Source organism: uncultured Chryseobacterium sp., assembly GCF_913776365.1.
GTDB lineage: Bacteria > Bacteroidota > Bacteroidia > Flavobacteriales > Weeksellaceae > Chryseobacterium.
This window is the reverse complement of sequence record NZ_CAJYMO010000310.1, coordinates 1-43,275: the sequence shown is the minus strand read 5'-3', so window position 1 is coordinate 43,275 and position 43,275 is coordinate 1. Positions and strand designations below refer to the sequence as shown.

Genomic DNA, 43,275 nt, shown 5'->3' with positions numbered 1-43,275 from the left:
GTCATTCTTTCAGTTGGATGATCCGGTGCTGGAAAACATCCGTGAAGAGCTGACCAGAATAGACATCAATACCCTGACTCCGATCGAGGCGCTGATGAAACTGAATGCCATTAAAAAAATGATCGGCGGGTGATCTTTTGAATCTAAACCTAATTATTTTTCATCAAATTTTATGGTTAGAGGAAGTCTGAACCGATAACGGACCCGTTCTCCGTTCATCTCCGCAGGAATCCACTTTTCATTGATTTTTGTAACAGACTGTATCGCTTCCCGGTTGAAAGATTCATTATTGCCGGCAGCTTTGATATCAACCAGTGAACCGTCTTTCTCAATCACAAAAGTTAGTTCACAGGTTTCCTGTTTTTCAGTACTTTTAATTTTCCGCATCCTGAAATTCTGATAAACCAGTTCCTGAAAAACTTTATTGCCTTTAATAAAACGTGCAGGCTGGTTTGCTTCTACTCTGGCTTTGCCGTTTTTCTCTTTGAGTACAAGTTCGTTAAGTTCTGCAGAGTCGTATACTGCAGAGTCTTGAGCTGATACAAGATAAGTGAACAGAAACGGAAAAGCAAATAATATCTTTTTTATTGTTTTCAAAATAAACTTAGTATTTTTTCAGGGTCAGCGGAAAAGTACACAGGTACCGTACCGGTTCTCCGTTCACCATCCCAGGTTTCCATTTGGTATATAATCTTCTTACGGCTACTTCTGCAGCGTGGCCGTGCTGTTTATTATCGCTGATAGCGGTTACATACCGTACGTAGCCGGTCTTTTCAACGATGAAGTAGACGCGCGTATTGATTTTGTTTGATTTTACATCAATGACATCCATTTTTTCGGCAAACTGTTTTTTGAATGTTTCGGGGCCGCCGGGAAATTCTGCCGGGGTATCGGCTTTGGTGACCGCATCGTCAAGCTTCATTTTGGTTTTCAGGACAGCGTAATCCGGCAACTGGGAAACAGAGCTGAATTCCTGGGCAGTTGCAGAAAGGCTGCAAAACAGGCCGAATAAAAAAATCATTTTTTTCATGTCTGCAAAAATAAAAATGTTTTTCAATAAAGCAAAAAGAGAGCCGGAGCTCTCTGTTTTATAAATGGTTATATTCGTATGTGGTGATCTCGGAAGCTACCGGCAAAATACCGCCCTGATAGACATCCCGGATCTCTTTTTTCGGATAGCTGTTGTCCTGGTATTCGAATGTGTTTTTATAGACATTGTGTTCCTTTCCTGCAGGATAGGTAATGACGTAGTTGTAATCCACCGTATTTCTGGCAGATCCGTTGATGCCTTCGTTTTCAACCATTTTCGTATATCCCGCCACATTCCTGAAAGGGTAATATCCGCCGTCATAAGCAAGGTTCATTGAACCGGTACCGTTAACCGTGCCTCCTGACTGTACATCGCTTACCGTTTCTGTCCAGCTTTTCAGTGATCCGTCAGAATAGGTAACGGCCTCCCGGGTATAGGTTTTTGTGGATGCGGCAGTAATTACGGTCCTGATCATTTTGATCTGGTTGATCCCGGTATAGTAATAATTCATGTTTTCAGAAAAAGAAGCATCGCTGTATACCGTGTTTTTCTTGGTAATCTTCTGGTTGCTGTTGTATTCAATAGAAGTGGTATGGGTTTTACCGTCGGCAAATTTGTCAACATACTGGGTAATCAGGTCTCCTGTATAGGTGTAAGTCCTCTTCCAGTTATCGGTGGTATTGTTCATCTCTGTGATTTTCGCTCCGTTATAACTGAAGGTATACTGCTTTCCGTGCTGTACCATCCGGGTGACGAGGATCGGGTTATCAAATTCGGAAGTATCTTCGTCTGCAGTTGAACAGGAAAAAAAAGCCAGAAACGGCAGCAGCAAATAAATTTTTTTCATAAGCGATGACAGTTATTAATTATGGGCCAAAAATAGAAAAATATTTTGGGGTACGATAAAAATCAATGTTAAAATACTTGATTTCCCGGCCGGAAGCCGGAAGAAGAAGCCGTATTTTCTGATAGGGTAAAATGAGACATATCTGTGTTGACGCTTATGAAATGCCTTTCCGTGGGAATTTTTATCAAAGCCGATTACCTGCCGGAAACTGATGAAGCGGGAATAATCATCCATTTTATTAGCAAAATCAGCAGAGCTAACAGGGAAAAAACGACAAATCCTGAAAAAATCCTGAGAAGATGGACCTTTTTGCTTTGATCGGGTTGGTTTATGTTTAATTTTGCCAGTGTAATAAACCCTGTATAATACATGCATAACAGCACCGGGGGAATAAAAATAAGAAATATAAAATCTGCCACAGTGTAGATGTTTAATATATAAGTTCCGACTAATAGCCTTCAGATCATGAAAATACAATTCAGCAGCACCTACTTTCTGGTTACCGTTATCCTGTTTCTCGGCGAAGTCCTGATCGCCACAAAGATAAAGGATATTTTCTTCGTGAGGGCTTATCTCGGCGATGTAATCGTAGTCATCCTGATCTATACGTTCATTAAAACAGTTCTGGCGGTGCGCCGTAATCAGAGACTTATCCTGGGGATCTTTCTTTTTTCCTGCTTCGTTGAGGTGATGCAGTATTTCCATCTCGCGGAGCATCTGGGCTTTCCTGAGGGAAGCCTGATGTATATTGTGATAGGCAATTCTTTTTCCTGGATCGACATCCTGTGTTATGCGGCAGGCTGCCTGCTGCTGTACGGCTGGGTAATGATCCGTAAATAATTGTATTATCTTCCGAAGCTGTCGTATTTGTCTTCGGCATATTTGATAAATCGGTTCAGCAGGGCAACATTCTCTTTTTCCATGGGAGAGAGGTCCTGGTCTACATTGGCAGAAACGGGAATATACCAGTCGGTCTGCTCAAAGAAATTCCTGTAGGTTGCTTTTTTAAAGGAATAACCATGTCTGGCAAAAACTGAGTTTTTAATGATTTCCAGGTCAAGTTTCCGTAGATTTTTCAGGTCTTTTTCAGAGAGTTTCTGCCGGGAAGCATTGATTCTGAAAACGGCATCGGACGCAATCCTGTTCTTGGAGGCGGTAAAGTTTTCCGTTTTGCCGGTTTCCTCATCGGTATATTTTTCTACAAAATTTCTCGGGTTTTCCCAGTCGATGAGGTCGGAGTTTTCATCCAGCATAAAATTAGGATTATAGACAAATTCCTGTTTTGCTAGTTTTACGTTCTTCAGGGGTGCTTTTACGGCAGTTTTCGTGAAGGCAGTCCATTTTCCGGTCAGGCTGTCTTTGGAAAGCTTTACTTCAAACCTTCCGTCGGTCTTGTCCGTCCCCGGCTCATCCAATACAAAAGATTTCGTGGCATTATTGAAAATGCCCCGGAACGGCCGCTGGTTTCCGTCTAGAATGGTTTGTCCGTATACACTGTCTTTGGTAATCCTGTTGATCTTCAGTGAGAGTTTTTTATAAACGTCTCCTTCATAAGCTTCCCCGATTTCAGGGGTAATCATCTCCGTTCCGGCAAAGTCGCCCATATAGATTCCGTAATATTCCCTGTATATTTCCGGGGCAGCAGCAGTATTTTTCCGGGCGGTATTATTTTGGGCCGGCCGGGTTTCTCCTGATTCTTTTTTACAGCCGAGTAAAGCCAGGGCCAATAGGAAAAGCGATGCTAATGGTAAATTTTTCATGTGTGATCTGATGGGGTTACAGAAATTAAAGATCGTAAAAATAACAGGAATTAATAAGGTCTAAAGGTATTTTTTTGCAATGAGATATTCAACGAGCACAATATTCGGGATCCAGCTTAGCCAGGCAATGATCCTGTACAGGTCCATCGGATCGGGATGCAGCAGGTAAACAAGGGATACTTTCCACATTCTCAGGGTAAGTGCAGAAACCGTGAACGCAAAACTCCGCCACATCCATGCTTTGTGTGCTTCAAATTTTTCCTGCCGGGCCAGCTGGTAGGCCTTATACGTTGAAAACCACCACAGCCCGCCCAGAAGAACAAAGGAAATTTTAGAAAACAATCCGCCATTGGCAAAAATTCCCATGTAGATTCCTGATGGGGCGGCGAGAAAAAGGATTAGAAAGACGTACAGCTTTCCTGTGGTCCGGTGAAAATTTTTTATCCCGAAATCTTTTCTGAGGATGGCTAAAAACCCGCTGAGCAATACCAGAATGCTGGTATAGACATGGGTGTAGAAGAAGCAGAGGTATTCCGGGCGTTGCGTAACTTCCGTCTGTTTGATCATCAGGAAGCCGGCATCCGCTCTCAGCGGAATATATTCCAGCGTAATTTTCAGCATCAGCCAGAAGAAATACCCGAATCCAATAATGAAAAGGATTTTTAAGATATTGGAGGTGTTTCTTCTGGTTAAAAGCATGAAATCCGGGAGTTTTTAAACACAAATGTCGCAAATTTTCTTACAAATGATATGGTGTTATCCGTGAAGATATCCGTGCCATTGGTGTTAAATCATTTCGTATTGAGATCCTGCGCGATCAGCCATGCTTCGCTCCAGCACGCCTGGAAATTAAATCCTCCCGTCACAGCGTCGATGTTCAGCACTTCTCCGGCGATGTAGAAATCGGGTAAAATCTTGGAAGCCATGTTTTTAAAGTTGATTTCCTTTAAATCCACTCCTCCGGCGGTGACGAACTCATCTTTGAATGTCGATTTTCCGGTTACCTGAAACTTCTTTCGGCATAAGTTTTCAATAATGGCCTGCATTTCCTTGCCGGAAAGATTGGCTACCTGCTTGTTAAGATCTACTTTAGAAACTTCCAAAATCCTCTGCCAGAAGCGGTTGGTGATATCAAAAATTTTCGACTGCCCGATCGTTTTTTTCGGATTGGACTGTCTGAACTGCTGAAACAGCGCTTCTGCATCTTCCGTATCTTTGGAAATGAAATTCACTTCAATTTCAAAATTATATTTCACTTTCGCTAAATTGATCGCTTCCCAGGCGGAAATCTTCAGGATCGCCGGTCCCGACAGGCCCCAATGGGTAATCAGCAGCGGCCCGCTTTCTTCAGTTTTAAGTTTAGGAATGGAGGTTTCGGCCATTTCAAAACTGGTCCCGGCCAGGTCTTTCAGCAAATCGTCCTTAATGTTGAAGGTAAAAAGGGAAGGTACCAGATCCACTATCTTATGTCCCAGGTTTTCGATCATTTTAAGGGATTTCGGAGAACTTCCGGTAGTGTAGATCACAACGTCCGCTTCAAAATCCTCCAAGCTTGTTTTTACCAGGTATCCTTCGTCTCTTTTTTGAATTTCTTTTACGGAACACCTGGTTTTTACCTCCGCTTTTTTCTGTTGAGTTTCATTCAGCATGGCATTGATGATGCTCTGGGAAGAATTGCTTTCCGGAAAAACGCGGTTGTCGTTTTCTATTTTTAAGGCAATATTTCTCTGCTCAAACCAATCCATCGTGTCGCCCGGCTGAAATTTGGTAAATACGCTGAGCAGTTCCTTATTTCCCCTGGGATAAAACTGAACCAATTCCCGCGGGTCGAAACAGGCATGGGTAACATTGCAGCGGCCGCCTCCGGAAATCTTTACTTTCTGGAGAACATCCGAATTCTGCTCGAGAATGGTAATCTTATATTGGGTTTCGTCCAGGTTGGCTGCACAGAAAAATCCGGCAGCACCTCCTCCGATAATGATAATTTGCTTCATAGGGTGTAATCTTATGCTCAAGATTATTTTTGCAAAACTACAATTTTTATAAACCATCTTATTTGAGTAATTTTGAAGAATGTAATTTTTCGATTAAACCGGGAAATGATAACCACAAAAGTCACAAAAGCTTTTTAACCCATCAGGCACATAAGATTTTAGTCACTTAAGCTGTGTATAATTCAGATCACAGAAAAGGAAAATCAAAGATTTTCAGAATTATGCTGTTTCTATGAGTTAAAAGAGAAGTGAAAAATTTTGCGGGAAAATTGAAGTTCATCTGTAAAACAAAGTTTAAATGATATTCTACCATACCTTCGAAGTGCGCTGGAGCGATCTTGATGCCAATAAACATCTGGCCAACTCATCTTATGTGCAGTATTGTGCCCAGACGAGAATGGCCTTTATGAAACAGGAAAAAATGGGCGTTACCCAGATGAGCCGCTGGGGCATCGGCCCGGTCATCATGCATGAGCGGTTTTCTTTTTTCAAGGAAATATTTGCCGACCAGACGGTTATCGTAAGCCTGGAAATCGATGCCTGTGCCGACGATTGTTCCATCTACCGTTTTGTCCATAAATTTTATACGCCTAACGGGGAACACTGTGCCACGGCAGAGGCAACAGGCGTATGGATCGATACCATGCTCAGAAAAATGACCACGCCACCGGATGATGTGGTGGAAGCGATCAACAAATACAAATCCCCTGAAACAGCTGTTTTAACCCGGGAAGATTTCAAAAAACTGCCTTTCCGCCCGGAAAATACAGATCCGGCAGCATTTGCTAAATAAATAAATGACGATTGATAAATGATAATTGATGATTGGTGATTAAGCCAGCCACAGGATCACTTATCACCCATTACTCATTACTCATTACTCATTACTCATTACTCATTACTCATAAAAAAAGATATGTTTGAAGATAAAGAACCTGAACTGACGCCGATTTCCAAACTGGGAGAATTCGGGTTGATTAAGCATCTGACGGAACATTTTCCGCTGGCCAACGAAACTTCGGAACTGGGAATAGGGGATGACGCTGCCGTGATTCGCCCTGAAAATAAAAGGGTAGTCCTGACAACCGATATGCTGGCTGAAGGCGTGCACTTTAACCTGGGTTACGTTCCGCTGAAGCATTTAGGCTATAAAGCAGTGGTGGTAAACCTTAGCGATATTGCCGCAATGAATGCCACTCCTGCGCAGATCCTGGTTTCCCTGGCAGTTTCCAACCGTTTTCCGGTAGAAGCCCTGGAAGAAATCTATGCCGGGATACAGGCGGCCTGCCAAAGGTATAAAGTCGACCTGATCGGCGGTGATACAACGAGCTCCAATGCCGGTCTTGTGATGAGCATTACTGCTGTCGGAATTGAAAATGAAGAAAATATCGTCAAAAGGAACGGTGCCCAACCAAACGATCTGCTGGTGGTTACCGGAGATCTGGGCGGTGCCTATATGGGGCTGCAGATCCTGGAGCGGGAACACGCGGTCTTCCTGGCAGATCCGAACATGCAGCCTGAAATGGAAGGCTATGATTATATCCTCGAAAGACAGCTGAAGCCGGAAGCGAGAACCGATATCAAAGGAATTCTGGCAGAACTGGGGATCAGGCCTACTTCCATGATCGACATCTCAGACGGTCTTGCTTCGGAAATCCTTCATCTTTCGGATCAGTCAAAAGTAGGCTTCCGGTTATATGAGGAAAAAATACCGATGGACAGCCTTACCATCTCCACAGCAGATGAAATGAACCTGAACCCGGTAGTGACGGCACTGAGCGGCGGTGAAGATTACGAGCTGCTGTTTACCATTTCACCGAACGATTTCGATAAGATCAAAAACCATCCGGATTTCACCATCATCGGCCATGCCGTTGAGAAAGAAGACGGTAATTTTATGGTGGCCAGAGGCTCGAACCAATTGGTCGCATTGACGGCCCAGGGTTGGGATGCTTTTTTGGGGAATCAGCAGGAATAGGTATTCCTTTCATACTCATACAGAAAAAAACCACTGCAATGGCGGTGGTTTTTTTATCTTATTTTTTTTCGGGATTAATCCTTTTTGATATCAGCTTTTGTATTCTGATACGTTTTATCTACTGCATTTGCTCCCTTCTTGGCTGTTTTCTCAGTCCATTTCGCTGCGTCTTTTACTCCTTTTTTGGTAGCATTATACCCTTTTTCAGCTGTTTTGCCGGTCCATTCTGCGCCATCTTTAGCAGCCTTGCCTACTGATTTAGCATCTTTTTTTATTTCCTGCTTTACTGAATTGGTTTTTTGTGCTGATATGCCGATTCCAAACAAAAGAATCACGGCGACTGAATATAATCTCTTTTTCATTTTAAATTTTTTTATTTTAAATGTTTTCAAAAAACAGACCATTAATTTATAAAAAAATTGGGATATTTTATAATGTTGGATTTATAGGTTGAATCCACCATTTAAAATAATTTAATAATACGTTTTTGAATTTTAAAATTCTGATTTTAAAGCCAATAGCAAAAAGCTAATTGCTATCAGCTACTTAAGTAAATTTAGATATTCAAAAACCAGCTCAATTGAGCTGGTTTTCTACCTGTATGTTAAGGTTTATGTTTTAACAATATTCACAATTACCTCCATGGCTTTCTCCATACTTTCCAGAGTTCAAGACTTTGACAAAGTTTTTTTGGTTTAATAAGGGGCCGGCTGGTCTGTACATCTCGGATCTCCGGACGGACAGTAAGGTCCGCCGCCGCCGGGACCGCCGCCTGCTGCAACACAGGATCCCGGATTGCCGTCGTCATTCAGTTCACAGGCCTTTCCGAAAGCACATTCACAGTCGGTCCAGCAATAAGCGGAATCACCGTTGGTATGGCATCCTGAACCGCCTGCTCCTGACAGGGAAGACAGTTCTTTCCTTGATAATTTTTTCATGCTTTTCATAATAAATAAGTTTTGGATTTATAGGGTGTCCTGCAATATTATGAATAATTTGTAAATCAGCAGGTTTTTTTAAAACTTTGACAAAGTTATATCCTTATTTTTGCTGAAGTTTATGAAAAGGAAAAAGAAAGCCAAAAAACCTAAAATTACGTTGAAAGAGTATCTCCAGTTTGCTTTAGCGATGGGCGTTATACTAGGTTCACTGTTTCTTTTCGTCCGTCACCTGACAGTTAAAAAAATTGAAGAGATAAATGAAATCAACAAAAATCCCGGTTTTACAAAAGGATTCATTACGGAAACAAGACGTAACAACGGACGGTGGATTGAAGTAAGATATTCCGTGAAGGGCGTTGTATTTGAATGCCATGAATCGGTACCGGATGATAGTGACAAACAAGAGGGAGACTCTGTCGGAATCAAATATTCCATCAGGAATCCTCAGTATTCCATAACGGAACTGCACCGGAAATATTGAAAAAAGCCGGCATGAAAGGCCGGCTTTGTCTATAACTTAAAATCAGTTTAGGCTTTCACGATATTGATGATCACTTCCACTGCTTTCTCCATACTCTCCAGGGCTACATATTCGTACGGCCCGTGGAAATTGATCCCGCCGGCGAAAATATTCGGGCAGGGCAGCCCCATATACGATAGCTGGGCACCGTCAGTTCCTCCGCGGATGGCTTTGATTTTCGGTTCAATTCCCGCCTCTTTCATCGCTTGGGCAGCAAGATCTATGATGTGCATCTTGCCTTCAAACTGCTGCTTCATGTTTCTGTACTGCTCTTTAATCTCAATTTCAGCAGTTCCCTCGCCATGTTTCTGATTGAATTCAGCCACTTTTTCCAGCATGAATTTCTTCCGGGCTTCAAACTTTTCCTCATCATGGTCACGGATGATGTACTGCAGCTTAGCTTCGGAAATATCCGCATTCAGATCCATCAAATGATAAAATCCGTCAAAGCCTTTTGTCGTAGCCGGGGTTTCGTTGGCTGGAAGCATCTGGGCAAATTCGGAAGCCAGCAGGGCAGCGTTCACCATTTTTCCGTATGCATAACCCGGGTGAACACTCAGTCCGTGGATTTTCACCACAGCACCTGCAGCGTTGAAGTTTTCATATTCCAGCTCGCCGACTTCCCCGCCGTCCATGGTATAGGCAAAAGCGGCACCGAATTTAGCCACATCGAATTTATGGGCACCTCTCCCGATTTCTTCGTCCGGGGTAAATCCTACAGCAATTCTGGCATGTTTGATTTCGGGATGGGCCATCAGGAATTCTGCCGCCGTTACGATTTCTGCGCAGCCTGCCTTGTCATCGGCGCCCAGGAGAGTGTTTCCGTCGGTGGTAATCAGGGTCTGGCCGGTATATTTTTTCAGGCTCTCGAATTTGGACGGGGAAAGGGTGAAGCCTGTGGTTTGGTTCAGTACCAGGTCGTTTCCGTCATAATTTTCCCAGACCTGCGGTTTTACATTTTCACCGCTGAAATCGGGGGAAGTATCATAATGCGAAATAAACCCGATGGTCGGCTGATCCTGAACCTCCAGATTGGAAGGAATGTAGCCCATGATGTAGCCGTGCTCGTCAATAGACACTTCTTCCAGGCCGATGGTTTTCAGTTCTTCGGTAATGTATTTGGCGATATCCCATTGTCTTTCTGTAGAAGGTGTGGTTTCACTTTCCGCATCACTGGTAGAATAGATCTTTACATACGCAAGAAAACGGTTCAGCAATTTTTCTTTCCACAAAGGGCTGAATTCTGTTGTACTCATTGTTTGTTAAATTTTAGCAAAGTTAGCAAAAATGGGGTTCAGAATCGTTTATCAGACGCCTGAGATCTCTAGGAACAGAATAGGGTCATAAGTAAAATTTTGTAAATCAAACAGATGTGCGGTTTTTGCCGGCCGTCATTGAAGTGGATTAGTTTTATTATATTTGAGAAAATCTAAAAGTAAAACATGTTTCTTACTGAATGTCCGCGTGATGCAATGCAGGGGTGGGGAGAATTTATTCCCACGGATCAAAAAATAGATTACATCAATTCCCTGATGGATGTAGGGTTTGATGTGCTGGACTGCCTGAGCTTCGTTTCGCCCAGAGCAATTCCCCAGATGGCCGATTCTGCCGAAGTGGCTGAAAACATAGACAAGTCGCGTTCCCATACAAAGGTTTCCGCTATTGTGGCCAATTACAGGGGCGCTGAGAAGGCGTTGAAGCACCCGTCGGTAGATATTATCGGGTTCCCGTTTTCCATTTCCGAAACGTTTCAGCACCGGAATACCAATAAAAGCCAGGAAGAGGCTTTCGGTGAGATTATCAGGATGCTGGAACTGGTAGCAAAAGAAAACAGGCAGCTGAATATTTATTTTTCCATGGCCTTCGGAAACCCGTACGGCGAAATGTGGAAATGGGAAGATGTAGATTTCTGGGCCCAGCGGTTTTCCGAAATAGGAGTTGAAAACATTCTGCTCTCTGATACAACGGGGGTGGCCACGCCGGAAACCATCTCGATGCTGTTTGAAAAAATTCCTTCAAAATATGCCGGGATCAATTTCGGCGCCCATTTCCATAATCGGTATGAAGATTCTTATTCAAAACTGAAGGCTGCTTATGATCAGGGCTGTACCCGGTTCGACAGCGCGATCAAAGGCATTGGCGGCTGTCCGATGGCCAAAGACGATCTGGTAGGAAATATGCCGACCGAGCAGGTGATCAATTTCATGAGTGTGGAGAAAGCACCGCATAAACTGAATCTCCTGAATTTCGAAAGCTCTTATAATAAAGCAAAGGATATTTTTCATTTTTAAGCAAAAATTTTCTTAGCTTTAATAAAAATTAAATAAAATGACTTCTAAAATTACCTATATTGGAGATTTACGATGTTCGGCAGAGCACTTGCAGTCCGGAACGCTTATCGAAAGCGATGCCCCTACGGATAATCACGGAAAAGGGGAGAAGTTTTCTCCTACGGATCTCTGTGCCACTTCTTTAGCAGAGTGTGCCCTTACTACCGTTGCGATTTTGGGCAAAGAAAAGAACATCAATATTGACGGCGCTTATTGTAATCTTCAGAAAATTATGAAAGGCGAGCCAAGGAGAATCGGGGAAATTGTATGCAATTTTGTTTTTCCGGGGTCCTATTCTGATGAGGAAAAAGCTTTTATAGAGCGTACCGTCCATAATTGCCCGGTTTCGAAAAGCCTGCATCCGGATCTGGTACAGACCATGATTTTCATTTATCAGTAAAAAATTGTCAGGCCGCAGAAATTTCTGTGGCTTTTACTTTATAAAATAAAGGTTATGCAACCCATTATTTCGCCAACCGGATTGAAACGGCTTCCCACACAAAACCTCATCATTCTTGATGCGAGAGCAGGAAAGGACAATCATCAGAAGTATCTTAATAAACACCTTAAAGGAGCCAGGTTTATAGATCCGGATAAAGACCTTGCAGAAACCGGTAATGATGCTGCTTTCGGAGGAAGGCATCCGCTCCCGGAAATCGGGAAATTTGCGGAGATACTTTCCCGGCTTGGAATTTCGGAACAGAATCATATTGTTGTTTACGATGATAAAAACGGCTCAAATGCGGCAGCAAGAGCCTGGTGGATGCTGAGATCCTTTGGTTTTGAAAAAGTTCAGGTGCTGAATGGCGGAATTCAGAATGCAGAAAAACAGGGCCTGGAGTTTTCTGATGGTGAAGAATCTTTTGAAAAAGCGGAAGTCATTAAGAAAGAAAACTGGCTTTTCCCAATTTCAAATTTGGAAGATGTTGAAAATGAATTGATAAATCATTCTTTAACCGTCATTGATGTTAGAGATGCTTACCGTTATAACGGCAAATCCGAACCTATCGATCTTGTGGCAGGGCATATTCCAGGAGCCATCAATATCCCTTTTTCCGAAAATCTTGATAAAAGCGGAAACTTTCTTTCTCCTGAAAAACTGCGGGAAAAGTATATGGAATTCCTGAAGGAAATGCCCGAACATCTGATTGTTCGCTGTGGTTCCGGCGTTACTGCCTGCCATACTGTTTTAGCTTTGGTGTATGCCGGCTTTCCCGTTCCGGATTTATACATTGGTTCATGGAGCGAATGGAGCAGGAGGCAAGGAAAAGAAATAGCAAAAGAATTATAAACAATAAAGGCTGCCGGTTCTCCGGCAGCCTTTTGTATCTGTAGTACGGATTAAAGCATCCCCAGTTCAAACTTGGCTTCTTCGCTCATCATGTCTTTGTGCCAGCTCGGCTCAAAGGTGAGTTCCAGGTCTACGCTTTTTACGTTTTCCACTTCGGCTACTTTGTCTTTCACTTCCTGCGGCAGTGTTTCCGCTACCGGGCAGTTGGGAGTCGTTAATGTCATTATGATTTTAACATCCGCATCATCGGAAATCTGAACATCGTACACCAACCCGAGTTCGTAGATATCTACGGGAATTTCAGGGTCATATACGGTTTTTAAGACGTTGATGATCTCTTCACCAATGTCAGCAATCTGATCGTCTGTAAATTTCATTTTTTAATCTAAATTGGTATACCTTTTCAACAAATCTTCCTGGCGCATACGCCGGAAAATATTTGCCAAAGTTAACACATCTTTTTCACAATAGTCTACTATCCGCTGCAAGTCTTTCTCTATGTAGTAAATTGATGAAACCATTGATCCGTCAATATCGTCTTTCGGGGTCGGTACCCCGAAGAGATGGGCCAGCAGTTCCAGTGAAACAAAGCTTTTGTAATCCCCGAATTTCCAGAGCTCCATGGTATCGAGATGCGGGATTTCCCAGGGTTTTTTCCCGAAGGTCTGGAAGGGAGTAGGTGGCATCATCCCGTTGATCAAGAATCTTCTGGCGATCCAGGGAAAATCGAATTCTTTTCCGTTATGGGCACAGAGGATCACGTCACGCAATCTCGGGCTGTTGAAAATCTCGCCGAATTCGCGGAGCATTTTCTTTTCATCGTCATCAGCAAAACTCTTGATTTTCAGGGTGTCATTTTTATCAGCCATCCCGATGGTGATGCAGATGATTTTGCCGAATTCCGCCATAATGCCGGCTCTTTCGCCATAAAATTCCGCTGCCGAAATTTCTTCTTTCCGCTGGAACCTTGTCTTCTTGTCCCACAGCATCCGCCCGGTTTCTGAAACCTCTTCCCAGGATCCGAAGCCCGGAACGGTTTCAATATCAAGGAACAAGATCTTTTCTAATGGAATCTTCTGTATCATGTGTTTTTATCTGTTTTGTCTTTATCCTACCTGCAGCCCGTCCTTTACAGGAAGGGAAGCCGTGAGAAGGGTAACGTCTTTTTTATCTTCCCCGTAAATTCCCAGCACCAGGCACTCGCTATAAAAGTTGGCGATCTGTTTTTTAGGGAAATTTACCACCGCAAGGATCTGCTTGCCTATAAGGTCCTCCTTTGCATACAGGGAGGTAATCTGGGCCGATGATTTTCTGATGCCCAATTCACCGAAGTCAATTTCCAATTGATAAGACGGGTTTCTGGCCTTTTCAAAATCCTGTACGGAAATAACGGTTCCGCAACGGATGTCTATCTTTTCAAAATCGGCCCAGGAAATTTCGGGTTTTACAGGAATATTCATAAAGGATGTCATATTTATCAGACAGCGTATGCAGATTTCAGTAAGCTTTACAAAAAGGGACTTACTGTTCCCTGCATACGCTGCCCGGTTTATAATAAACTTAAAAATAAATATAATTTCCCTGAAAACCGTGGTTTTGAAAGGTTTTTTTCAATATTCTTACCTGGGATGCCGAAAAAACGGGATGTACCGGAATGTAGCAAAGCCGGGAAAATCATACCGTAAAAAAGCGGCCCCTGAAAAGGGGCAAGTATATCAATTGTCTGATGGGATTATTTTTTATACCACCACTGGCTGTCTTTCCGGTCAGAATGTTTTACGCCGTTGTCCAGCGTGTAGGCAAATCCTACGCCCAGCGTCTGCTTCAGCTGGGTTTTCTGGATCTGGTTATGGTCGTACAGCACATCCAGGGTAATATTGGAAGAGATAAATTTATTCACTTTCAGGTTCAGGATCATGCCGTAAGCCAGTACCAGCCTTTCCGGATGGTCCAGGTAATTGGAGAAGACGGAAGCCGTATTGGTCATGTTGATGTTCTCCATGATCTTTATTTTATAGAGGGCTGTTCCCAGGAAACCGAACTGCAGAAGGGTAGTGTCTCCGTCAGCCTTGAGACCATAGGTTCCGGCCATCTGAAGATCCGGATCCAGTACGAAGGTAAACCTGGCGTTGGTAGGGCGGAGCGTAACATTGATGTTGTCGTTCGGGCGGTAGGTGATTCCCAGACCGAGATTGACGTAAGCGGGCGCCATAAAGTTGGAGATTTTCTTGGCTTCAGGATTATTCCCGTCCTCATATCCTGCGGTAAACTGCGAAAGAAAGCCTGCACCGGCGGAAAGATACCAGCTCTTGGAGAACTTCCGGCCGTAGTTGGTGGATACATTAATGACATCCTGGGTTTTCCGCACCCCAAGCCCCTGGGTGTCATTCTGTCCGTAATTCAGGAGGATGAGGTTTTCCCAAAGGTCGTTGCCCTTTTCGTACCGGATGTTGTAATCTGCTCCCAGCAGCCAGCCGATGTTATTGGATCCACCGCCGACCCAGTTTGAAAAGGCCGCCTGGTTAACCATTAATGACTGTTTTCCCAGCACCGACCAATGTCTTACCGTATCGGTTACCACAGAGTCTTTTTTAATTTCTTCCTGTGCACTTGCGGCAACTCCCAGGGAGATGCCCAGAAGGGTAAAAAACTTCTTCATTATTCAAGATTCATTTACAAAGTTCTTCACAAAAGTATTAAATATAATCCTGATCCCACAAAATTAAGCTGTTAAAAGATTGCTATCCGGTGGTTTTCCGGTCATATGCCTTACCGTAAACCTGCGCACAATACAGAAACGAAAATCGTTGAAAACCGTACTTTTTGGCTGAAATCTTTTGCTTCCGGTAAAATCCGTCGCCAATTTTTCCGGAATTCCGTATTGGCTTTTCATTTGACATACATTTTACATGCTAAAAAACAAGATTATTTCCCGGAAAGCGGTTCTCTATCCGTTGCTGATGCTGGCAGCGATGTGGATGGGATTTTTTTTACAGAGCCTCGGCTTTTTCCAGAGCTGCTTCGGAGCGATCATTCCGTTGTTGCCGGAAGGCCTGATCGGGATTGTTACTTCTCCGCTTCTCCACGGAAATATGGACCATATCGTAGGGAATTCCATTCCTATCGCCGTCCTGATGTTTCTGCTCTACCAGTTCTATCCTCAGGTGGCCGGAAAAGTTTTTGTCATCGGCTGGCTGGCCACAGGCCTGCTGGTCTGGATGCTTCCGCCGATTGACATCATGACCGGGAATTACCTCTATACCTGCACCATCGGGGCAAGCGGAGTGGTGTATGTGCTGGCCTTTTTCCTGGTTTTCAGCGGGATTTTCAGATGGAATATGACCTTACTCACCATTTCCCTGCTGGTGATCCTGTATTATGGAAGCCTTGTCTGGGGCATGCTGCCGGAGGAGCTGTTCTCCAACCTTCAGGAGCCCAGCAAGATTTCCTGGCAGGCCCACCTTGCCGGTGCCGTAGTGGGCGTCAGCCTCGCTTTCATGTTCCGCAAAGCCGGTGAAAAGAAAAAGCGGTACATCTGGGAATTCCCGAATTATTACAGCGAGAAAGATGACAAACTCTGGCAGCAGTACAAGGAAAACCATCCGGATGATTTCCTTGAGCTTCCCTACAAGAAAAAAGACGACATCTGGGACCACCTGGACAGGCTGAGGGGAAAATAAAATACCTTATTTCCCATCGTCATCCATGGTTTGGCTGAATTCATCAGGCTTTTACTGGCCATTCCGGATCAGCATTACTTCTGTTTCTGCATTTTCCTTTCTGTGATAAGATAGGCGGCGTCCAGCATTTTTATAAGATGAATGTACGGACTGACCCTGCGTTTTTCCCGGTCGTTGCTGATATTGCCCAGCGAGAAATAGACGGTTGAGGCAAGGAACTCATCGAATTCCTCAAAGCTGCAGGTTTTAAAGGCTTTCCGGAATACCCGTAACGGATCCTGATATTCTTCTTCCGAAAGTGAAGACAGCTGCATTGAAGAAACGGCTTCTGCAGAAACCGGTACCGTCCATTTTCCGGCTTTGGCTGCAATGAGGCGGCCGGCGAGGAGCAGTGACCGGAGTGACTGCTGCAGGTGAAAAATTTCAGCAGGATATGTACGGATCCGGGCTTTTCTTCTGGTTGAACAGTGCATCATACTGCCGAGGACTTCTTTCACGATAGCCAGGTCATTGAACTGGAAAAAAGTTTCCAGCAGCCCCGGCACCGAATATTTCTTACTTCCGGACCAGAACCGGGATTCAAAGTTTGTTTTCTTCTTTTTCATGATTGTTGTTTTTAGGTTTATTGATATATAATTTGTTTTTAATTCACAGACTATACAACATATTGTCATTTATGGAACTGAAACTAATTTTATTATTGGCTGTAAAATTCTTTATTTCTTATTGAATTTTAGGATACTTATAGGTTTCTTTTCAGATCTAGATATGATGCATGGTGAGGATACCTTATCCTAAATTAACGTAAATTCGGCTGTATTGAATTTATTTTCAGTTGTTTATTAAATAAGAGATTAAAAAATGCAATTTAATAAATCAGGATTTTAAATAAATTTCTATTGCTAAGCAGTATGGTTTTGAAATAAAAACAAAAGTAATTGATTGAAATTCAAATTGTTGTGTTTGGTCAATCGTGTTAGGCTTCAGACTGATATCAAAATTGTAATTCCAAATTGAATTTTGCTTACGTTTATTGTATGTTTCGGCTAAAGCCGATCATCACACGGCATATGGTAAATGGGCTAAAGCCCATTTCTATTGATATTTGAATAGTCTATTTGCGCCAAACTCAAGTCAAATATAATTGTTCGTTACACATCCTAAATAATATGGATTTAATGGCATTTAATTCACTTTCAATAGTTTAACGTGAATTCGATAGTGTTTAACTTATTTTCAATAATTTAAATCCGAAGCAGAACTCATTCAGCCCTGAAAGGGCGATAACAATAGCCTCGGGCGAGGCCCGGGGTTAAATGATTTACAGGTAGGCTCAAGCCCTGCAAGGGCGTAATCATTAAAGACAGATTCCTGTTCGAATAAGCCTTCAGTACTGCTTTCCCTTCCTTTCTATTAAAAGTTTTCGCCCCTTCAGGGCAAAGCGGTTTGACATTCTTTCCTATATATTTAACCTGAAGTAATTTTCGGCTTATGAGAGCTGTCTTTTCCACGAGTTCATGTTAAATAGTAATATTATAAGTTCAATTGCCAGGCATTCAGCAGTATCTTATGCCCTGCAAATAATTTTCAGCGACCCCATTTACGGAACCGGATAAATTTTTTACATTTGCTGAAAACAACACAAATGTATTCTCAGGAACATCTCTATTCCATCGCGTTACGCGAATGCAGCCTGATCGGCGATATTAATTTCTACAAGCTGGTCCGTATCTTCGGCAGTGCTGAGGAGGCATGGCGGAGGGCAGGAAAGGAATACCGTAAGCTTGACGGTTTCGGCCGTAAGATGATTTCCGATATCGGAAACCCGGAACACCTGAAATTTGCCGAAAAAGAACTGAAATTCTGTGAATCCCAAAACATCCATATCCACCTCAGGCACCTCAATGAACTTCCCCGGATGCTGAATGAATGCGAAGATGCGCCGTCAGTATTGTACCGCAAAGGGTCTTTTGATACAGATGGCCAGAAAGTAAGCATCGTAGGAACCCGCAACATGACGGAATACGGATCCGGTTTTATCCACGACTTTTTTGAAGAAGTACAGTCGTGCCCTTTTACTTCCGTCAGCGGACTGGCGCTGGGCATTGATAAAGAAGTCCACGAACAGTCGCTCAGGTACGGGATTCCCACCATTGCTGTGCTGGCCCACGGATTTCATACCCTCTATCCGTCTAAAAACCGTAAGCTTTCTGAAAAAATACTGGAAGAAGGAGGATGCCTCTTCACGGAATTCAATTCATCCAGAAAACCGGACCGTGAAAATTTCATTCAGAGAAACCGGGTCGTTGCCGGCCTTTCCCCTTCAACCATCGTTGTGGAAACAGCTTTTGGAGGCGGTTCCGTAAGCACCGTAACATTTGCCAACCAGTACAACCGGGAAGTATATGCCTTACCGGGAAAAATTACAGACCGGCAGAGCCAGGGGTGCAACCAGCTGATTTACCAGAACAAGGCAATGGCCATTTCCACAATCAAAGACCTGATCAGCCAGCTGGGTTTTCACAAGCCGGGAGCGGAAACCGGGGAACTGTTTCCTAGAAGCGAAGTAGCTTTGCAACTTACTGAAAACCAACAGCTCATTTGGGATGCCATTTCGCGCCACCCAAAGATTTCACTGGACGATCTGATTGAGAAAACCAACCTCTCTTCCCATAAAATTCTGCCCGTTATCCTGGAACTTGAGCTTTTAGGAAGGGTAAAATCGTTTTCAGGGAGGCAATTCATGGCAATATGAGATTTAATGATTTCTTAATACTGCATTATTTCGAGACTAACTTTTCATTTTTAACAATATTCATATCTAAATTATCAATTTAATAATATTAACATTTTATATTATTAAATTTTCAACAATCATTCATTAGGGTATTGTGAATCTTGAAAAAAAAATTAAATTTGTTGGCAATAATATTCAACCTTACTATATGGAACAATATAATGTTGACCAGAAAATTCAAGAATTTATAGCAAAAATAGAGGCTAAAAACCCTAATGAGCCTGAGTTTTTACAAGCCGTAAAAGAAGTTGCAGTTACTGTGATTCCATTTATCATGACAAAGAAGGAATATACGGGAATGAAGCTTCTTGAAAGAATGGCGGAAGCGGAAAGAATTATCATCTTCAGAGTTCCATGGGTTGATGACAAAGGGGAAATCCAGGTAAACAGAGGGTTCAGAATCCAGATGAACTCTGCCATTGGCCCTTATAAAGGCGGAATCCGTTTCCATCCTACGGTAAACCTTTCCGTACTGAAGTTCCTTGCTTTTGAGCAGGTATTCAAGAATTCCCTCACTACGCTTCCTATGGGTGGCGGTAAAGGAGGCTCGGATTTCGATCCTCAGGGAAAATCTGATATGGAAGTGATGCGTTTCTGCCAGGCTTTCATGACGGAGCTCTGCAAGCATATCGGTCCTGAAACCGATGTACCGGCAGGGGATATCGGGGTAGGTGCCAGAGAAATCGGGTATCTGTTCGGGCAGTATAAAAAAATCAGAAATGAATTTACAGGGGTTCTTACCGGGAAAGGCCTTGCCTACGGAGGCTCACTGATCCGTCCTGAAGCTACAGGATACGGAGTGGTGTATTTTGCCGAGCAGATGCTGAAAACCATCGGCCAGACCTTCAAAGATAAAGTGGTTACCGTTTCCGGTTTCGGGAATGTAGCCTGGGGAGTTATTAAAAAAGCAACCGAACTGGGGGCAAAAGTAGTCACCATCTCCGGTCCGGACGGATATATCTATGATAAAGACGGTATCGACGGTGAGAAAATCGATTACCTGCTGGAACTGAGATCCTCAGGAAACAACAGGGCGGAAGATTACGTTAAACAATATCCTTCTGCAGAATTCCATGCAGGAAAACGTCCTTGGGAAGTAAAATGCGATGTGGCCATCCCTTCGGCTACCCAGAACGAGCTGGATCTGGAAGATGCCAGAATCCTGGTTGGAAACGGATGCGTATGTGTAACCGAAGCTGCCAATATGCCATCTACCTTAGATGCCATCAACTATTTCCTTGATAATAAAGTGCTGTTCTCGCCGGGGAAAGCTTCCAACGCAGGAGGAGTTGCCACTTCAGGGCTTGAAATGACGCAGAACTCCATCCGTCTGAACTGGACTTCCGAAGAAGTGGATGCCAGACTGAAAGAGATCATGATCGGGATCCACAAGGCATGCCGGGACTATGGAAAAGAAGAAGATGGCTATGTGAACTACGTAAAAGGCGCCAACATCGCCGGATTCGTGAAAGTTGCAGAAGCAATGCTGGCTCAGGGAGTCGTATAAATAAAAAATCAGAAAGGTTGGGACGTGCTCCCGGCCTTTTTTCGTATACCCTGTCCCGGGATTACAAATGGGAAAAAAGTAAAAAGTGAAAGAGAAAAGCGCCGGAACATTTGATCCGGCGCTTTTTATAGGGCATAAAAAATCCTGAGACGGTGCTCAGGATCAGGAATCATTTATATTCTATCTGTTTTTCTTCTTCATTTTCCGGTCGGTCTTCATTCCGTCTTTGTTTTTCCAGCTGGAAGTGTCGCTTTTCGCACGGTCCCAGTCTTTTGTTCCGCTGGGGGAATTCATTCCGTCATTATTTCTTGTCCCGTTGGTGCCGGTATTCAGGGTTCCGTTGGTCCCATTGTTTAGAGTCCCGTTGGTTCCGTTAGTGTTGAGGGTTCCGTTTGTTCCGTTATTCAATGTACCGTTGGTTCCGTTATTCAGCGTTCCGTTCGTTCCGTTATTCATGGTTCCTGAAGTGGAAGTATCGGTTCTTGTCGTTTGTGCATTTGCAGTCATCATACCTCCTGAGATAAAAAATGCCGCTACAATTAAGTTTTTCATAATACTAATATTTGGTTTGGTATTATGTTAAATGCAACTATCATACAAAGTGTTGACAATCAAAATCTTTTAACTTGATTTGTGATTATTTAAGATATTTTGTATTATAGGCCAGGGGTCATAAAAATGGTTGGTTTATAAAGGTTTACCTGAATTACCTTTTATTGATGGGGATTTGACGTGCTGCCGGCATGATCTTAAGGAGACTGTTATGAAATCCGGAAAGCCTTTTTTCACGGCATTACTATTTGGTGATGTTCTTCATCATCCGTTCCACGAATTCGTAAGCTGCAGGACAGATCACCGTATTTTTGATCATCAGGTTGTTGATCTGGAAAATTTTCTTACGGTCGGTGTGAGGATACTCCCGGCAGGCTTTAGGGCGTACCTCATAAATGGAGCAGGTATTGTCTTCATTCAGGAAGAAGCACGGAAGGTGCTGGAGGACTTTATCATGATCTTCGTCCACCCTCAGGAATTTAGCCTCAAAATCTGCCGGTTTCATCCGGAGATGCTTGGCAATTCTTTCAATATCTTTCTCGGTATAAAGCGGGCCTGTGGTTTTACAGCAGTTGGCACACTGCAGGCAATCGATGGTTTCGAAAACTTCATCATGGGTTTCCTGAACAGTGTAGTCCAGGTTTTTAGGTGGTTTCTTTTTCAGGGTATCCAGGAATTTTTTGTGCTCTTTCTGCTTCTGTAAAGCCTGTTTCCTGTAAAATTCTGTATTCATAATGGGATTGCTCCCGCTTTTGGAAGCTCTGCTTGTTGGTAATGACTGATTCTGCTGAGGTCCAGCACTGTGGAAAGCCGGCTTTCATCCGGAAAATACATCGGGACAAATTTTGCCCCGTACACGATTTCGCCGGAGACATATGATGTCCGCTGGACCACCGTATTGGAAAATACTTCGTCAAAGGCACGTACATGGGCAATGATTTCAATATCCGTATTGCGGAAATCTTCAGCGGTAAATCCGTAAAAAGGGGATTCTTCGTCGATGGCGTGTACAACAGTCCAGTTCAGTGCCAGGGTGTTAATTTTATTCAGCTGCGTTTTCAGGGTGTAAAACCGGGTCTTCGGAATTCCGCTTTCCATGGTTTCTATAGCTGCCGATACAATAACCTCGGCATCTGATAAAGCATTGTTTTTATAGGGCGCCAGCCGGAACATCAGTGCTGCCTGATTCCTGAAAGGGGCAATTACCACAATATCCGAAAACTTCAGGAATGCCCTTGGTCTTGAAAACCTTCCGTAGAAGAGCCCTGTTGCAATGGCAAAGGTAAGCAATCCCAGGAAAGCTTCAAAGGTGGCTACCAGGCTGGCCATAAAGCCTACCGGTGCAATCCGGCCGTATCCTACCGTGGTAAACGTCTGGGAGCTGAAGAAAAAGACATCGATAAACTCATTCCCCGGCGTACTTTTATCGATCCCGGTGAGATGCTCTACGCCGATCAGGTAATAGATCAGCGCAAAAAAAAGGTTTACCGCAATATAGGCAATAACGAGATAGGAGAGGAAAATAAAAGTAGGCAGCTCCAGCATCGTATGGTACCAGCTGAAACGGTTCAGGGCCGTTACCCCTTTCCTGTTTACATTCGGAAGACCGTCCTTATTAATGAAACGTCCCGAAGCATTGTCTCCGAAGCCGCTGTTTTCCGTATTTTTCTGGCGGATATCCTGCCTGAATCCTGTTGCCATAATTCTTTTCTGATGAAGTACCTTTCTTTCGGGATAAAAGTCACGTTCCGGTTTTACAGGATGACGTTATCCGGATACAAAGATAAAATATTGTTTTCATGAAATTTATCAATCTTCCGATTGAATTTCTCAATTGGTTTTGTATTACCTTTGAAGTATGAAAAAGCTTGAAACCCGGGAAGATATAGAAAATCTGGTCAATTCTTTTTACAATAGAGTGATAAAAGATGAGAAGATTGGCTTCTTCTTTACCGAAGTTGCCAGGATAGAACTGGAAAAGCACCTTCCTAAAATGTATGCTTTCTGGGAATCCATTCTCTTCGGGCAGATGACCTACAAAGGCAACCCGATGGGCGCCCATTTTCCTGTCAATGAAGTCCATGCCATGGAGCAGCCGCACTTTGACCGCTGGCTGGAGCTGTGGAAAGCCACTGTTGAAGAGAGCTTTACCGGTTATACTGCAAACATGGCCATTAACAAATCGGAAAATATTGCTAAACTGATGGCTTTCAAGATGGAACTGGCACGTAGGCTGTAATGCTGTTTGTAAATCAGGAACATCTTTCAGTTACCGGGGTGGGTAACGTAAATTCCTGTAAAATAACATAAACCCGAAATAGTGACTTGATGACAAGACTGGAATAGGAAACCGGATCCCGGAAAGTTTCTTTTATCAAAGTAGGATCACAATCAACTGTGATCAAACAAAATCGTTTGTCATTCCGTTTAAATCGTGCTTGAATAGTATTAATTTTATTTTTAAATTAAATAATAATGTGAATAGAAGTTAAAATACATTCGGGTTCACATTAAGTTATTGTATTGCAACTGAACCACATGATTGTTGCGATTTTTCTTCTTCTGAGTGAGATCATCTTATTTTTTTAAGGCACAATTACCGTAAAAATATAAGCCGCCAGGTTCACCAGCAATACAGTTCCGTAAAGGATGTTTGTTTTGCCCCGGCTCAGGGAAAGCATGACAATAAAGACTGACAGCGACAGAAGGATCACATCTTTTTTGTCCAGCCCGAGTACCAGCGGAATGTCATACATGATACAGACCAGCGATACTGCCGGAATGGTAAGGCCGATACTGGCCAGAGCGGAACCCAGTGCCAGATTGAGGCTCGACTGGATCTGGTTGCTCTTTGCAGCACGGATGGCAGCCAGCCCTTCAGGAAGCAGAACCACCGCTGCAATGATAACGCCTACCAGCGATTTAGGGGCACCCAGGCTCTGTACCATCCCTTCAATGGTTGAAGACAGGCCTTTTGCCATTACTACTACAACAGCCAGACAGATCACCAGGAAGATAAAACTTATGGTGGTCTTCCTGACGGAAGGGATATACATTTCTTCGGAATGTTCCTCCGGAACGATAAAGTAATTCCTGTGCCGGATGGTCTGGACCATCAGGAAGATCCCGTAAATGACCAGGCAGGCAATTGAGACGAAGATCAGTTGAGCCTGATTGTAGAAAGGTCCGTTAACGCTGGATGTAAAATTCGGAAGGACGAGGGTTAGAATGAGGATGGAAACAATGCTTACCAGGTAGGTCGTGGCAGAAGTCCTTGCGAAAAACTGTTCATAATACTTTACGCCGCCTACAAGGATGCAGATGCCCAGGATACCATTGAGAATCAGCATGACGGCAGCAAAAACGGTATCTCTTGCCAGGGTAATGGCCTGTTCTCCGCCGGCCACCATCAGGGAAATAATCAATGCTACTTCCAGAATCGTGATGCAGAGGGCCAGAATGATAGTGCCGAAGGGTTCCCCCACTTTATGGGCTACCACTTCCGCATGGTGAACCGCAGAGATCACACTTCCGGTGAGAAGGATGCCCGCCAGGATATCAAAAAACACTCCGGTACCCATCAGCCCCGAGAAGTAATAGCCGACTGCCAGGATAGGGAAAACATAGGTGTAATGTAAAAGTTCTTTCAAATTCATAAGTGTCTGTAAAATACAAAAAATCTGTGATGCCTGAAATAATCAAGGCCATATTCATGATGATTCAGCAGATTCCAGAGATGGAAATCCTGAAAATCCGTCAGCATATGGAGTAACAGTCCGGTACCGATGATCCGGATATTTCCTTTAAAAAAAAGCATCAAAAAATACACCGCAATGGCGTAATAGGAATGAAGAAAGTGAAACCCGACACTGCCCCGGTCAGGATCGAAGATAGGATCGGCAAAAAGATGGTCCAGGTCCACCAGCATGGTCGCCAGCATAATGAAGTAGGCTTTTTTCCACTGATTGCGGTAAAAAATCCATGCAATAAAAACCGGAAAGATAAAATGCAGGAAATAGTGGATAAATGTTTTTAAGAAAATGGAGTCCATCAGATTCTGTTTTTCAGATAATCCTGCCGCAACGGTTCATCCAGTTTTTCAATGGCATACCGCAGGCAGGTCCTGGGTATCTCCTTATAATGACGGTCGAGATACAGGATCAATTCTTCTTTGTTCTTTTGTCCCATTTCCCGCAGCATCCAGCCGTTTGCCTTTTGTATCAGGTCATGCGGGTGGCTGAGGTTCTGGGTCACCAGTTCCCGGGTAAGCCCGAAAGAGTTCTTTCGGATATGGTACAAAGTCCCGACGACGGCTATCCTCCTGTGCCACATGGTCTCCGAACCGGAGAGGTTCCTTAATACATCATCTCTCCGGTTTTCAAAAGCATACCGGCCCAGGATCTTATAGCAGCTGGTATCCGCAAGGTCCCAGTTGTTGATGGCGGAAAGATGACTGAGGTAAAAGTCTATGATATCAGCCTGCAGCTGCTGATCCTTTGTTTTTTCAAACTTCAGTACCAGGATCAGGAGGGCGGTCAGCCGGTGTTCATGGTAAGGTGAAGCAAGAAGGCTGCCCAATTCCGCAAGGGAGATCTTTTGATAATATTCTTTTGCCACCAGCCGCTGATCGGGCACGCTTACGCCCAGAAAGAGATCGCCTTCGCCATATTCCCCTTTTCCGGTTTTGAAAAATTTCCGGAAAGAAACTGCTTTTTCAGGCAGTGCCAACAGGGCCAGCGCTTCCCGGATTTCCTTTTCCGGATCAGTGCTTTTCATCAGAAACGGTTTCCAGGGCTTCCTCTTCCCTGGCTATCTTATTGGGATTGGCAACCTTGGCAATGGTAAGCCCCTGAACAATAATAGAGAATACCACTACACAATAGGTAATGCTTAATACAGCAGTACTGTGATCGTTCTTAGGTATGGAGAGTGCAAGCGCAATGGAAACCCCGCCACGGATTCCGCCCCAAACGAGTACTTTGACGGTCTGGGGACTGAATGTGGTCCTCATGAATTTGGTAGGTCCCCAGATGGAAATAAACCGGGCAAATAAAACCACGGCAATGGCAATAATCCCGGGAATCATAAAGTGCTCAAGGTCCCGGATCATCAGAAGCTCAAATCCGATGAAAAGGAAAAGGACGGCATTCAGGATCTCATCAATCAGTTCCCAGAATTTGATCAGGTAATCCTGCGTAATGGATTTCATTTTAAATTTCACATTGAAATTCCCCATAAAGAGGCCGGCTGCCACCATGGTCAGCGGTCCGGAAATATGCATCTGCCGAGCAACTAGATAACCTCCCATTACCACAGAGAGGGTAACCAGTACAGAAATAATATAATCATCCACTTCGCGCATCAGCCTGGAAGTAACCCAACCCAGGATCACACCCAGCAATAAGCCTCCGCCGGCTTCCTTCAGCAGCAGAAGTCCGATGCTTTCTACACCCAGATCCACTTCATTACCGATAGCCAGCTGAAGCACAACGGTAAAAACCACAACGGCCATACCGTCATTGAATAAGGATTCCCCGGCAACTTTCGTCTCCAGCGATTTGGAGACATTGGCCTGTTTCAGGATACTGAGAACCGCTACCGGATCGGTAGGCGAGATCAGGGCTCCGAAAAGCAGGCAGTAAATAAACGGCAGCTGTATCCCGAGGAACGGCAGCAGATAGAACATACCGAACCCTACCAGAAAGGTGGAAATAACCACTCCTATCGTAGAGAATATAATGACCGGCCTGAGCTGTTCTTTAAGATCATCGATGTTGACGTGGATTCCTCCTGCAAAAAGCAGGAAATTAAGCATGGCACCCATCAGCACTTCCGTGAAATCGATGCTGCTCATCAGGTTATGAAGATGCCCGAAGGTTCTCGGCAGAACGGTTTCCCCGAAAAGGACAAGGAAAATGGAAACCACAATGGCGATTACCATAATCCCGATCGTGCTGGGCAGTTTCAGGAATCTGTAGTTAAGGTATGAAAAAATAGAGGCTAATACGATTAAAGCTGAAAATGAATAATATAACTCCACTAAGCTGTTTTTTTAATTAAATTTTGTTTTATTCGATATAAAGTACCTTGATATAAACTTTGTTGTTTTCTTTTTGCCACAGATCCAGCATGCCGTCTTTGGAAGCGGCTGAAGTCCTGTTGTATTCCTGTCCCAGATTCATGATATTCAGCAGGATGTATTCGTCTCCCACCGTGTTCACCATTAACGGGGTTTCTTCCGACTTTCCGTCGCCGGAACCTCTTATGGCATCGGTAAGCGCCCTGAACTGGCTGAGGTGGTGCATGAAATTGTTGCCATCCTTTTTGGAATCATAAGCTTTCAGCAGAATGAGGAGAATATCCAGATTTGTGGGATCCTTATCATACAGGATCTTTCCGAGTCTTATGCATTCGTCAAAATTTCCGTTTTTAAAATCGGCTGCCAGCATTTTGAAATCATCATCTGTGGTAGAGATGATGTCTTTCCTGAAATTCCGTCCGTAGTACAGGTATTGCGACTCCATACTGTCCAGTGATTTCGGATAGGCTTTGTATTTGAAAATCAGCTTGTCATAGTGATAAGGCGATTTTTCACTGGTAAGACTTTTTTCAACGGCTTTAAAATCAATTTTGGGTTTCTGGGCAAAAACGGAAACCGGAAACAGCACAATGAGCAGGAACAGGAAGTATTTCATCATTCGTTTTTGTGGTGTTCTTCATGCTCTTCATCCCGTTCGTCATTATCAAAATACTCGAAAAGGAAATCATTGTACGGAAATCTTGAGATATGGATTTTCATGACTTCTTCATAGATCATTTTCTTCATCTCCGGGAAGTTTTCTTTGGTTAATGCTGAAATGAAAACCGTAGGATATTTGGATTTAGCCATCCAGGTATTCTTCCATTCTTCCAGTGAAATATTTTTACGGGTGGCCGGGGTAAGGTCGTCCTCGTCTTTTTTATCATAGCTGAAGTCGTCGATCTTGTTGAATACCATAATCATCGGCTTCTGGTGGGCATTGATTTCCATAAGGATCTGGTTTACGGAATCAATATGGTCCTCAAAGCTTTCGTGGGAGATATCCACTACGTGAATCAGCAGGTCAGCTTCCCTTACCTCGTCCAGGGTGGATTTAAAAGATTCTACCAGCTGGGTCGGCAGCTTACGGATGAATCCAACCGTATCCGTGAGCAGGAAAGGCAGGTTTCCGATCACTACTTTGCGTACTGTGGTATCGAGGGTGGCAAAAAGCTTGTTTTCGGCAAATACTTCAGATTTGGACAGGGAATTCATCAGGGTTGATTTCCCGACATTGGTATACCCTACCAAAGCGGCGCGCACCACTTTTCCCCTGTTGTTCCGCTGGGTAGCCATTTGCTTATCAATGGTTTTCAGTTTTTCTTTCAGGAGGGAAATCCTGTCGCGGATGATCCTTCTGTCGGTTTCAATTTCCGTTTCACCGGGACCTCTCATCCCGATTCCCCCTTTCTGGCGCTCAAGGTGGGTCCACATCCGGGTCAGCCTTGGTAATAAGTATTGGTATTGGGCAAGTTCCACCTGGGTTCTGGCATACGAGGTCTGGGCCCTTTGGGCAAAGATATCCAGGATCAGGTTGGTACGGTCCAGTATTTTTGCTTCTATTTCGCGCTCCAGATTTTTCAGCTGGGAAGGCGACAGCTCGTCATCGAAAATCACCGTTCCTATTTCGTTTTCCTTTACGTATTCTTTTATTTCCTGGGCTTTTCCGCTTCCTATGAATGTTTTGGAATCCGGCTGGGTAAGTTTCTGGGTAAATCTTCTGTCTACGGTAGCTCCTGCGGTAAAAGCAAGAAACTCCAGTTCATCCATATATTCGATCAGTTTTTCCTCATCCTGATGTTGGGTAATAACACCTACCAAAACAGCTTTCTCGTATTGATGTTCTTTCTTTTCTAACATTGGGTTCTGTCTAAATTGTGAGATTTACAAGATAGCATTTTTCATGAAGAAAACCAAACTGAATTTTGCAGGATCAGGCCAGGCCATACCACGCAGAATCACAACACATACCTGTAAAGTTTCAGGATATGCTATGTAAAGCCTCAGGACTTTGCATTTTCTGTACCATAATCTTATATATTCAGCAAATTTAGCCGTAAATTTAGTTTACGTAAAAACTGTAGTAATCATGATTAACTCTATACGATGTATGATTATCGAGGCAGAAGAACTGGACCGGCTGGTTCTGCATCAGCACCTGAAGCAATACGGTACGGTGACGGTTATCGGTTCTTTTGGTTCCGCAGAGGAAGCAGTTCTGCATCTGGATACGCAGATCGACCTTGTTATTATGGATATGGACCTGCCCGGAATGAACGGTATGGAGTTCCGGAAAATCACCCGTCATATTCCCGCCTGTATTTTTATGAGCAGCAGGCCGGAATATGCCATTGATGCCTTTGAGGCAAACACTTCCGATTTTCTTATTAAACCCTTAAGAGCAGAACGGTTGGGTCTTGCAATGCAACGGGTTTCCGATTTCTTAGAAATGAAGGAAAAGTCGGAAAATTTTGATGCCCTGACCGGTAAAAATGTCATCAGAATCAAAGAAGGCGGAGTCATAAGTCAGATCAAGATCAGTGACATTGTCTACCTGGAGGCATTAAAAGATTACACGCTTGTCATCACTTCGGAAAAGAAATACTGCATCCTGGATTCTATCGGAAGCATGCTTCAGAAAAAAGATTTCAGATCCTTTGTACGGATTCACAGGAGCTTTGCTGTTCCCAGGCACCTGATCCGTGTGAAAAATACAAATGAAGTGGAACTGGTGCGCCAGATCAGGTTGCCCATCGGCCGGGCATACAAAAACAATCTGGATTTTTTCGTTCCGTAATCCTGTTATTTTCTGAATTTTAAAAAATACCAAAGGGAAATATGTTCAGCTTAAAAGTCCGTATGCAATGATAAATAAAATACAGGGTGAATAATATTCAATCATAATGCATTAATTTTTAATATATTTTAGTTCAAGATTGTTATTCGTCGATTAATAACGTCGTTTATCTATTTTTAGTATAATACTTATAATATATAGGTAAATTTATATACTTAAAAGATCTCTTTTAAGCACACCAAATAATACCAATCGCAAAATCATTGTATATGAAAAGAACATCTATTTCATGTTTTTCTCTGTTGTTTTTTGTCCCCGCCGTGCTGCTGAAGGCACAGACCGCTTTTCTGGTCACGGGTGCCAATGCATCGGGTGGCGGCGGCTCTGTTTCCTACAGCATCGGTCAGGCCGCTTACTTTGCCAAAGGCAACAACACGGAAATCTCCGAAGGCGTACAGCAGGCCTATGAAATCACCACTGTCCTTGCCGCCGGCGAGGTTTCAGTCCCCAAAGAAAACGGAGCAGGAATCGTACTGTATCCGAACCCCGTAAAAGATTACCTGTATCTGGATTTCAACAGCCATCGTTTTGATGGTTCAGATTACCAGCTCTTCGATGCCCAGGGCAAACAGGTCATGTCCGGTAAAATCAGTCAGTCCAAATCTGAGCTCAATTTCTCTTCTCTTCCCTCCGCTATGTATATCATCAGGATCAATCAGGAAGGCAGAAATCTAAAAACATTCAAAATCATCAAAAAATAAGTGCCATGAAAAAAATGATTATCGCCATAGGGTTGCTGTTGGGCACCCAGTTCGCCTTTGCACAGGCACCTGAAAAAATGAGCTATCAGGCCATTATCAGGAATTCTTCGGGTCAGATTCTTGCCAATCAGAACATCGGGGTTAAAATAAGCATCTTACAGGGGTCTCCCTCGGGAACTGCTGTGTTTTCCGAGAGGCTTACCGGAACTACCAATGCCAATGGGCTGGTTACTATGGAAATCGGGACGGGGACCGTACTTGCCGGTGCATTCAATACCATTAACTGGCCGTCAGGAAGCTATTATATGAAAACGGAAACCGATCCTACAGGTGGCACCAACTATAGCATTACCGGAACGAGCCAGCTGCTGAGTGTGCCTTACGCCCTGTTTGCCAAATCGGCCGGTACCGTTTCTGCCGGAAGTTTTGCCATTCCGTTCATCAATACTTTTACCAATGCAGGCAATCTCTTTTCGATTACCAATGACGGTGACGGAGCCTCTATCGAGGGAATCAATACGACGACGACTTCCAATATAACCTCTATAAAAGGAGTAGTGAACCATCTTGCACCGGGAGGTTTTTCCGTGGGGGTAAAAGGAGTGAATTCAGGAACCGCATCGCAGGGAATAGGTACCTGGGGAAGCCATGACGGTAGCGGATGGGGAATATACGGATCAGCACCTACAGGAGTCGGGGTTTACGGAAATGCTTCAGGTGCCGGATACGGAATCTACGCCAACAGTACCTCCGGAACCGGTCTTAATGCCACTTCCGGGTCCGGAATTGCAGCCAATGTAGGGATTTTTAATGCTTCCAACAACAATAATGTTTTCAATGCCAATACTGTCGGCAACGGAAATGTAGTATATGCCAGTACAACCGGTACCGGAAAAGGGGTGTACAGCTCTACAGGAGCGGGATACGCCGTACACGGAGCTACCAGCAGTCCGGTTTCAGCAGGGATCGTCGGAGATAATAATGGGGAAGGGGAAGCCATCGTAGGCCGGAACACCAGTGACATTGCCGGTGCTATCGTAGGCCGTAATGACGGCGGCGGATATGGGATCCGGGGATTTGTTGCCGGCAATACTTCAGGTACCGGTGCGGGCGTATTGGGCCAGGTGGGAATCAGTGGAAGTAAAGGCCGGGCCGGAAGATTTGAAAATACCAATATGGCCAATGATAAAAATACACTGGAAGCCTCTACCAATTCCTTAGGCGATACAGGAGTTCCCGGGGCCGGGGCGGGGCTTTATGCGGAATCTACGCATTCGGATACCGTAGCGCCTGCCATCCGGGCGAAGACCAATACGGTATTTGCCAATTTCGGGTCCAGTGCCGTCTTTGCAGAATCGGCAGGTCCCGGAGGAACAGCCGGAACTTTCCATTCTTCCAGTGCTACCGGCCAGGGAAATACCCTGATGGTGGTTAACAACGGTCATGGAAAAGCCATTATGGCCAATGCCTCCAATGCCGGAAATGCCATTGAAGCCAATGTGAACGGAACGGGAAAAGCCATTTACGGATGGGTGCCGTCCACGGCTTCAGGCCAGGCCGCCGATTTCCAGAATTTCAATGCTTCCAATGCCAAAACGGTACTGTCTGCCAAAACGGTAGCCAACGGGATGGCCGGGGATTTCTTTGTAGATAATGCCAACGGAACGTCTGCAGCACTGCACGGTAAGGTAAACTCACAGTTTGCCGATTTCGGAACAGCGGGTATTTACGGAGAGTCTGCAGGACTGGGAGGCTACGGCGGACTGTTCTATGCTTCCAATGCCAGTGGAAACGGGCCTGCAATCTTTGCGCTTTCCGAAGGCCACGGCAACGGGATTACTGCCAATGCAGCCAATGACGGAACCGCAATAGAAGCCACGGCCGACGGTTCAGGAAGTGCAATTTATGCCTGGATTCCCGATTATGGAACCGGCCATGCCGCAAAATTCAGCAATTACAATGCCTCTAACAGCAATCCTACCCTAACGGTGGAATCTACAGGAACCGGTGCCCTTGCGGTATTCAAAGCGGGGAATTCTACTGCTTCTCCCGTAAATGTTGCCAGGATCAACAGCGAAGGAAAAGCATTCTTCAATGGGGGCACCCAGAACAGCGGTGCCGATATTGCGGAAGCCTTTGATGTGGAAGGGAATATTTCGGCATATGAACCGGGTGACATACTTGTCATTTCAACCACCAAAGACCGGGCAGTTGAGAAATCGTCAGGCGCATATTCCACTCTTGTGGCAGGCGTATACGCTACAAAACCCGGCGTCCTGCTGACGGAAGAACATATTGATACCAGCATCTCAGATAAAGTTCCGATGGGTGTTATCGGAGTAATCCCTACAAAAGTATGCCTGGAAGGCGGTAAAATAAAACGGGGAGACCTTCTGGTTACCTCTTCAAAAACCGGAGTGGGAATGAAAGCCAATCTGAAAAAAGTGAAAATCGGGCAGGTCATCGGAAAGGCACTTGAAGATTACGATCAAAACGGAACCGGAAAAATTAACGTATTGGTAAACATTAAATAATAAATCATGAAATCATTATACATTATTGCTTTTTCAGCGATCAGCATGCAGCTCTGCGCTCAGCAGGATAAAAAAAATCCTGAAGTTCAGGAAGCGGCCTATTATAAAGAATCAAAAGCATTCGAAGCACAAATGATGAAGGAAGCAAAGGAGAGGACGGCTCAGAAGCCTTCTGCAACCGTACTGGTTTCCGAGCAGGGGCTGGACACCGGGAAGCCTGCTGCCAAACAGGAACCTCCCAAAAGCAACAGCGGGAAACTGCTTCCGGCTACAGCCGGCTTTGAAGAGATCATGGCCGCAGTGCCCGGCAACAGACCGTCCAAAACGGCAGTTTCATCCGGAGATCCGGCAAGAACAGGACGCCTGAAGAGTACGCCCAATCTCAGCATACGGGAAATCAGGAAAACGATTCCCAGGAATTGACCATAATTACCTGTTTTAATAAAAAGTCAGCTTTAAAAGCGGACTTTTTTATTTCAGGATACTGGTAGCCTGTACTTCATTTTGTATTGCCTGTAAAAGCGGATGTCAGCATAAATTACGACTCGGGTCCCTTTTACAGGTTATTTCCTTGTTCTGCCTACAATCTGGTTTCGGAATCAATCCCAGTCTGAGGCGATAAACTTCATGGTATTTCCCTGTTTATCATCCAGAATCAGGAAATGTCCGTCGATTTTATAACGCGTCATATTTCTGAAGCCCTTTGCGAAATCATCTTCCAGCTTCATGTCAGGGCATGCCATCATGGTTGAACTCAGGCCGGAGATTTTCAGGGTGCCGTTTTTTTTAAACATAGAACTGAAAAACATTCTATTGCAGCCCATAAATGCCCCGCCGCGGATCTCACCGTTCTGTACCGGTGCCGTAAGATCGATTTTTGCTCCGTCGGAGATCAGTTCCTGTTTGGAATAGGAGCTGAAGGCAACAAGCATCCATTCCCGCTGCAGCTGCGGATTCCGGGACGGCAAAGAATTACAGCTTATGATAAGGCCTGCATATGAAAGGGTTAAAATACGCAAGATCATTTTTTTCATAACCTTCTCACAACCATTTTCATGCCTTCACGGGCGTGAAACCATAAAAAAGTAGTAAATTAGCGACACAAAAATTATTTTATAAAATGAAAAGAATACTTCTGTTATTCACGTTCCTTTTAAGTTTCGTCCAGATGCGGGCAGACGAAGGGATGTGGCTGTTAATGCTGGTCAAGCGACTGAATGGGGTAGATATGCAAAAAGAAGGTTTGCATCTTACGCCTGAAGAAATTTATTCGGTGAACAATTCAAGCCTTAAAGATGCCATTGTAAGCTTTGGCGGATTCTGTACCGGGGAAATTGTTTCCAACCAGGGTCTTATTTTTACCAACCACCACTGTGGGTACGGTGCTGTAGCGGCCGCTTCCACTCCGGAAAAAGATTATCTGAAAAATGGCTTCTGGGCCATGAAGCAGAAAGATGAATTCAATGCCAAGGACCTGTACGTACGATTCCTGGTGAGAATGGATGATGCTACCCAAAGAATCAACTCGAAGCTGAATAATAATATGTCCGCTGCAGACAGAAAAGCAGTGATCGACGCAGAGACCAAAGCCATCCAGTCTGAAAATTCAGAAAACGGAAAATATACAGTAGTGGTAAAGGATTTCTTCAATGGAAATGAATTCTATTATTTCGTATATCAGGATTACAAAGATATCCGTCTGGTTGGCGCTCCGCCTTCCGCGCTGGGGAAATTCGGCGGTGATACAGACAACTGGGAATGGCCGAGACATACTGCTGACTTCACCGTTTTCAGAGTCTATGCCGATGCGGCAGGAAATCCTGCTGAATTTGCTCCGACCAACGTTCCTCTAAAACCTAAACATTTCTTACCGGTTTCCCTGAAAGGAGTGAAGCCCGGTGATTTCTCCATGATCCTGGGATATCCGGGAAGAACCAACCGTTACCTGACTTCTTACGGGATCCAGCAGATGGTGAACAAAGATTATCCGGCCTGGGTGGAAGCTTCCAAGCTGGCCATGGACGTGATGAAAAAGTATATGGATAAAGATAAAGGGACCCAGCTTAATTATGCTTCCCAATATGCTTCCGTAGCCAATTACTGGAAAAACAGACAGGGTACCATCGATGCCGTAATCAAAAACGGAACTATTGCAGACAAGCAGAAAATAGAAGAACGTTTCAAGACGTGGGCAGTACAGCCGGCAAACATTATGGAGTATGAAACGGTGCTTGAAGACATAGGCATCTATTACAAACAGACCTCAGACAGAAATGTAGAAAGGATGTACATGACGCAGCTGTCGAGAAATGCAAAATACTTTACACTGGCATTACAGGTAGGAAGCGTGCTTCAGGCCTATGCCAAGCAGGATATGGCAGGAAGGATTGCCATGAAGCCAAAAGTGGAGGCCGCCCTGAAAACAGCTTATGAAAACATCAATACCAAGCTGGAAGGAGAAATGCTGAATTCTATGGTTAACCTTTACCAGACCAGAGTAAATAAAGACGTAGCTTCTGAAACCATTATGGGGTTAGATTCGAAGAACCTTTCCAATGTCGCTTATTCTTCCATCTTTGCAAACAAACTTTCTGCAACGAATTTCATGCTGAACCCGGATATCCTGAAACTGGATGCCGATCCGTTATGGAAAATGGCCAATGCGCTGGTAGCAGACCAGAAAGCTTCTGCTGAAAGATTCGTGAAAATTGATGATAATTTCGCAAAAAATAACAGGCTGTTCCTGGCCGGGCTGATGAAAGCGATGCCGGAGAAAAAATTCTATCCGGATGCCAACTCTACCATGAGGCTTACATACGGAACTGTGGATAAACTTCCGATCAGAGAAGACAGAAATTATTTCGGGGTTACCGATAACTATTATACCGATATGGCCGGTCTTGTAGGAAAATACAAGAAAGGAGACGAAGAGTTCGACCTTCCGCAAAGGGTGATCGACCTTTATAACCTGAAAGATTTCGGACAGTATGCCGACGCCAAAGGATATATGCCGGTAAACTTCCTTTCCAACAATGATATTACAGGAGGGAACTCAGGTTCGCCGGTAATTGATGCTGACGGAAACCTGATCGGTATCGCATTCGACGGAAACAGTGAAGCCCTGAGCGGCGATATCGTGTTTGAACCGGAATGGCAGAAAACCATCAACGTAGACGTCCGTTTCGTACTTTGGACCATCGATAAATATGCCGGTGCCAGAAGACTGATCGACGAATTACAATTGGTAAAAGACGAAAATACACCTGCTGATACCAAGACAAAAATGCCGAAGGCAACCCCTGCCAAAGGAAAGAAAAAATAATCTACCGATATATTTTCAGGAACCGCAGATTTTTTCTGCGGTTTTTTTATTTTTGGATATACAATTACATTGACATGAATACTTCATCTGTCCGCTTCCATGCCGTTATCCTTCAGAATGGCTCCATCAATGCTGCTTTTATTGAATTCCCTTTCTCCGCAGAAGAAGTATTCGGTAAAAAAGGAAGGATAAAAGTAAAAGTGGTTTTTGACGGAAGAATAGAATACCGCGGCAGCCTTGCCCGAATGAAAACCGAATGCCATATTCTGGGAATAACACGGGATATCAGGCAACAGCTCGGCAAAACATTCGGGGATAAGATCTCTGTATCCGTTACGGAAGACCTGGAAGAAAGAACCGTGGAAATGCCGGATGATATCCTCTCTGTCCTCGTAGGTAATCCGGAAGCGAAGGCATTGTTTGATGCCATGAACTATACCCACCGGAAAGAATACATCCGCTGGATCAGTGAAGCAAAAAAGCCGGAAACCAGGGAAAACCGGAAAAAGAAAATGATTGAAATGATCCTGAGCGGTAAAAAGGGAGTTTAATCCTGTACCCGGAACACGATAGTCAGTATCTGTCTTGCCCCTCCATTGGTAACGGTTATGGAATCACTGTTATGATCTACCGTTACCCCGATATCATTGATCAGTTCCTTGAAATACCCTTTCTCGGTAATCCCTTTCTGCCAGGTAAATTCTGCAGCTGCCCCCAACGTATTGCTGATGACCAGGTTATGATCATAATTGATCTTTGCAATATTTTTATCGATGACCATTGTTTCATAAGGTGCAAAATCATTGATACGGGTCTCATCGAGTATTGTATTTTCTTTTTTCTGACGGATGGATACAGGCTTATCTTTCATTTTTTCTTGTAATTCGTTGATAAAACTTTATATCCGCAAACATGAATGTTCGAGGCGACAAAACGTGTCGCATTATAATCTGATTTAAAAAAAATAATGATTCAGTTACTGCTGGACGGTCCCTCTAAATGAAAATTCGGCGGCGGAGTATCCTGGAAATCGTATGGATCAGCCCTTTCTTAATTTTAAGATCTGTAAGGTAAACTTCTGAGAAATTCAGGCTAAGCATTCCAGAATTCACGGTCCAGGCTCCGGTATTGTATGGCCTCTGAGACATGTTCTGGCAGAATATCCTGTGATTCTTCCAGATCGGCAATCGTGCGGGCCACTTTCAGGATCCGGTCATAGGCCCTTGCTGAAAGATTGAGCTTTTCCATAGCCATTTTGATTAGGCCGAAAGAACTTTCATCCAGCCTGCAGAATTTTTCGATTTCTTTCGGGCCCATCTGGGCATTGTAGCTTATATTCAGATCCTGGTACCGTTCCGTCTGTATTCCGCGGGCTGTGAGTACGCGCTTGCGGATGTCTTCGCTTTTTTCACCTTTCCTTCTCTCAGCCAGCTGTTCAAACTCTACTTTCTGCACTTCAATGTGGATGTCAATCCTGTCCAGGAGAGGCCCCGACAGTTTGCTCATATACCGCTGCATTTCAAAAGACGTAGAGGTATTATTGGGGTCATCCGGAAAAAAGCCGCTTGGGCTCGGGTTCATCGAAGCCACCAGCATAAAACTGGCCGGATAGTTTACCGTAAACCGGGCCCGGGAGATGGTTACTTCCCGGTCTTCCAGCGGCTGGCGCATCACTTCCAGTACCGTTCTTTTGAATTCAGGCATTTCATCCAGGAAGAGGACTCCGTTATGGGCAAGGGAAATCTCCCCGGGCTGCGGATAGCTTCCGCCTGTATATTTGCAAAGTAAATGCAAAATAAAATGGCAAAATCGTTCACATTCGCACCTACTTTACAAATATTTTTGCGTAGTAAGTGCGAACAAATTTAATTTCTTACCTTAGATGAAACAAATCATACAAAATAAGGTGAGAAAAATCGGTTTAAAGTACAGCTCACTTTCCGGCAGCTTTTTTAGCGCTAAAAATAATAAAGAAGTTCAGTTTGAATCTTCTTTAGAAAGGGATTTTATTTATTTACTCGAAATGGATTGGATCATAGAATCCTATCATGAGCAGCCTGTGACAATATACTACACTGATTCTGAAGGAAAACAACGTCACTATACCCCTGATTTCTTATTTTATTGGCATCATCGTTTTTCTTCTCAGGGTTCGAAACCTGTCTTAGTTGAAATAAAGTATAAAGATGATTTAAAGAATAGAGCATTAGAATACCAGCCTAAATTTGCAGCTGCAGAAGAGTTTTGTAAACTCAATGGATATGAATTTAAAATACTGACAGAAAATGATATTAGAACTGAGTATTTAGATAATTGCAAGTTTCTTTATAGGTATAAGAAGAATAATTTTGATCACAACCATCCCGATATTCAGCTCTTACTAAAAAACATGTGTGATTTGGTTTGTACAACACCGAAAGAACTAATACAAATTAGTGCAAAAGACAAGTACAAGCAAATGGAACTTATATATTATATGTGGTATATGGTTTCAAATAATATAATAAGGTGCTTATGGGAATATCCTCTTAGTATGGATTCTTCTATATGGCTGGATGAAATTTATGAAAATCACTATCCGAAATGAAACCAGAAATTTTTTATTTAAACTTAGGGCAGCAAATTCTTTATAAAGATATTCCGTGCACAATTATACGAAATATAGATGTTCGCAGGATAAGCATTGAAGAGATCGAAACGGGAATCGTTCATACAGTCAATATAAGTGAAATTTCTCCTGCACAATCTGATAAAGAAGTTGTAAATAGAAATATGCTCGAGCTTACAGATAGTGATTGGGAAATTGCTCAGAATAGATTTCGTATAATTAGACCTGTATTAGAAAATCGTGGAGATTTAAAAATTGTAGAAAATGCAGCTGAAGAAGCCAAAGTTGATAAAGCAACTATATATAGATGGATTGGACGCTATGAGCAGACGGGAAGTATTGCTTCTATATTAGGAAGAAAGAAGACAGGCGGTCGGGGTAAATCTAGACTATCAAAGGAGTTAGAACAAATTATTCAAAAATGTATTGAAGAAGTTTATCTTACATCATTTAGAAAATCCATAAATTATCTCATTAGAGCAATAGCATTTGAATGTAATAAAGCAGATATTAAAATGCCCCATTCAACAACTATAAGGAGGAGAATTAACGAAATTTCAGAACAAGAAAAAGTTACGCAGAGATATGGTAAGAAAATTTCAGATAATAAATTTCGTCCGATTAGAGGAAATTTTCCCCATGCAAATCATCCATTATCTGTAGTTCAAATTGATCACACTCCAGTAGATATTATTTTAGTTGATGAAGTATTTCGTCAACCTTTTAATAGGCCATATCTTACCGTGGCAATTGATGTTTTTAGCAGAATGATTGTTGGTATTAATATCTCTTTTGATCCTCCTGGTGCTATGGGTACGGGATTATGTGTTTCAAATGCTATATTAGAAAAAGATGCTTATTTAAATAAATTAGGGGTAGATGGCTCTTGGCCCTGCTGGGGTGTTATGGAAACTATACATGTTGATAATGCTAAAGAATTTAGAGGAATTATGTTAAAGAAAGCATGTGAGAATTACGGTATAAATCTAGAGTTTAGACCGGTTGCCACACCTCACTACGGTGGACATATTGAAAGATTTTTAGGATCCTTTTCAAAAGCTGTACATGATCTACCAGGAACAACGTTCTCTAACACGAAAGAAAGATCAACATATAAATCAGAAAAACATGCATCATTTACATTAGCGGAATTTGAAAAATGGATGGTAACCTATATTGTTAATGTATATCATAAAACGGTGCATTCCGGTATTGGCATAACACCCGAAGAAAAATATATTGAAGGTATATTCGGCAACGATGAGATTAAAGGAATAGGTCTGCCTCCCCGGTTTAATAACGAACGAAAAGTAAGATTGGATTTTATGCCTTACACAGAAAGAACTATTCAAGTATCAGGTGTAGTGATTGATCACATTCATTATTATGATGAAATTCTTCGAAAATATATTAATGTTGAAAATAAAAGACAGAAACAAAAGAAATATTCATTCAGAAGAAATCCTAAGGATATTAGCGTGATATATTTCTTTGATCCGGATACCAATGAATATTTTGAAATTCCTTATCGTGATGCCAGGCATCCACCAATGTCCATTTGGGAATATAGGGCCGCAGTAAAAAAATGGAAGGAAGAAAACCCTGGACCAATAAATCAGGATCATATATTTGAAACTTATAAAAAGTTAGAAGAAATTGAACTAAAAGCTATAAAGTCAACAAAAAGATTATCTAAAAATTCCAGAAGAATCATCAATAAAGAATTTTCAAATAAAGAATCTTTTTTAGAAGATATATCTCAAACTAACAAAGAGTTGAAGCTAAATCTAGTTAATGATAAAAATGAAGAGGAGAAAATAATTTTGCCGATTGAATTTAATTTAAAACCATTTGATAATTTAGATGATGAAGCATTTGACAACTAAAACTAGGGAGATTGTTCTGAATAGTTCTGAAGAAGAAAAAATATCTTACTTAAGAAAACAAAAATGGATTCCCTATCCTCAGGCAGAAAAAATTATAAATAAGCTAGATGATCTCAAAGGTTATCCAACGGTTGACAGAATGCCTAATCTTCTTATCGTAGGAGAAACGAATAATGGTAAGACTGCGCTGATTAATAGATTTTATAAAAGAAATAATGCGTATATCCGTGAAGGTGAATATGATATTGTTATTGCACCAGTTATTATAGTTCAGGCCCCCGCAGAACCTGACGAGAAAAGTTTTTATAATAAGATTTTAGAATTGCTTAATGCTCCTATCATTAAAAGTGAAAATCCAGATGTAAAGCAGAGAAGAATTATATCTCTATTTAAAAAACTGGAAATTAAACTATTAATTATTGATGAAATACACCATGTGCTTGCGGGAAGCCCAGTTAAGCAAAGAGTATTTCTAAATGTTTTAAAATATCTAAGTAATGAACTTAAAATCTCAATAGTTTGTGTCGGAATTAGAGACGCTTTTAATGTCATTCAATCAGATCCACAATTAGCAAATCGTTTTGAAACAATGATCTTAGAAAGATGGAAGAATAACGAAGCATTTCTTCAGCTTTTAGTTAACTACGAAGCTTTGATTCCTCTTGAGAATCCTTCTTTCCTTGTAGAAAATTCCATGGCGTCAAGAATTTTATCAATGTCAGAAGGTTTGATTGGTGAAATAAATACAATTTTAACAAAAGCCGGAGAACTTGCTATTAAGAGTGGGATCAATAAGATTGATCACAAAATTCTCGATAATATTGATTATGTTTCTCCGGAAGATCGGAAAAAGATATTGAGAAGGACTAATTTATAATGCCTTTCGTTCCATCTTTACAAAAAAATATTTGGGCAAATTATATTCCTCCCTATAAGGATGAATTGTTTACAAGCTGGTATGTGAGATTAGCGCAGTCACATATGGTAAAAAGTCATTCATTTGGCAAATATTACTTTGGAAATCAACAGTTTTGGAACAGGGATACAGATAATATGCCTACTAGTCATTTAAAAAGAATTATTTATGAAAATAGTCCGTTAGAATATGCTGATATTGATGATCTTTTTTTAACTAGTTATAAATATAAGTTATTTGAACATCATAATCCCACAGGATATACTTTAGGAATTTTACCATTAGGAATTCGCCATAGGATACGTAAGCAGAGGGGTTTATTATATTGTCCAGTATGCTTAAAAAATAAACCATACTATAAAAAACAGTGGAGATTAAGTATTTCATATGTTTGCTGTAATTGTAAAGTCCTTCTAAAGGATTCTTGCCCAGCGTGTAAATATCCTATTACTTTTCATAGACTAGAACAGGGTAATAAAAAGAGAACTCTTATAGATTCATTTAATTTATGCGCAGGTTGTAATTATGATTTGACATTAAGTTCTATAACAGCAAGTGATGAACAATTTAAAAATCAAATATGTATTGATAATATTCTAAACTCAGGATATTCTAAGAATATACATTACAGCTTTTCGTATTTCCACCTTTTTCATATCATTAATAATCTACTATCACGAAAACATAAAGTTTGGGGTCGTTTAAGAAATGCATGTGAATTTGAATTTGGGATATTGCCTGAAAATGAAGAAAGCTTTAGATTCTGGCCTATAGAAGATAGACTATCTATATTCGAAATGACATGTAAAATTATAAATGATTATGATTTTCTTAGATATCTCATACAAAATCATAATTTAAGGCTTAGTGAATTTAATAAAGATCAGATACTTCCTTATTCATTCGAACATATTTTTAAAAGTTTTTAACTGTATTGTTTATTATATAGTTATATAATATTTTAATTGTATGATTAACAAAAAATATTGTATATATTTTATATATTATATTTAATATATATGATATTATATTGTGAATATATTTTATTTATAAGTTAATTTAATTTAAAAGAGATAAAAAAAATGACGTATTTCAATAAGGAATAAAAAATAATAAAATTGTATAAAGGGATATAATTGTTTTTA

46 protein-coding genes and 1 pseudogene are annotated in these 43,275 nt (G+C 42.6%); 21 read left to right on the top strand and 26 right to left on the bottom strand.

Annotated elements, in window-relative coordinates; translation table 11 throughout:
• Nucleotides 1-153 precede the first annotated feature (153 nt).
• The 3 genes from QZ735_RS16385 to QZ735_RS16375 all read right to left on the bottom strand — a co-directional run bounded on the left by QZ735_RS16385 (nt 154) and on the right by QZ735_RS16375 (nt 1,877).
• Nucleotides 154-597 (bottom strand): energy transducer TonB, encoded by a 444-nt coding sequence (locus QZ735_RS16385; RefSeq protein ID WP_294250637.1) that lies wholly within the window; start codon nt 595-597, stop codon nt 154-156.
• A gap of 7 nt (nt 598-604) precedes the next feature.
• The gene (locus QZ735_RS16380; RefSeq protein ID WP_294250634.1) at nt 605-1,021 is read right to left on the bottom strand and encodes a hypothetical protein; all 417 of its coding nucleotides are present in this window, start codon (nt 1,019-1,021) and stop codon (nt 605-607) included.
• Between the two features lie 67 nt (nt 1,022-1,088).
• A complete protein-coding gene (locus QZ735_RS16375; RefSeq protein ID WP_294250630.1) occupies nt 1,089-1,877 on the bottom strand; it encodes a hypothetical protein in 789 nt (262 codons plus the stop codon).
• A gap of 465 nt (nt 1,878-2,342) precedes the next feature.
• Between QZ735_RS16375 and QZ735_RS16370 the strand changes: the two genes are divergently transcribed.
• Complete coding sequence (locus QZ735_RS16370; protein WP_294250628.1) at nt 2,343-2,717, top strand: DUF2809 domain-containing protein; 375 nt, start codon at nt 2,343-2,345, stop codon at nt 2,715-2,717.
• A gap of 5 nt (nt 2,718-2,722) precedes the next feature.
• On the opposite strand, the gene QZ735_RS16365 is transcribed toward QZ735_RS16370, so the two are convergent.
• From QZ735_RS16365 to QZ735_RS16355, 3 genes are all read right to left on the bottom strand, one after another.
• A complete protein-coding gene (locus QZ735_RS16365) occupies nt 2,723-3,637 on the bottom strand; it encodes a YARHG domain-containing protein (protein ID WP_294250625.1) in 915 nt (304 codons plus the stop codon).
• 60 nt (nt 3,638-3,697) lie between these two features.
• Nucleotides 3,698-4,336 (bottom strand): DUF2306 domain-containing protein, encoded by a 639-nt coding sequence (locus QZ735_RS16360; RefSeq protein ID WP_294250623.1) that lies wholly within the window; start codon nt 4,334-4,336, stop codon nt 3,698-3,700.
• A 92-nt stretch (nt 4,337-4,428) separates the two neighbouring features.
• Nucleotides 4,429-5,631: an NAD(P)/FAD-dependent oxidoreductase gene (locus QZ735_RS16355; protein ID WP_294250620.1), complete on the bottom strand. Its 1,203-nt coding sequence runs from the start codon at nt 5,629-5,631 to the stop codon at nt 4,429-4,431.
• A gap of 298 nt (nt 5,632-5,929) precedes the next feature.
• Here QZ735_RS16355 and QZ735_RS16350 point away from each other — a divergent pair, with 298 nt between their 5' ends.
• Together QZ735_RS16350 and thiL are read left to right on the top strand one after the other, a co-directional pair.
• The gene (locus QZ735_RS16350; RefSeq protein ID WP_294250617.1) at nt 5,930-6,424 is read left to right on the top strand and encodes a thioesterase family protein; all 495 of its coding nucleotides are present in this window, start codon (nt 5,930-5,932) and stop codon (nt 6,422-6,424) included.
• A 123-nt stretch (nt 6,425-6,547) separates the two neighbouring features.
• Entirely contained in the window at nt 6,548-7,609 is a 1,062-nt protein-coding gene (thiL, locus tag QZ735_RS16345) for a thiamine-phosphate kinase (protein ID WP_294250614.1), read from the top strand.
• A 74-nt stretch (nt 7,610-7,683) separates the two neighbouring features.
• Here thiL and QZ735_RS16340 read toward each other — a convergent pair whose 3' ends face one another.
• Nucleotides 7,684-7,971 (bottom strand): hypothetical protein, encoded by a 288-nt coding sequence (locus tag QZ735_RS16340; protein WP_294250611.1) that lies wholly within the window; start codon nt 7,969-7,971, stop codon nt 7,684-7,686.
• 333 nt (nt 7,972-8,304) lie between these two features.
• Nucleotides 8,305-8,547, bottom strand: coding sequence for a hypothetical protein (locus tag QZ735_RS16335; RefSeq protein ID WP_294250608.1), 243 nt, complete (start codon nt 8,545-8,547; stop codon nt 8,305-8,307).
• 121 nt (nt 8,548-8,668) lie between these two features.
• Between QZ735_RS16335 and QZ735_RS16330 the strand changes: the two genes are divergently transcribed.
• Nucleotides 8,669-9,031, top strand: coding sequence for a hypothetical protein (locus tag QZ735_RS16330; RefSeq protein ID WP_294250605.1), 363 nt, complete (start codon nt 8,669-8,671; stop codon nt 9,029-9,031).
• 47 nt (nt 9,032-9,078) lie between these two features.
• Here the strand turns inward: QZ735_RS16330 and pepT are convergent, their stop codons facing one another.
• Nucleotides 9,079-10,326 (bottom strand): peptidase T, encoded by a 1,248-nt coding sequence (gene pepT, locus QZ735_RS16325; RefSeq protein WP_294250602.1) that lies wholly within the window; start codon nt 10,324-10,326, stop codon nt 9,079-9,081.
• 186 nt (nt 10,327-10,512) lie between these two features.
• On the opposite strand from pepT, the gene QZ735_RS16320 reads away from it, so the two are divergent.
• Genes QZ735_RS16320 through QZ735_RS16310 form a run of 3 tightly spaced genes read left to right on the top strand, consistent with a single transcriptional unit; the run spans nt 10,513 to nt 12,691 of the window.
• Nucleotides 10,513-11,361, top strand: coding sequence for a hydroxymethylglutaryl-CoA lyase (locus QZ735_RS16320; RefSeq protein ID WP_294250599.1), 849 nt, complete (start codon nt 10,513-10,515; stop codon nt 11,359-11,361).
• A gap of 37 nt (nt 11,362-11,398) precedes the next feature.
• Complete coding sequence (locus QZ735_RS16315; RefSeq protein ID WP_294250596.1) at nt 11,399-11,800, top strand: OsmC family protein; 402 nt, start codon at nt 11,399-11,401, stop codon at nt 11,798-11,800.
• Between the two features lie 54 nt (nt 11,801-11,854).
• The gene (locus QZ735_RS16310) at nt 11,855-12,691 is read left to right on the top strand and encodes a sulfurtransferase (protein WP_294250594.1); all 837 of its coding nucleotides are present in this window, start codon (nt 11,855-11,857) and stop codon (nt 12,689-12,691) included.
• Nucleotides 12,692-12,741: 50 nt separating this feature from the next.
• Here QZ735_RS16310 and QZ735_RS16305 read toward each other — a convergent pair whose 3' ends face one another.
• The 4 genes from QZ735_RS16305 to QZ735_RS16290 all read right to left on the bottom strand — a co-directional run bounded on the left by QZ735_RS16305 (nt 12,742) and on the right by QZ735_RS16290 (nt 15,350).
• A complete protein-coding gene (locus tag QZ735_RS16305; protein ID WP_294250591.1) occupies nt 12,742-13,068 on the bottom strand; it encodes an SUF system Fe-S cluster assembly protein in 327 nt (108 codons plus the stop codon).
• Nucleotides 13,069-13,071: 3 nt separating this feature from the next.
• The gene (locus tag QZ735_RS16300; RefSeq protein WP_294250589.1) at nt 13,072-13,776 is read right to left on the bottom strand and encodes a 3'-5' exonuclease; all 705 of its coding nucleotides are present in this window, start codon (nt 13,774-13,776) and stop codon (nt 13,072-13,074) included.
• A 21-nt stretch (nt 13,777-13,797) separates the two neighbouring features.
• Complete coding sequence (locus QZ735_RS16295; protein ID WP_294250639.1) at nt 13,798-14,145, bottom strand: tRNA-binding protein; 348 nt, start codon at nt 14,143-14,145, stop codon at nt 13,798-13,800.
• A gap of 278 nt (nt 14,146-14,423) precedes the next feature.
• The gene (locus QZ735_RS16290; RefSeq protein ID WP_294250583.1) at nt 14,424-15,350 is read right to left on the bottom strand and encodes a DUF3078 domain-containing protein; all 927 of its coding nucleotides are present in this window, start codon (nt 15,348-15,350) and stop codon (nt 14,424-14,426) included.
• 250 nt (nt 15,351-15,600) lie between these two features.
• Between QZ735_RS16290 and QZ735_RS16285 the strand changes: the two genes are divergently transcribed.
• Nucleotides 15,601-16,371 carry a rhomboid family intramembrane serine protease gene (locus tag QZ735_RS16285; protein ID WP_294250581.1) on the top strand — a complete coding sequence of 257 codons (771 nt, stop codon included), beginning with the start codon at nt 15,601-15,603 and terminating at the stop codon, nt 16,369-16,371.
• Nucleotides 16,372-16,445: 74 nt separating this feature from the next.
• Here QZ735_RS16285 and QZ735_RS16280 read toward each other — a convergent pair whose 3' ends face one another.
• Nucleotides 16,446-16,976, bottom strand: coding sequence for a hypothetical protein (locus QZ735_RS16280; RefSeq protein WP_294250579.1), 531 nt, complete (start codon nt 16,974-16,976; stop codon nt 16,446-16,448).
• Nucleotides 16,977-18,016: 1,040 nt separating this feature from the next.
• Here QZ735_RS16280 and dprA point away from each other — a divergent pair.
• A complete protein-coding gene (dprA, locus tag QZ735_RS16275) occupies nt 18,017-19,126 on the top strand; it encodes a DNA-processing protein DprA (RefSeq protein WP_294250576.1) in 1,110 nt (369 codons plus the stop codon).
• A gap of 190 nt (nt 19,127-19,316) precedes the next feature.
• Nucleotides 19,317-20,675, top strand: coding sequence for an NADP-specific glutamate dehydrogenase (gene gdhA / locus QZ735_RS16270; RefSeq protein WP_294250574.1), 1,359 nt, complete (start codon nt 19,317-19,319; stop codon nt 20,673-20,675).
• Nucleotides 20,676-20,855: 180 nt separating this feature from the next.
• On the opposite strand, the gene QZ735_RS16265 is transcribed toward gdhA, so the two are convergent.
• From QZ735_RS16265 to QZ735_RS16255, 3 genes are all read right to left on the bottom strand, one after another.
• A complete protein-coding gene (locus tag QZ735_RS16265; protein WP_294250570.1) occupies nt 20,856-21,227 on the bottom strand; it encodes a hypothetical protein in 372 nt (123 codons plus the stop codon).
• A 244-nt stretch (nt 21,228-21,471) separates the two neighbouring features.
• Complete coding sequence (locus QZ735_RS16260; protein ID WP_294250568.1) at nt 21,472-21,960, bottom strand: YkgJ family cysteine cluster protein; 489 nt, start codon at nt 21,958-21,960, stop codon at nt 21,472-21,474.
• Complete coding sequence (locus QZ735_RS16255; RefSeq protein WP_294250565.1) at nt 21,957-22,928, bottom strand: ion channel; 972 nt, start codon at nt 22,926-22,928, stop codon at nt 21,957-21,959. Before QZ735_RS16255 ends, QZ735_RS16260 begins: the two co-directional genes overlap by 4 nt.
• A gap of 157 nt (nt 22,929-23,085) precedes the next feature.
• Between QZ735_RS16255 and QZ735_RS16250 the strand changes: the two genes are divergently transcribed.
• Nucleotides 23,086-23,466, top strand: coding sequence for a group III truncated hemoglobin (locus tag QZ735_RS16250; RefSeq protein WP_294250562.1), 381 nt, complete (start codon nt 23,086-23,088; stop codon nt 23,464-23,466).
• A 346-nt stretch (nt 23,467-23,812) separates the two neighbouring features.
• Here the strand turns inward: QZ735_RS16250 and QZ735_RS16245 are convergent, their stop codons facing one another.
• Genes QZ735_RS16245 through hflX form a run of 6 tightly spaced genes read right to left on the bottom strand, consistent with a single transcriptional unit; the run spans nt 23,813 to nt 29,166 of the window.
• Nucleotides 23,813-24,883, bottom strand: coding sequence for an ionic transporter y4hA (locus QZ735_RS16245; RefSeq protein ID WP_294250559.1), 1,071 nt, complete (start codon nt 24,881-24,883; stop codon nt 23,813-23,815).
• Nucleotides 24,880-25,278: a DUF6122 family protein gene (locus QZ735_RS16240; RefSeq protein ID WP_294250556.1), complete on the bottom strand. Its 399-nt coding sequence runs from the start codon at nt 25,276-25,278 to the stop codon at nt 24,880-24,882. The genes QZ735_RS16245 and QZ735_RS16240 overlap by 4 nt, the downstream gene beginning before the upstream one ends.
• Nucleotides 25,278-26,003 (bottom strand): DNA alkylation repair protein, encoded by a 726-nt coding sequence (locus QZ735_RS16235; protein ID WP_294250552.1) that lies wholly within the window; start codon nt 26,001-26,003, stop codon nt 25,278-25,280. Before QZ735_RS16235 ends, QZ735_RS16240 begins: the two co-directional genes overlap by 1 nt.
• On the bottom strand, nt 25,990-27,267 hold the full coding sequence (locus tag QZ735_RS16230; RefSeq protein WP_294250550.1) for a sodium:proton antiporter: 1,278 nt from the start codon (nt 27,265-27,267) through the stop codon (nt 25,990-25,992). The genes QZ735_RS16235 and QZ735_RS16230 overlap by 14 nt, the downstream gene beginning before the upstream one ends.
• A gap of 28 nt (nt 27,268-27,295) precedes the next feature.
• Complete coding sequence (locus QZ735_RS16225; RefSeq protein ID WP_294250549.1) at nt 27,296-27,925, bottom strand: DUF4919 domain-containing protein; 630 nt, start codon at nt 27,923-27,925, stop codon at nt 27,296-27,298.
• Complete coding sequence (hflX, locus tag QZ735_RS16220; RefSeq protein WP_294250545.1) at nt 27,922-29,166, bottom strand: GTPase HflX; 1,245 nt, start codon at nt 29,164-29,166, stop codon at nt 27,922-27,924. The genes QZ735_RS16225 and hflX overlap by 4 nt, the downstream gene beginning before the upstream one ends.
• A gap of 229 nt (nt 29,167-29,395) precedes the next feature.
• On the opposite strand from hflX, the gene QZ735_RS16215 reads away from it, so the two are divergent.
• The 4 genes from QZ735_RS16215 to QZ735_RS16200 all read left to right on the top strand — a co-directional run bounded on the left by QZ735_RS16215 (nt 29,396) and on the right by QZ735_RS16200 (nt 33,821).
• Nucleotides 29,396-30,103, top strand: a complete 708-nt coding sequence (locus QZ735_RS16215) for a LytTR family DNA-binding domain-containing protein (RefSeq protein ID WP_294250543.1) — start codon at nt 29,396-29,398, stop codon at nt 30,101-30,103.
• Nucleotides 30,104-30,372: 269 nt separating this feature from the next.
• On the top strand, nt 30,373-30,864 hold the full coding sequence (locus QZ735_RS16210; RefSeq protein WP_294250540.1) for a T9SS type A sorting domain-containing protein: 492 nt from the start codon (nt 30,373-30,375) through the stop codon (nt 30,862-30,864).
• 5 nt (nt 30,865-30,869) lie between these two features.
• The gene (locus tag QZ735_RS16205; protein ID WP_294250537.1) at nt 30,870-33,398 is read left to right on the top strand and encodes a collagen-like protein; all 2,529 of its coding nucleotides are present in this window, start codon (nt 30,870-30,872) and stop codon (nt 33,396-33,398) included.
• Nucleotides 33,399-33,404: 6 nt separating this feature from the next.
• Nucleotides 33,405-33,821 carry a hypothetical protein gene (locus tag QZ735_RS16200; RefSeq protein WP_294250534.1) on the top strand — a complete coding sequence of 139 codons (417 nt, stop codon included), beginning with the start codon at nt 33,405-33,407 and terminating at the stop codon, nt 33,819-33,821.
• A gap of 176 nt (nt 33,822-33,997) precedes the next feature.
• Here the strand turns inward: QZ735_RS16200 and QZ735_RS16195 are convergent, their stop codons facing one another.
• Complete coding sequence (locus tag QZ735_RS16195) at nt 33,998-34,423, bottom strand: META domain-containing protein (RefSeq protein ID WP_294250531.1); 426 nt, start codon at nt 34,421-34,423, stop codon at nt 33,998-34,000.
• A 95-nt stretch (nt 34,424-34,518) separates the two neighbouring features.
• Here QZ735_RS16195 and QZ735_RS16190 point away from each other — a divergent pair, with 95 nt between their 5' ends.
• The gene (locus QZ735_RS16190) at nt 34,519-36,720 is read left to right on the top strand and encodes a S46 family peptidase (RefSeq protein WP_294250528.1); all 2,202 of its coding nucleotides are present in this window, start codon (nt 34,519-34,521) and stop codon (nt 36,718-36,720) included.
• Between the two features lie 74 nt (nt 36,721-36,794).
• Entirely contained in the window at nt 36,795-37,271 is a 477-nt protein-coding gene (locus QZ735_RS16185; RefSeq protein ID WP_294250525.1) for a YdeI/OmpD-associated family protein, read from the top strand.
• Here QZ735_RS16185 and QZ735_RS16180 read toward each other — a convergent pair.
• Nucleotides 37,268-37,591 carry a hypothetical protein gene (locus QZ735_RS16180; RefSeq protein WP_294250523.1) on the bottom strand — a complete coding sequence of 108 codons (324 nt, stop codon included), beginning with the start codon at nt 37,589-37,591 and terminating at the stop codon, nt 37,268-37,270. The two genes, QZ735_RS16185 and QZ735_RS16180, sit on opposite strands and share 4 nt — an antisense overlap.
• 221 nt (nt 37,592-37,812) lie before the next feature.
• Nucleotides 37,813-38,490 (bottom strand): annotated as a pseudogene (locus tag QZ735_RS16175) (ATP-binding protein); the annotation flags it as partial.
• 112 nt (nt 38,491-38,602) lie between these two features.
• On the opposite strand from QZ735_RS16175, the gene QZ735_RS16170 reads away from it, so the two are divergent.
• The 4 genes from QZ735_RS16170 to QZ735_RS16155 are packed head-to-tail and all read left to right on the top strand — an operon-like array spanning nt 38,603 to nt 43,059.
• Nucleotides 38,603-39,307 carry a TnsA endonuclease N-terminal domain-containing protein gene (locus tag QZ735_RS16170; protein ID WP_294250518.1) on the top strand — a complete coding sequence of 235 codons (705 nt, stop codon included), beginning with the start codon at nt 38,603-38,605 and terminating at the stop codon, nt 39,305-39,307.
• Nucleotides 39,304-41,214 carry a helix-turn-helix domain-containing protein gene (locus QZ735_RS16165; RefSeq protein WP_294250515.1) on the top strand — a complete coding sequence of 637 codons (1,911 nt, stop codon included), beginning with the start codon at nt 39,304-39,306 and terminating at the stop codon, nt 41,212-41,214. The genes QZ735_RS16170 and QZ735_RS16165 overlap by 4 nt, the downstream gene beginning before the upstream one ends.
• Nucleotides 41,192-42,091, top strand: a complete 900-nt coding sequence (locus QZ735_RS16160; protein WP_294250512.1) for a TniB family NTP-binding protein — start codon at nt 41,192-41,194, stop codon at nt 42,089-42,091. The genes QZ735_RS16165 and QZ735_RS16160 overlap by 23 nt, the downstream gene beginning before the upstream one ends.
• Entirely contained in the window at nt 42,091-43,059 is a 969-nt protein-coding gene (locus QZ735_RS16155; protein WP_294250509.1) for a TniQ family protein, read from the top strand. The genes QZ735_RS16160 and QZ735_RS16155 overlap by 1 nt, the downstream gene beginning before the upstream one ends.
• Nucleotides 43,060-43,275 lie beyond the last annotated feature (216 nt).

What these genes read in the sequence shown, in the direction of transcription:
- QZ735_RS16260 (WP_294250568.1), bottom strand. Translation starts at nt 21,960, where the DNA reads ATGAATACAGAATTTTACAGGAAACAGGCTTTACAGAAGCAGAAAGAG.
- QZ735_RS16350 (WP_294250617.1), top strand. Translation starts at nt 5,930, where the DNA reads ATGATATTCTACCATACCTTCGAAGTGCGCTGGAGCGATCTTGATGCC.
- QZ735_RS16370 (WP_294250628.1), top strand. Translation starts at nt 2,343, where the DNA reads ATGAAAATACAATTCAGCAGCACCTACTTTCTGGTTACCGTTATCCTG.
- QZ735_RS16375 (WP_294250630.1), bottom strand. Translation starts at nt 1,877, where the DNA reads ATGAAAAAAATTTATTTGCTGCTGCCGTTTCTGGCTTTTTTTTCCTGT.
- QZ735_RS16310 (WP_294250594.1), top strand. Translation starts at nt 11,855, where the DNA reads ATGCAACCCATTATTTCGCCAACCGGATTGAAACGGCTTCCCACACAA.
- thiL (WP_294250614.1), top strand. Translation starts at nt 6,548, where the DNA reads ATGTTTGAAGATAAAGAACCTGAACTGACGCCGATTTCCAAACTGGGA.
- QZ735_RS16245 (WP_294250559.1), bottom strand. Translation starts at nt 24,883, where the DNA reads ATGAATTTGAAAGAACTTTTACATTACACCTATGTTTTCCCTATCCTG.
- QZ735_RS16380 (WP_294250634.1), bottom strand. Translation starts at nt 1,021, where the DNA reads ATGATTTTTTTATTCGGCCTGTTTTGCAGCCTTTCTGCAACTGCCCAG.
- QZ735_RS16185 (WP_294250525.1), top strand. Translation starts at nt 36,795, where the DNA reads ATGAATACTTCATCTGTCCGCTTCCATGCCGTTATCCTTCAGAATGGC.
- QZ735_RS16300 (WP_294250589.1), bottom strand. Translation starts at nt 13,776, where the DNA reads ATGATACAGAAGATTCCATTAGAAAAGATCTTGTTCCTTGATATTGAA.
- QZ735_RS16250 (WP_294250562.1), top strand. Translation starts at nt 23,086, where the DNA reads ATGAAAAAGCTTGAAACCCGGGAAGATATAGAAAATCTGGTCAATTCT.
- pepT (WP_294250602.1), bottom strand. Translation starts at nt 10,326, where the DNA reads ATGAGTACAACAGAATTCAGCCCTTTGTGGAAAGAAAAATTGCTGAAC.
- QZ735_RS16190 (WP_294250528.1), top strand. Translation starts at nt 34,519, where the DNA reads ATGAAAAGAATACTTCTGTTATTCACGTTCCTTTTAAGTTTCGTCCAG.
- QZ735_RS16285 (WP_294250581.1), top strand. Translation starts at nt 15,601, where the DNA reads ATGCTAAAAAACAAGATTATTTCCCGGAAAGCGGTTCTCTATCCGTTG.
- QZ735_RS16335 (WP_294250608.1), bottom strand. Translation starts at nt 8,547, where the DNA reads ATGAAAAAATTATCAAGGAAAGAACTGTCTTCCCTGTCAGGAGCAGGC.
- QZ735_RS16365 (WP_294250625.1), bottom strand. Translation starts at nt 3,637, where the DNA reads ATGAAAAATTTACCATTAGCATCGCTTTTCCTATTGGCCCTGGCTTTA.
- QZ735_RS16360 (WP_294250623.1), bottom strand. Translation starts at nt 4,336, where the DNA reads ATGCTTTTAACCAGAAGAAACACCTCCAATATCTTAAAAATCCTTTTC.
- hflX (WP_294250545.1), bottom strand. Translation starts at nt 29,166, where the DNA reads ATGTTAGAAAAGAAAGAACATCAATACGAGAAAGCTGTTTTGGTAGGT.
- QZ735_RS16205 (WP_294250537.1), top strand. Translation starts at nt 30,870, where the DNA reads ATGAAAAAAATGATTATCGCCATAGGGTTGCTGTTGGGCACCCAGTTC.
- QZ735_RS16305 (WP_294250591.1), bottom strand. Translation starts at nt 13,068, where the DNA reads ATGAAATTTACAGACGATCAGATTGCTGACATTGGTGAAGAGATCATC.
- QZ735_RS16225 (WP_294250549.1), bottom strand. Translation starts at nt 27,925, where the DNA reads ATGATGAAATACTTCCTGTTCCTGCTCATTGTGCTGTTTCCGGTTTCC.
- QZ735_RS16355 (WP_294250620.1), bottom strand. Translation starts at nt 5,631, where the DNA reads ATGAAGCAAATTATCATTATCGGAGGAGGTGCTGCCGGATTTTTCTGT.
- QZ735_RS16255 (WP_294250565.1), bottom strand. Translation starts at nt 22,928, where the DNA reads ATGGCAACAGGATTCAGGCAGGATATCCGCCAGAAAAATACGGAAAAC.
- QZ735_RS16215 (WP_294250543.1), top strand. Translation starts at nt 29,396, where the DNA reads ATGATTAACTCTATACGATGTATGATTATCGAGGCAGAAGAACTGGAC.
- QZ735_RS16330 (WP_294250605.1), top strand. Translation starts at nt 8,669, where the DNA reads ATGAAAAGGAAAAAGAAAGCCAAAAAACCTAAAATTACGTTGAAAGAG.
- QZ735_RS16170 (WP_294250518.1), top strand. Translation starts at nt 38,603, where the DNA reads ATGAAACAAATCATACAAAATAAGGTGAGAAAAATCGGTTTAAAGTAC.
- QZ735_RS16265 (WP_294250570.1), bottom strand. Translation starts at nt 21,227, where the DNA reads ATGAAAAACTTAATTGTAGCGGCATTTTTTATCTCAGGAGGTATGATG.
- dprA (WP_294250576.1), top strand. Translation starts at nt 18,017, where the DNA reads ATGTATTCTCAGGAACATCTCTATTCCATCGCGTTACGCGAATGCAGC.
- gdhA (WP_294250574.1), top strand. Translation starts at nt 19,317, where the DNA reads ATGGAACAATATAATGTTGACCAGAAAATTCAAGAATTTATAGCAAAA.
- QZ735_RS16315 (WP_294250596.1), top strand. Translation starts at nt 11,399, where the DNA reads ATGACTTCTAAAATTACCTATATTGGAGATTTACGATGTTCGGCAGAG.
- QZ735_RS16280 (WP_294250579.1), bottom strand. Translation starts at nt 16,976, where the DNA reads ATGAAAAAGAAGAAAACAAACTTTGAATCCCGGTTCTGGTCCGGAAGT.
- QZ735_RS16180 (WP_294250523.1), bottom strand. Translation starts at nt 37,591, where the DNA reads ATGAAAGATAAGCCTGTATCCATCCGTCAGAAAAAAGAAAATACAATA.
- QZ735_RS16160 (WP_294250512.1), top strand. Translation starts at nt 41,192, where the DNA reads ATGATGAAGCATTTGACAACTAAAACTAGGGAGATTGTTCTGAATAGT.
- QZ735_RS16340 (WP_294250611.1), bottom strand. Translation starts at nt 7,971, where the DNA reads ATGAAAAAGAGATTATATTCAGTCGCCGTGATTCTTTTGTTTGGAATC.
- QZ735_RS16210 (WP_294250540.1), top strand. Translation starts at nt 30,373, where the DNA reads ATGAAAAGAACATCTATTTCATGTTTTTCTCTGTTGTTTTTTGTCCCC.
- QZ735_RS16320 (WP_294250599.1), top strand. Translation starts at nt 10,513, where the DNA reads ATGTTTCTTACTGAATGTCCGCGTGATGCAATGCAGGGGTGGGGAGAA.
- QZ735_RS16235 (WP_294250552.1), bottom strand. Translation starts at nt 26,003, where the DNA reads ATGAAAAGCACTGATCCGGAAAAGGAAATCCGGGAAGCGCTGGCCCTG.
- QZ735_RS16165 (WP_294250515.1), top strand. Translation starts at nt 39,304, where the DNA reads ATGAAACCAGAAATTTTTTATTTAAACTTAGGGCAGCAAATTCTTTAT.
- QZ735_RS16240 (WP_294250556.1), bottom strand. Translation starts at nt 25,278, where the DNA reads ATGGACTCCATTTTCTTAAAAACATTTATCCACTATTTCCTGCATTTT.
- QZ735_RS16200 (WP_294250534.1), top strand. Translation starts at nt 33,405, where the DNA reads ATGAAATCATTATACATTATTGCTTTTTCAGCGATCAGCATGCAGCTC.
- QZ735_RS16195 (WP_294250531.1), bottom strand. Translation starts at nt 34,423, where the DNA reads ATGATCTTGCGTATTTTAACCCTTTCATATGCAGGCCTTATCATAAGC.
- QZ735_RS16155 (WP_294250509.1), top strand. Translation starts at nt 42,091, where the DNA reads ATGCCTTTCGTTCCATCTTTACAAAAAAATATTTGGGCAAATTATATT.
- QZ735_RS16290 (WP_294250583.1), bottom strand. Translation starts at nt 15,350, where the DNA reads ATGAAGAAGTTTTTTACCCTTCTGGGCATCTCCCTGGGAGTTGCCGCA.